Origin of the sequence: Nostoc sp. C117 (genome assembly GCF_043099735.1) — a bacterium.
Lineage (GTDB): Bacteria > Cyanobacteriota > Cyanobacteriia > Cyanobacteriales > Nostocaceae > Nostoc.
Genome location: NZ_CP170991.1, coordinates 844,557 through 902,227 on the forward strand (window position 1 = coordinate 844,557; position 57,671 = coordinate 902,227).

The 57,671-nt window shown below is 42.1% G+C and carries 49 protein-coding genes and 1 tRNA gene; 22 read left to right on the forward strand and 28 right to left on the reverse strand.

Going from position 1 to position 57,671, the window contains the following annotated elements; translation table 11 throughout:
- Window positions 1-216: 216 nt before the first annotated feature.
- The 5 genes from ACFG4S_RS05165 to prfC all read right to left on the reverse strand — a co-directional run bounded on the left by ACFG4S_RS05165 (window position 217) and on the right by prfC (window position 9,914).
- Complete coding sequence (locus tag ACFG4S_RS05165) at window positions 217-1,938, reverse strand: NFACT family protein (RefSeq protein ID WP_392533776.1); 1,722 nt, start codon at window positions 1,936-1,938, stop codon at window positions 217-219.
- Window positions 1,939-2,179: 241 nt separating this feature from the next.
- Window positions 2,180-3,448, reverse strand: coding sequence for a glycosyltransferase family 4 protein (locus ACFG4S_RS05170; protein WP_392533777.1), 1,269 nt, complete (start codon window positions 3,446-3,448; stop codon window positions 2,180-2,182).
- Window positions 3,449-4,688: 1,240 nt separating this feature from the next.
- Complete coding sequence (locus ACFG4S_RS05175) at window positions 4,689-5,186, reverse strand: RNA recognition motif domain-containing protein (RefSeq protein WP_392533778.1); 498 nt, start codon at window positions 5,184-5,186, stop codon at window positions 4,689-4,691.
- Between the two features lie 602 nt (window positions 5,187-5,788).
- On the reverse strand, window positions 5,789-8,080 hold the full coding sequence (locus tag ACFG4S_RS05180) for a M48 family metalloprotease (protein ID WP_392533779.1): 2,292 nt from the start codon (window positions 8,078-8,080) through the stop codon (window positions 5,789-5,791).
- 205 nt (window positions 8,081-8,285) lie between these two features.
- Window positions 8,286-9,914, reverse strand: a complete 1,629-nt coding sequence (gene prfC, locus ACFG4S_RS05185; protein WP_392533780.1) for a peptide chain release factor 3 — start codon at window positions 9,912-9,914, stop codon at window positions 8,286-8,288.
- Between the two features lie 122 nt (window positions 9,915-10,036).
- On the opposite strand from prfC, the gene ACFG4S_RS05190 reads away from it, so the two are divergent.
- From ACFG4S_RS05190 to ACFG4S_RS05220, 7 genes are all read left to right on the forward strand, one after another.
- Window positions 10,037-10,396 (forward strand): DUF4870 domain-containing protein, encoded by a 360-nt coding sequence (locus ACFG4S_RS05190; protein ID WP_392533781.1) that lies wholly within the window; start codon window positions 10,037-10,039, stop codon window positions 10,394-10,396.
- Window positions 10,397-10,866: 470 nt separating this feature from the next.
- On the forward strand, window positions 10,867-11,856 hold the full coding sequence (gene hemB / locus ACFG4S_RS05195) for a porphobilinogen synthase (protein ID WP_392533782.1): 990 nt from the start codon (window positions 10,867-10,869) through the stop codon (window positions 11,854-11,856).
- Window positions 11,857-12,288: 432 nt separating this feature from the next.
- Entirely contained in the window at window positions 12,289-13,272 is a 984-nt protein-coding gene (locus tag ACFG4S_RS05200; RefSeq protein ID WP_334743955.1) for an alpha-ketoacid dehydrogenase subunit beta, read from the forward strand.
- Window positions 13,273-13,500: 228 nt separating this feature from the next.
- Window positions 13,501-14,919, forward strand: coding sequence for a protein translocase subunit SecD (gene secD, locus ACFG4S_RS05205; RefSeq protein ID WP_392533783.1), 1,419 nt, complete (start codon window positions 13,501-13,503; stop codon window positions 14,917-14,919).
- Complete coding sequence (gene secF, locus ACFG4S_RS05210) at window positions 14,916-15,893, forward strand: protein translocase subunit SecF (RefSeq protein WP_392533784.1); 978 nt, start codon at window positions 14,916-14,918, stop codon at window positions 15,891-15,893. Before secD ends, secF begins: the two co-directional genes overlap by 4 nt.
- A gap of 53 nt (window positions 15,894-15,946) precedes the next feature.
- Complete coding sequence (locus tag ACFG4S_RS05215) at window positions 15,947-16,360, forward strand: hypothetical protein (RefSeq protein WP_392533785.1); 414 nt, start codon at window positions 15,947-15,949, stop codon at window positions 16,358-16,360.
- Window positions 16,361-16,480: 120 nt separating this feature from the next.
- Entirely contained in the window at window positions 16,481-16,951 is a 471-nt protein-coding gene (locus tag ACFG4S_RS05220; protein ID WP_392533786.1) for a GNAT family N-acetyltransferase, read from the forward strand.
- On the opposite strand, the gene ACFG4S_RS05225 is transcribed toward ACFG4S_RS05220, so the two are convergent.
- The 6 genes from ACFG4S_RS05225 to ACFG4S_RS05250 form a co-directional block, all read right to left on the reverse strand.
- Window positions 16,911-17,834: a sensor histidine kinase gene (locus tag ACFG4S_RS05225; RefSeq protein ID WP_392533787.1), complete on the reverse strand. Its 924-nt coding sequence runs from the start codon at window positions 17,832-17,834 to the stop codon at window positions 16,911-16,913. The genes ACFG4S_RS05220 and ACFG4S_RS05225 overlap by 41 nt on opposite strands.
- A gap of 98 nt (window positions 17,835-17,932) precedes the next feature.
- Entirely contained in the window at window positions 17,933-18,541 is a 609-nt protein-coding gene (locus ACFG4S_RS05230) for an L-threonylcarbamoyladenylate synthase (protein WP_392533788.1), read from the reverse strand.
- 312 nt (window positions 18,542-18,853) lie between these two features.
- Entirely contained in the window at window positions 18,854-19,744 is an 891-nt protein-coding gene (gene prmC / locus ACFG4S_RS05235; protein ID WP_392533789.1) for a peptide chain release factor N(5)-glutamine methyltransferase, read from the reverse strand.
- Window positions 19,745-19,769: 25 nt separating this feature from the next.
- Window positions 19,770-20,588 carry a Tic22 family protein gene (locus ACFG4S_RS05240; RefSeq protein WP_392533790.1) on the reverse strand — a complete coding sequence of 273 codons (819 nt, stop codon included), beginning with the start codon at window positions 20,586-20,588 and terminating at the stop codon, window positions 19,770-19,772.
- An 857-nt stretch (window positions 20,589-21,445) separates the two neighbouring features.
- A tRNA-Pro gene (locus ACFG4S_RS05245) sits at window positions 21,446-21,519 on the reverse strand.
- A 313-nt stretch (window positions 21,520-21,832) separates the two neighbouring features.
- Window positions 21,833-22,384: a GNAT family N-acetyltransferase gene (locus tag ACFG4S_RS05250; RefSeq protein WP_392533791.1), complete on the reverse strand. Its 552-nt coding sequence runs from the start codon at window positions 22,382-22,384 to the stop codon at window positions 21,833-21,835.
- A 557-nt stretch (window positions 22,385-22,941) separates the two neighbouring features.
- Here ACFG4S_RS05250 and ACFG4S_RS05255 point away from each other — a divergent pair.
- Both ACFG4S_RS05255 and ACFG4S_RS05260 read left to right on the forward strand, forming a co-directional pair.
- Entirely contained in the window at window positions 22,942-23,661 is a 720-nt protein-coding gene (locus tag ACFG4S_RS05255) for a hypothetical protein (RefSeq protein ID WP_392533792.1), read from the forward strand.
- A gap of 257 nt (window positions 23,662-23,918) precedes the next feature.
- Complete coding sequence (locus ACFG4S_RS05260) at window positions 23,919-24,830, forward strand: alpha/beta fold hydrolase (protein ID WP_392533793.1); 912 nt, start codon at window positions 23,919-23,921, stop codon at window positions 24,828-24,830.
- Window positions 24,831-25,033: 203 nt separating this feature from the next.
- Here the strand turns inward: ACFG4S_RS05260 and tsaD are convergent, their stop codons facing one another.
- Window positions 25,034-26,086 carry a tRNA (adenosine(37)-N6)-threonylcarbamoyltransferase complex transferase subunit TsaD gene (tsaD, locus tag ACFG4S_RS05265; protein ID WP_392533794.1) on the reverse strand — a complete coding sequence of 351 codons (1,053 nt, stop codon included), beginning with the start codon at window positions 26,084-26,086 and terminating at the stop codon, window positions 25,034-25,036.
- 349 nt (window positions 26,087-26,435) lie between these two features.
- Here tsaD and ACFG4S_RS05270 point away from each other — a divergent pair, with 349 nt between their 5' ends.
- The 3 genes from ACFG4S_RS05270 (at window position 26,436) to ACFG4S_RS05280 (ending at window position 27,900) form a co-directional block, all read left to right on the forward strand.
- A complete protein-coding gene (locus ACFG4S_RS05270; protein ID WP_392533795.1) occupies window positions 26,436-26,930 on the forward strand; it encodes a Photosystem I reaction center subunit III in 495 nt (164 codons plus the stop codon).
- A gap of 38 nt (window positions 26,931-26,968) precedes the next feature.
- Window positions 26,969-27,118 carry a photosystem I reaction center subunit IX gene (gene psaJ, locus ACFG4S_RS05275; RefSeq protein ID WP_392533796.1) on the forward strand — a complete coding sequence of 50 codons (150 nt, stop codon included), beginning with the start codon at window positions 26,969-26,971 and terminating at the stop codon, window positions 27,116-27,118.
- A 260-nt stretch (window positions 27,119-27,378) separates the two neighbouring features.
- Window positions 27,379-27,900: a photosystem I reaction center protein subunit XI gene (locus ACFG4S_RS05280; RefSeq protein ID WP_392533797.1), complete on the forward strand. Its 522-nt coding sequence runs from the start codon at window positions 27,379-27,381 to the stop codon at window positions 27,898-27,900.
- Between the two features lie 131 nt (window positions 27,901-28,031).
- Here ACFG4S_RS05280 and gmk read toward each other — a convergent pair whose 3' ends face one another.
- From gmk to ACFG4S_RS05295, 3 genes are all read right to left on the reverse strand, one after another.
- Window positions 28,032-28,631: a guanylate kinase gene (gene gmk / locus ACFG4S_RS05285; RefSeq protein ID WP_392533798.1), complete on the reverse strand. Its 600-nt coding sequence runs from the start codon at window positions 28,629-28,631 to the stop codon at window positions 28,032-28,034.
- Between the two features lie 168 nt (window positions 28,632-28,799).
- Complete coding sequence (remA, locus tag ACFG4S_RS05290) at window positions 28,800-29,066, reverse strand: extracellular matrix/biofilm regulator RemA (RefSeq protein ID WP_073639751.1); 267 nt, start codon at window positions 29,064-29,066, stop codon at window positions 28,800-28,802.
- Window positions 29,067-29,121: 55 nt separating this feature from the next.
- The gene (locus ACFG4S_RS05295) at window positions 29,122-29,283 is read right to left on the reverse strand and encodes a hypothetical protein (protein ID WP_392533799.1); all 162 of its coding nucleotides are present in this window, start codon (window positions 29,281-29,283) and stop codon (window positions 29,122-29,124) included.
- Between the two features lie 383 nt (window positions 29,284-29,666).
- On the opposite strand from ACFG4S_RS05295, the gene ACFG4S_RS05300 reads away from it, so the two are divergent.
- Together ACFG4S_RS05300 and ACFG4S_RS05305 are read left to right on the forward strand one after the other, a co-directional pair.
- Window positions 29,667-29,801: a hypothetical protein gene (locus ACFG4S_RS05300; RefSeq protein ID WP_392533800.1), complete on the forward strand. Its 135-nt coding sequence runs from the start codon at window positions 29,667-29,669 to the stop codon at window positions 29,799-29,801.
- Complete coding sequence (locus ACFG4S_RS05305) at window positions 29,779-30,000, forward strand: hypothetical protein (RefSeq protein ID WP_392533801.1); 222 nt, start codon at window positions 29,779-29,781, stop codon at window positions 29,998-30,000. The genes ACFG4S_RS05300 and ACFG4S_RS05305 overlap by 23 nt, the downstream gene beginning before the upstream one ends.
- A gap of 55 nt (window positions 30,001-30,055) precedes the next feature.
- Here the strand turns inward: ACFG4S_RS05305 and ACFG4S_RS05310 are convergent, their stop codons facing one another.
- From ACFG4S_RS05310 to hetZ, 3 genes are all read right to left on the reverse strand, one after another.
- Complete coding sequence (locus ACFG4S_RS05310) at window positions 30,056-32,362, reverse strand: DUF3488 and DUF4129 domain-containing transglutaminase family protein (RefSeq protein ID WP_392533802.1); 2,307 nt, start codon at window positions 32,360-32,362, stop codon at window positions 30,056-30,058.
- A gap of 810 nt (window positions 32,363-33,172) precedes the next feature.
- Window positions 33,173-34,153: a PatU gene (locus ACFG4S_RS05315; protein ID WP_392533803.1), complete on the reverse strand. Its 981-nt coding sequence runs from the start codon at window positions 34,151-34,153 to the stop codon at window positions 33,173-33,175.
- Window positions 34,146-35,351, reverse strand: a complete 1,206-nt coding sequence (gene hetZ, locus ACFG4S_RS05320) for a heterocyst differentiation protein HetZ (RefSeq protein ID WP_392533804.1) — start codon at window positions 35,349-35,351, stop codon at window positions 34,146-34,148. The genes ACFG4S_RS05315 and hetZ overlap by 8 nt, the downstream gene beginning before the upstream one ends.
- A 205-nt stretch (window positions 35,352-35,556) precedes the next feature.
- Between hetZ and ACFG4S_RS05325 the strand changes: the two genes are divergently transcribed.
- Entirely contained in the window at window positions 35,557-36,030 is a 474-nt protein-coding gene (locus ACFG4S_RS05325; RefSeq protein ID WP_392533805.1) for a hypothetical protein, read from the forward strand.
- A 695-nt stretch (window positions 36,031-36,725) separates the two neighbouring features.
- On the opposite strand, the gene sds is transcribed toward ACFG4S_RS05325, so the two are convergent.
- Entirely contained in the window at window positions 36,726-37,700 is a 975-nt protein-coding gene (sds, locus tag ACFG4S_RS05330) for a solanesyl diphosphate synthase (RefSeq protein WP_392533806.1), read from the reverse strand.
- A gap of 1,118 nt (window positions 37,701-38,818) precedes the next feature.
- On the opposite strand from sds, the gene ACFG4S_RS05335 reads away from it, so the two are divergent.
- On the forward strand, window positions 38,819-39,016 hold the full coding sequence (locus tag ACFG4S_RS05335) for a hypothetical protein (protein WP_392535912.1): 198 nt from the start codon (window positions 38,819-38,821) through the stop codon (window positions 39,014-39,016).
- Between the two features lie 200 nt (window positions 39,017-39,216).
- Here ACFG4S_RS05335 and murI read toward each other — a convergent pair whose 3' ends face one another.
- The 6 genes from murI to ACFG4S_RS05365 form a co-directional block, all read right to left on the reverse strand.
- Window positions 39,217-40,083 (reverse strand): glutamate racemase, encoded by an 867-nt coding sequence (gene murI / locus ACFG4S_RS05340; RefSeq protein WP_392533807.1) that lies wholly within the window; start codon window positions 40,081-40,083, stop codon window positions 39,217-39,219.
- 128 nt (window positions 40,084-40,211) lie between these two features.
- Complete coding sequence (locus tag ACFG4S_RS05345) at window positions 40,212-42,095, reverse strand: N-acetylmuramoyl-L-alanine amidase (RefSeq protein ID WP_392533808.1); 1,884 nt, start codon at window positions 42,093-42,095, stop codon at window positions 40,212-40,214.
- A gap of 398 nt (window positions 42,096-42,493) precedes the next feature.
- Entirely contained in the window at window positions 42,494-44,374 is a 1,881-nt protein-coding gene (locus ACFG4S_RS05350; RefSeq protein WP_392535913.1) for an N-acetylmuramoyl-L-alanine amidase, read from the reverse strand.
- 1,058 nt (window positions 44,375-45,432) lie between these two features.
- Window positions 45,433-46,908 (reverse strand): cation:proton antiporter, encoded by a 1,476-nt coding sequence (locus tag ACFG4S_RS05355; protein ID WP_392533809.1) that lies wholly within the window; start codon window positions 46,906-46,908, stop codon window positions 45,433-45,435.
- A gap of 87 nt (window positions 46,909-46,995) precedes the next feature.
- Window positions 46,996-47,409, reverse strand: coding sequence for an EVE domain-containing protein (locus ACFG4S_RS05360; RefSeq protein WP_392533810.1), 414 nt, complete (start codon window positions 47,407-47,409; stop codon window positions 46,996-46,998).
- Window positions 47,391-47,573 carry a hypothetical protein gene (locus tag ACFG4S_RS05365; protein ID WP_392533811.1) on the reverse strand — a complete coding sequence of 61 codons (183 nt, stop codon included), beginning with the start codon at window positions 47,571-47,573 and terminating at the stop codon, window positions 47,391-47,393. Before ACFG4S_RS05365 ends, ACFG4S_RS05360 begins: the two co-directional genes overlap by 19 nt.
- A 51-nt stretch (window positions 47,574-47,624) precedes the next feature.
- On the opposite strand from ACFG4S_RS05365, the gene ACFG4S_RS05370 reads away from it, so the two are divergent.
- Window positions 47,625-48,365 (forward strand): SIMPL domain-containing protein, encoded by a 741-nt coding sequence (locus ACFG4S_RS05370; protein WP_392533812.1) that lies wholly within the window; start codon window positions 47,625-47,627, stop codon window positions 48,363-48,365.
- 52 nt (window positions 48,366-48,417) lie between these two features.
- Here the strand turns inward: ACFG4S_RS05370 and ACFG4S_RS05375 are convergent, their stop codons facing one another.
- Entirely contained in the window at window positions 48,418-48,780 is a 363-nt protein-coding gene (locus ACFG4S_RS05375; protein WP_392533813.1) for a single-stranded DNA-binding protein, read from the reverse strand.
- A 368-nt stretch (window positions 48,781-49,148) separates the two neighbouring features.
- On the opposite strand from ACFG4S_RS05375, the gene ACFG4S_RS05380 reads away from it, so the two are divergent.
- The 3 genes from ACFG4S_RS05380 (at window position 49,149) to mreD (ending at window position 51,729) form a co-directional block, all read left to right on the forward strand.
- Window positions 49,149-50,156, forward strand: a complete 1,008-nt coding sequence (locus tag ACFG4S_RS05380; protein ID WP_392535914.1) for a rod shape-determining protein — start codon at window positions 49,149-49,151, stop codon at window positions 50,154-50,156.
- 101 nt (window positions 50,157-50,257) lie between these two features.
- On the forward strand, window positions 50,258-51,067 hold the full coding sequence (mreC, locus tag ACFG4S_RS05385; protein ID WP_392533814.1) for a rod shape-determining protein MreC: 810 nt from the start codon (window positions 50,258-50,260) through the stop codon (window positions 51,065-51,067).
- Window positions 51,068-51,093: 26 nt separating this feature from the next.
- Window positions 51,094-51,729: a rod shape-determining protein MreD gene (gene mreD, locus ACFG4S_RS05390; RefSeq protein WP_392533815.1), complete on the forward strand. Its 636-nt coding sequence runs from the start codon at window positions 51,094-51,096 to the stop codon at window positions 51,727-51,729.
- 36 nt (window positions 51,730-51,765) lie between these two features.
- Here the strand turns inward: mreD and rbsK are convergent, their stop codons facing one another.
- A complete protein-coding gene (gene rbsK, locus ACFG4S_RS05395; protein ID WP_392533816.1) occupies window positions 51,766-52,725 on the reverse strand; it encodes a ribokinase in 960 nt (319 codons plus the stop codon).
- A 202-nt stretch (window positions 52,726-52,927) separates the two neighbouring features.
- Here rbsK and ACFG4S_RS05400 point away from each other — a divergent pair, with 202 nt between their 5' ends.
- Both ACFG4S_RS05400 and ACFG4S_RS05405 read left to right on the forward strand, forming a co-directional pair.
- The gene (locus ACFG4S_RS05400) at window positions 52,928-54,619 is read left to right on the forward strand and encodes an AIPR family protein (RefSeq protein ID WP_392533817.1); all 1,692 of its coding nucleotides are present in this window, start codon (window positions 52,928-52,930) and stop codon (window positions 54,617-54,619) included.
- A 128-nt stretch (window positions 54,620-54,747) separates the two neighbouring features.
- Window positions 54,748-56,289, forward strand: a complete 1,542-nt coding sequence (locus tag ACFG4S_RS05405) for a phytoene desaturase family protein (RefSeq protein ID WP_392533818.1) — start codon at window positions 54,748-54,750, stop codon at window positions 56,287-56,289.
- Here ACFG4S_RS05405 and ACFG4S_RS05410 read toward each other — a convergent pair.
- On the reverse strand, window positions 56,276-56,959 hold the full coding sequence (locus tag ACFG4S_RS05410) for a hypothetical protein (RefSeq protein WP_392533819.1): 684 nt from the start codon (window positions 56,957-56,959) through the stop codon (window positions 56,276-56,278). The genes ACFG4S_RS05405 and ACFG4S_RS05410 overlap by 14 nt on opposite strands.
- Window positions 56,960-57,671: the final 712 nt, after the last annotated feature.

A 57,671-nucleotide genomic window follows, 5' to 3' on the forward strand; every position in this document is an offset into this window, starting at 1 on the left:
TTTCATCAAAAAAAGATATAAACAAGCCTTAAAAGCCTCTATCTAAAAGGATAATTCAGTAATACTTAGGGTAGAGGAGGGTAGAGGAGGGGATGAGGGGACAAGGGGATAAATCAAACTCCTGACTTTTAAACTCTTAACTCAGCATGGGCTAAACGCCCCGCTATCCATTTACGGCACTCAGTACTCAGCACTCAGAACTGTTTTGCTCAATGACTAAGTTACTAATTGTGGTTTTCCCCAGAGGATAGTCTCTTGCTTGTAAATGGCAATTCCCGGTTTTGCTCCTTTGGGTTTGTAAACATGTTTTAGCTGAGTGTATACTACTGGTACTTGTTCACTCTGACGGGCGCGACTGTAATAAGCGGTCAGATTGGCGACAAATTGCAAGTCAGTTTCTTCTGCAACAGCACCGGGTTCTAGACGTAGTAGTACATGGCTCCCGGGAATTTCTTGAGCGTGGAACCAAAGGTCATAATCCCCAGCTACGCGAAAGGTCAATTGGTCATTTTGGCGATTGTTGCGACCGATTAGTACTTCAAAGCCGCTAGGAGTAAGGTAATGATGAAAGTTGCTGCTAGAGGCCTCATTGGTAGTGCGGTTACGGTATTCTGGATCTTCTAGATACTTTTGCCCAATCAGTTCTTCGCGGATTTCTTCTAAAGCTTGCAAGTCTTCTGTCGTTTGGTAGTTCTCTATCTGAGCGATCGCTGCTTCTACTTGTTCTAAATAGTCAATTTCTGTCTGCACTTCTAAAAGTAGCGGCTCAACAGCAGCACGAGCGCGTTTGAGTTTTTGGTTCTGTTTATATAGACTTTGGGCATTTTGGACAGCATTTTTATCGGGTTGCAGAGCGATCGCTACTGGCTGATTTGTCTCAAAATCTGGGATGATAATCTCCTTCATCCCCGGTTCCCAGTTTTGCAGGTGAGCCATCAATAAATCAGCTTTTTGCCGATAGTCATCGGCTCGATCTGATTGCTGCAAGCGCGTCTTAAAAGTTTGAGCCTTATTGCGTAATTTCGCCAAAATATTATTTAATTTCTGACTCAACTGATGGCGCAATTGGGAAAATAACTGTTGATTAAGTTGATCGGTGTAGTAGCGATAGAGTAATGTTTGGGTGTCTTTGACGCTTCCCTCTCCACCCCAACCCATGACTGTGTAGCCGTCTTTTGTCCAAGCTGGTTGAAATTTACTCGAATCCAAAACTTGCAGCCATTCTTGCCAGCGCTGAAACAGCCTTTGCCAGTCGTCACGATTCAGGCTATCGGTGGATGTTTCTGAGGAGATATTTGCTGCTAATAACATTGATTCTAGCAGTGCTGCACTCAAACCCCGATAACTTTTCAGTAATTGCCGCTTGATTGCTCCTGGGACTAAACTTACCCGTTCTTGCCAGCGTTCTTGAGATTCACTCAAATTGGGAACGGGGCCGGTGAGTTTCGGTGGTGTTTCATAAGGTTGTCCGGTTTGGATGGGACGGACGCTAGATTGTTGCTGACTAACTTGATGGGCGGCGGTGATAATTATATTGTTGGCGTCAGTGAGAATGACGTTACTGTACTTGCCCATAATTTCTGCATACACATGATATAGGGCGCTTTCTCCGGGACGTTGAGCAAATTGTAAATCAATCACACGCTCCCAAGGAGCGATCGCTTCAATTGCCACTAAAGCCAAACCACCCAATTGGTGTATCAGTTGTTGGCTAAAAGTGAAGGTATCTGGTATTCGTGGCGGCGGATCGCCAATGCAAATATGTGTAGCTTGAGGATGCCAAGAAATCTCTAGCCAACCCCGCTGTTTCAAGGTGCGTAATGCGATGGCAATGGTGTAGCGATCGCGCTGGTAAACCTGCTCTGTCCGTGAGGGTAGCCAGTTTGCGCGAATTTCGCTACAAGTAGCCGTTAGGGTAGTAAAGTCAACTGGTTGCACAAAAATGATTCATTGGCGTTCAAACATTGATGCCCAGTATATGCTATCGTGTCTGGTTCAGACTGACATCAGACTAATTCGTAATTCCTAATTAAGACACGCTTCAAGAAGGTTGAGATAGGGTCTTTTCAGTCTTTAGGAATGTCGAAGATTTGAGAGGGTACATATATATTAAGTAGAGGCGCACATCTGTGCGCCTCTACTCATTTACTATTACCTATTACCAAATAAGGTTATGAAGTTATTTGGTAAGTAATGCTGGTTCTTTAGCTGTTTCTTGCAAAATCTCGGTATAGAGTTCGCTCAGTTGATTGGCAACGCCATCCCAACTAAACTTATTTTCAACGCGTTTTCTACCAGCTTTACCCAGTTCATCTCGCCATTCTGGATTCGACAAAATTCTGTCGATCGCAGTTGCAAAGGCAGCGACATCTTGGGGTGGTGCTAATAAACCAGTTTCTTCATTGACTACTGTAAATTGAAGTCCACCCACATCGCTTGCTACTACTGGCGTACTGCTTGCCATTGCTTCGATCGCTACAAGTCCAAAGGGTTCGTAGTGACTAGGAACAACGCAAACATCCGCAGCTGCGTAATAAGTTGGCAAAATGTCTTGACTCAAACGACCAGGAAGAATGGTAAAATCGCTCATCCCTAATTCATTGACAATTTGCTCAATGCGATCGCGTTCTATGCCATCGCTATTACCCGGAGTGCTACCACCACCAATAATAAGTCGAAGATTTTTTGATCCAGAGAATTTAGACTCTCGCACTGCACGTACTAAGGTTTCTATACCTTTGCGTTGGTCAAAACGTCCTACATATAATACAACTTTGGCTTCTCGATCGATTTCCAATTCCAATCTCGCTGCTTCCCGTGCAATTGAACCAAATCGCTGAATATCAGTACCGCAGGGAATAATGTCGATATTGCCTTGAGTCGAAACTAGCGATCGCATATGTTCATTTTCCTGCGGACTCGTGGCAACAATTCGTTCTGCTGTCTCCAACACTTCTTTTTCCACTGCTAATCGCTGACTCGCAATTAGGGGAATATTCTCTATGGTGTTATACTTTACGGCTCCTAAAGAGTGGTAGGTGTGAACCTGTTTAATTTCTTTGATTTTCTTCAACTGCATCCCTACCCAGCTAGAAAGCCAGTAGTTAGTGTGAACTAACTCGTATGTAATATCATTTTTTTCTTGGAATTTGAGGAAATTATCGATAAATTCTGGTAAATATCCAAAAATATCATCTCGTGGCACAAACTCAAGGGGACCAGCTTTTAAACGAATAGTTCGACAATTTTCCTTATGTTGAATAATCGAGTCTTGCTCCAGACTGACTTTGCGGGTAAACATATCAACTTCCCATCCTAGCTGCGCCAGCGCTTCACCCACATGCCGCACGTACACATTTTGTCCCCCAGCTTCTTCTTTCCCTATTTCAATCGCCGGATCTCCGTGGACGGAAATCAAGGCGATACGTTTTTCGGTGGTAGAGTTCATAGTTTGTGTGTTGCTGATTGTAACAAAGTTTGAGCCGATTCCAAGTTGGCGTATGTTATGGCACGCTTACCTGAATTGTTTAAGAACTTTGACTAATATTGATTTTAATTTACTATGGCTCATATTTTTTTACATCCTCTACCAGAAGTATACTTTTCGATTAAGTATTTATATTTAATTCCTTTAGATATAAATCGCCATATTTATATCTAATACTTGTGATAGATGAAAATATATTCTTTGTCTTGTGGGTGCAGAGCTAATTCTATAAATACATACATTTATAGGTAATTACCTTGTTTATACCAGTATTGATAGAATATTAATTGCTTTTTATACTTTTTCTCTTAAGTATTTTATATTGCTCTATTTGATTGTAAAACAAGCATAATGCTTTTAAATTAATGCTTACAGTGTAGTTTAATTTAATTTAAATAACTATATATGCATAATAACATGCAGCTATTTATACTATAAGTCCCAAATTCCTTGTAATCGGGTGGAATTAAGTAATTCGAGAGTTCGAAGATCTATAAATATTGAGTTCCGGTTTATAACTCGCTTGAGTGGAAGATATTTTATTTGATTTGAGAATTGTTATATTTTTATCTATGTTATTTTTATGCTCAGTAAAATGTGCGTTCTGCCAAAAATAGCAGTGTCCCCCTTATACTCGTTTCACTAAATTCCGATCAATTTAGGACTAATAGTCTGTCCCAAAAGTTTTGAAGGGTTATAAAAGTTTGTAGTAAGCACTTCAGTGCTTAAAATTGAGCGATTTATCGCTCACTACAAACCTTGCAAAGTTAATGGGACAAACTACTAATGGTTTGTTGCAAAAGTTTTGATAGGTTTCGTAGTAATCACTTTAGTACTAAAAAAAATCAAGAACTTAAGTTCTTGATTTTTTTGCTAGGAATTTAAACCCCTACTCAAAGGGGCGCTACACTACATCTAATAGTTGGGGTCATGTTTAATTCATAAACTAATACTCCACTTGGCAAATCCTCAAGTGAATTAATGGCATCCGTGCGGTAATAATTATAAATTAGTAATTATGAATTATTTTGACTATGGATAATTTAGATGCAAACTCAAAAGTATACTTTGTAACATAGGAATTACAAAATGAGTTGCAAATAGCTTTTAACTAACAAACTAGATGATAATCGACAATTAAAAATTAAAAATCAAAAAAAGTAATTCTGATTTTTAATTTTTAATTTCTCTCCCTTAAGGATTAATTCGTAGTTTGTGCAGCTAGCATCTGCTTGAGCTTTTCTAATTCTGAAGCCCAGCGGGGATCTGGACGAATAGCATCTGACTCTGTAGTTGTGGTGCTTTCACGAGAACCTCCACCACCGCCACGACGAGGCTTCTTAGAGCCTTTCTCGCGACGACTACCTTCTTTGTTAACGCTAGGAGTAGGACTACTACTAGCAACAGTAACTGGTTTAGGAGCTTGCTCTTCGCCTTCCTCACCCTTTGTACGAGGTAATGCCTTTTCTAGCTTAATGGGGGTGTCTTTGAACATCTGACCATTATACTTTTCAATTATTTGGTCAGCTTGTTCGTCATTGTTAACTGTCAGAAAACCAAAACCGCGGCATTTGCCAGTTTTTCGGTCTTTAATTAATTTAGTAGTTACAGCATCACCTTCAGCTGCAAAAACTGCTTGCAGATCTTGACGATCAATTTCTTCTTTGGGCAAATTACCTATATATAGGCGAACGGACATGAACTATACCTCCGGAGTTGAATGAACATGGCAAGGTGAGAAAACAATCACTTGGCTTTGGCTTTTAAATAGATGCTATTGATAAAGACTGCCTTCAACCAATTTTTTTGCTCCAAACTATCAACCTATACAATACAGTTTTTCGTTGGGATCAAGCTTGTTTAATCCAAAGGCTCACACTACGATGAGCTAATAACACCTTAATTCTAAGAATTGTAAATTTAATAGCCTATTGTCTGCCAAAGTACACGCTTTCTTTGATGCCCGTCTTTGCAGAATAAAATACCATTCTTTACATTACCACGGTATTTTCTACTTAGCTAGTTTAGCGCATACATTTTCGACTTTAGTATTACTGCATCGTAGCATAAAACACATTTTTTTATTCAATGGGGCAGATTTGGAAACAAAAACCAGCCAGTGGCTGGTTGATTTGCTGCTGTGTTGGGAGGATGAAAAGGTATGGAGCGGGGGAAAAGCACCGAATTGAATAACAAAGCGATGGCGCTGAGTTATTTCGGTTGCTATTGTTTGTGTAAATAAATGTAACACTTGTGAAGAAAACCTGCAACTTTTGTTTACATTTTGTCCTTTGCTAACGACTAATGACCAATGCCCAATGAACCATTGAGAAAAATGTATGCACCCCAAGCCAGCGCTGCAAGTGCCAAAACAAAAGACCAAATGGGATGAGGGCTATACATAGTTTTACCACTTTGAGTTTCCAAGGTTTGGATATCGATCCAAGGTGTTGCTCCTCGCCGGAACCAACCTGTGACGATAATTTGCCGACCGATCAGATCCTGATGATTGACTGGCTGTCCTAGCCAAGAAATGTGATGTAATTTCACCAAGCCCGCGCTTGATTGGAGGATTAAATCTTGGGCTAGGGAGTTGCTAGTGCCTTGACGACCTAATAGTTTGCCGACAATACGGACGCTGATGCTGTCAATGGGTAAGGCAGAAGGGTCAGCTAACAGGGTGGGTAGGCAGTCGTCAGCTTGCACAGTGGCAGGTTTAATATCGGGGAAGAAAGAATTAATCCGGATCACTGTGCCGATGCTAAAGCCAATCAGAAGACAGCCTGTAATGAAAGAGCAATCATCATATATCCACTTTAGGTTTAAAAACTTGAGTGTGAATGCTAATTGCCACGTTAGCCAAACTAAACCTGCAAACAGTACTCCTAGAGGAATTCCTAACCAGGGAGCGATTTGTAATAAGAAAGACTGACGCTTAACTTTTGATGGTTGCTCGTTAGGAAAATGTAGCTCGGTTTCTAGATGCCAGTGACGGGCTATTTGGCAGAGGCGTTCGATGCGATCGCCCATCAGAGGATGGCTATTATTAATCGTAAACCATCGGCGATAGGGATTGGCTATATCCCATTTCAAAAAGGATTCAAAAGAGAGATTACTAGCAATAGTACCTAAAGACAGACTTTGTTGGTGGCTGACTGGTGTCAGCAGATTTAAGCTTTCTAACTGCCAACTAGTCTGTTCTTGTTTTTGGATATCAGCGGCAATGCCAATGGAGATTTTCAGTAAGGCACGAATCAGGGCATTGGGATTACCAGTAATTTCAGTTGCAACGCGATCGCTATAATAAAGTCGCAACTGGGACAACCACAATGCAGTTCCACTCAGCAAACACCAAATTCCATAAATCAGACTAGCGACAATTGTCACCGGCCAGCGCCAAATTTTGCCTGATATGTTGTTACCCCACTCCGACATTTGCTGATACAGCTTATAAATAGGTAGTGTCACCAATAAAACCAAAGACATCACAGCAAAATCCCAGTGAGCAATATGCCCTAGCTGTGTAGCGTAAATAATGGCAATTTCATCATCTGCCAGTTGCTCTAACAACCCTTGACTAACTACAATCCTGGCGTTACGTGGTAAACTACCATACGTTAGGATAATTGGTGCAGCCATTGGCAAAATTCGCAGTTTTGGTAATGGCCAATGCCGCTGTTGACAACAGCGTTGAAGCACCCGCACAGCTTCCCGACTACGAGCATTCAATACATCTTTGGTAAGTTCTCGTTGACCATACATGTTTGCTAACAGCAGATCAAGTAACCAAGGTGATACTGCAATTAAAATCACGAATACTATTAGCAACAATCGAGTCGGATCGTTGTATAAGAAATCAAATGGTTCTACATAGGGAAGTTTGACTAAAGTCTTGTTGATCGATCCCAATATTAACTTGATGATTTCCCGCATCACCCAAAACAGGGCGATGAATGTTCCGCCAGCCAGTAGTCGCAAAGGTATCAATTTTGGCTTCCGCAGGGGTTGCCATGCTCTGGCACGTTGTGCTTGTCGCCAATAAATAACGCCGAATAGTTTGGCTTGGGTGCGGGTGACAGAACCCATGAAACCACTTAGGGGTGGTGGAGGAGGCGGTGGTGCGACAGTAGCTTGGAGTTTAGGTAGTGGCACCATCGCCGGGATTTCGTTGTTCTTAGTTTCTATTACTTGGTCTTTTGACTCCTCTGGTGTAGGAGTATCTAGGGGAGTGTCTGGAGGAGTGTCTGGAGGATTATCTGGGGATGAATTCTCAAAGACAACAAATCCAGTTTCGACATTTTTTGATTCTTGTTCCGGTTTTTTACGTTTTGTCAGGTGTTCGAGAGCGCGTGTTGCCCACTCTTGAACTTGGGGATTGTTACTTTCAATGAGATTTTGGGAAATGGCGATCGCTTTAGAGACTTCGCCACTACGAGCATAAGCCATCACTAAGCCAACCCTTGCTTGTAAGTTAGCAGTCCCATTACTTTCGCTGCTAGCCACAGATTCTAAGTGAGCGATCGCTGTTTGGTAATTTCCTTGCTTAAGGGCGACTAAACCAGCCTCCAAAGACGATTTAGCATGTGAAGGCATACAAATTCTGGCACTCCAATCTCTTCTAAACGATCCACGTCTGGGCAAAAGCGCGAACCTCGGATGCCGTGGGAATCAACTGCGCCCAAGTTTTGCTTGTCAAGTGAACGGATCGAGAAAGAATCAAGCCACCAGTCGTCAGAATTCAGTTGGTTCTTCTGTAGAACTAATTCTGAATTCTGAATTCTGTATTCTGTATTCTTCTTCATTCCTCCACTGGTTGTTGACTAAATAATACTGGGGCGTTCGCGCTTAATTTCAACTCTGGATGGTCGCCTTGTAATTGTTGGCAATTCCATTCATTGCGGAATAGCAACACTGGGCGTCCCATACTGTCTTTAACTGTAGTGGTATTGAATATCCGTCCCACCTTTTCCAATGCTTCCCAACCACCTTCAACCCAACGAGCGACACTGTATGGTAATAAATCTAAGATGGTTTCTACACCATACTCATTTTGTAAGCGAAACTGCACCACCTCGAATTGCAACTGACCCACCGCGGCCAAAATTGGATCGCGCTTGGCTTCATCAGTTGAATACATAATTTGCACAGCACCTTCTTCGCGCAATTCCGCAACGCCTTTTTGGAATTGTTTAGACTTCGAGGGGTTGGGATTCCTGAGAGTCGCAAACAGTTCCGGTGAGAAATAGGGAATCCCCTCATATTCGAGCTTTTGACCCGTGTAAATTGTATCCCCGATCGCAAAAACACCGGGATTATTCAAACCGATGACATCGCCAGGATAAGCCACATCAATCGATTCCCGCTCTTGAGCAAAGAGTTTTTGCGGGCGGGACAGACGGATGAGTTTACCCATACGAGCGTGATTCACCATCATATCTTTTTCAAACTTACCAGTGCAAACCCGGATAAATGCGACGCGATCGCGGTGCTTCGGGTCCATATTCGCTTGCAGTTTGAAGACAAACCCCGAAAACTCCGGGTATGTGGGGAGAAGTTCGCCAACACTGCTGTTGTGAGAACCGGGTTTCAGGGCATAGTCGAGGAAGTATTTGAGGAATAATTCTACCCCAAAGTTAGTCATAGCGCTACCAAAGAACACTGGCGTCATTTTGCCTTCGTGTACCAACTGTAAATCTAGCTCTGGACCAACTCCTTCTAACAGTTCTAGATCGTTTTTCAGTTGATAGTAGAGGTCTTGTTCTAGCAACTCTTCTATTCTTGGATCGCCTAGTTCTATGATTGTATCACGGGCTTCTCGGCTACCGTGGGCGCTCCGCTCAAACAGGTGGATTTGTTGCTTGTTTCGGTCAAAAACACCTTTAAAGCGATCGCCCATCCCAATTGGCCAGTTGACCGCATAGGTTTGCAACTTCAATTCTTGCTCAATTTCATCTAAAAGTTCTAGAGGTTCTCGACCTGGGCGATCGAGCTTATTCACAAATGTAAAAATCGGGATACCCCGCAATTTACAGACTTCAAATAATTTCCGGGTTTGAGGTTCCAAACCTTTTGCTGCATCAATTAGCATCACTGCATTATCCGCCGCAGCAAGGGTGCGATAAGTATCTTCACTGAAATCTTGGTGACCGGGAGTGTCTAATAAATTTATTTGACAGTTTCGGTATTCAAATTGCAAAACTGTAGATGTAATGGAAATACCCCGTTGTTGTTCCATCGCCATCCAGTCTGAGGTAGCCTTACGTTGCGCTCGTCGCGCCTTGACTGCCCCAGCTTCGTGAATTGCACCTCCGTATAGTAGTAGCTTTTCGGTAAGTGTAGTTTTACCAGCATCAGGGTGAGATATAATTGCAAAGTTGCGGCGCAGTTCAACTGCTTGAAGAAGTTCAGACTGAAGCTCAGTAGACATAACTGTATTTGTTTGAAAGCTTGCTTAATTTTTTTACTCTGGCAAGTCTTTTAATCTTAAGACAACGATGCTCGTGATAGGGTCGTAATATAACCAACAATCTGACTAAATAGGAGAAAAAAATGTACGACACAGACAAGCGAAAGCTTCTCTCTGCCTTGTCGCATGGAGCTATTTTTTTCAGCACTACGTTTGTATCTGTAGGCATACCTATTGCCATACTGCTCGTATCTGACGATCCTGTTGTTAAAGAAAACGCCAAAGAATCTATCAACTTCCACTTTAACGTCTGGTTTTATGGAGGGATTCTGGCAGCACTGTTTTTTCTATTCGGTTGGTTAGTATTACCATTATTATTACTCGGACCGCTAGCAGGTATCGGGTATTTGTTGCATTGGGGACTAACAATTTGGGCAATCACCCACGTTTTTAGCAATCCTGATACACCCTTTCGTTATCCCTATATTTTCCGATTTTTGTAGTAGAAATTATTATATTGGGCATTGGGGATTGGGCAAAACAGTTCCGTTAGTCGTAGCGGGGCTAGCCCGTTCTGAGTTCTGAGTAAAGAACTGAAATTACCCACTCAGCACTCACTACTGAGCATGTGCTAGCCCCGCTATCCATATACAGCAATCCTGAAGGGCATTGAGCATTGGTAATTGCCAATTATTTTTGATTACCTATGCTCTATTGCTTGACTTGAAAATACTACTTCATATTTATAGATACAATGCCCCATACTCTATGCCCATTTTGTAATATTGTTTTCCCTTCGTCAGATAGATGTCAACCAAGCTGTAAAATACAAAATTGCCCCACAGCTTGATTAAGAGTAGGGCAAAGGACAGTTAAGCACTGTTTATAGTCTGTCTGACGGCAGGAAATTTTTAGCCTGCTTTTATGACGCTTTGTTTTGTGTCCATTGCGTTGGTTTTCTTCATAAAATTTTATGTTTCCTATACATCGCCCCCGCCGTCTGCGTACCCATCCCCAACTGCGCCGGATGGTTCGTGAAACTGTTTTGACAACAAACGATTTTATTTATCCACTATTTGCCGTACCGGGTGAGGGAATCGCTAACGAGGTGAAATCGATGCCCGGAGTCTACCAACTTTCGGTAGATAAAATTGTCGAAGAGGCAAAAGAAGTTTATGACTTAGGAATTCCGGGAATTATTTTATTTGGTATTCCGGCTGATAAAGACGTGGATGCCACTGGGGCTTGGCATGATTGCGGAATTGTCCAAAAAGCTGCGACGGCAGTAAAAGCAGCAGTGCCAGATTTGATTGTAGTTGCTGATACTTGTTTATGTGAGTATACCAGTCACGGTCACTGTGGTTATTTACAAGTTGGTGATTTAACAGGAAGAGTTTTAAATGACCCAACTCTGGAATTGTTGAAAAAAACAGCAGTTTCCCAAGCAAATGCTGGTGCTGATATTATTGCGCCTTCAGGGATGATGGATGGCTTTGTTCAGGCAATTCGTGCCGGTTTGGATGAAGCCGGATTTCAAGACACACCGATTATGTCTTATGCTGCTAAGTACGCTTCGGGTTATTATGGTCCATTTCGGGATGCAGCAGACTCGACACCACAATTTGGGGATAGAAGAACTTACCAAATGGACCCAGGTAACGCCCGCGAAGCAATTAAAGAGATTGAATTGGATATCGCCGAAGGTGCTGATATGCTCATGGTTAAGCCAGCTTTGGCATACATGGACATTATCTGGCGGGTGAAAGAAGCGAGTAACTTACCTGTTGCAGCTTACAATGTTTCCGGTGAGTATTCAATGGTGAAAGCTGCGGCTCTCAATGGTTGGATTGATGAAGAGCGGGTGGTTTTGGAAACTCTAACTGGATTTAAACGCGCTGGAGCAGATTTGATTTTGACTTATCATGCCAAAGACGCGGCGCGATGGTTAAATTCACACTCCTAAGTTTAAAGACACAACAATCCTTTGATCCTAGTGGTCTATCGCATTAATTTTGATGGGTTTGTAGTCAGCGATTTATCGCTCAATTTTAAGCACTGAAGTGCTTACTACAAACTTTTATAACCCTTCAGAACTTTTGCGACAGACCATTAGTGTTCTATATGTACCATTAATTTTGATGGGTTTGTAGTCAGCGATTTATCGCTCAATTTTAAGCACTGAAGATACAATTCTAGGGAATGAGCTTAGTTATAGACAGCGATCGCTTATAAAAGAAAATAGCTTGGCGTTTTTTTGGCTGCACGTTCCTGATATTTTTGCTTCAATGAAGAGGTTTGTTTAAAGAACCTAAACTCTAACTAGTGCGATCGCTCACCGTATTTGCGGCAGCAGCACGATAAAATTCTAAAACCATAAATTGTACTAAAGGTCTAAATGGCAGAAACACTATTCTTCAACGCCTTACGTGAAGCCATTGATGAAGAAATGGCGCGTGACTCCAGCGTATTTGTTCTTGGTGAAGACGTAGGACATTACGGCGGTTCCTACAAAGTTACCAAAGACCTGTACCAAAAGTATGGCGAACTCCGAATTCTAGATACCCCGATCGCCGAAAATAGTTTTACTGGGATGGCCGTGGGAGCAGCCATGACTGGGTTGCGCCCCATCATCGAAGGTATGAATATGGGCTTCTTACTCCTGGCCTTCAATCAAATATCTAATAACGCAGGAATGCTGCGCTATACTTCTGGCGGGAACTTTAAAATTCCGATGGTAATTCGCGGTCCTGGAGGAGTAGGACGGCAGCTAGGGGCAGAACATTCCCAGCGATTAGAAACCTATTTTCAAGCTGTGCCAGGGTTGAAGATTGTTGCTTGCTCTACACCAAGAAACGCTAAAGGATTACTCAAATCCGCCATCCGCGATGATAACCCGGTGTTGTTCTTTGAACACGTTCTGCTTTACAACTTAAAAGAAGATTTACCAGAAGAAGAATATTTGCTGCCTTTGGATAAAGCTGAAATAGTGCGTCAGGGTAAAGATGTCACAATTATCACTTATTCTCGCATGAGACATCATGTACTACAAGCAGTAAAAACTCTTGAAAAACAAGGATACGATCCAGAAGTTATTGATTTAATATCGCTTAAGCCATTAGATTTTGATACCATTGGTGCATCGGTCAGAAAAACCCATAAAGTCATTGTTGTGGAAGAATCCATGCGAACTGCGGGTATTGGAGCAGAAGTCATCGCTTCAATAAACGATCGCTTATTCGATGAATTAGATGCCCCAGTGCTGCGGCTTTCTTCCCAAGATATCCCCACACCTTATAACGGCAATCTGGAACGACTGACAATCATCCAACCAGAGCAAATAGTTGAAGCTGTGGAAAAAATGGTAGCGTTGCGGGTTTAAAAATTAAAGCTTAGAGTTATGAGTAAAAACTCTCACTCATAACTCTTAACTTTTAACTCAGTCAAAGGTAAAAATGGGAATATTGCCATTCGCTTTGACAAAAAGGGTGGTGAAGTGTTTAAGCAGCATTACCTGTACCAGTAAAAATCCTATCGGCGAAGCGAGATTCGTAACTCATGATGCTGCAAAAGAGCGCTATCATAGCGTTTGTCAGTTGCGAGTTATGGTATGCAAAGACAGCGATCGCTATTAATTTTAATTTTAGTCCTGATAATCGCCGCTATTACGGTGATTGCTACAATTCCGATACCTCTTGGACTTGACTTACGGGGAGGTTCACAGCTAACAATTCAGGTGAAACCATCAGCGGAAATTCCCAAAATCACCGAACGAGAATTGGAAGGTGTGAAGAAAGTTGTCGAAGGTCGGATTAATGGTCTAGGTGTTTCCGAGCCAGTAATTCAAACAGTCAGTTCAGATAAAATATTGGTGCAATTACCAGGAGTCAACGATCCAGAGCAAGCTGAACGGGTGTTAGGGGGTACAGCGCAGTTAGAATTTCGCACCCAAAAGCCGAATACAGAAACTCAACTCTTAGCTTTCCAAACATCACGAGCTGAAATGAAGCTAAAGCAAGAAGAGTTGAGAAAGAGTACCGATAAAGCCGCAATTGCCAAAAATCAAGAAGATTTACAGAAAAATAATCAAGCGATCGCAGAATTGTTTGAAAGCACCAATCCACCACTCATTGGCAAATACCTCAAGGATGCCTACGGTGAACCAAGTCAAGGTAACAACTGGCATGTTGGTATTCGCTTCGACCAAAAGGGTGGTGAACTGTTTGCCAATTTAACCAAAAATCTCGCTGGTACTGGGCGTAGCATTGGTGTTTTTCTGGATAATGAACTGATCAGCGCTCCTACAGTGGGTATAGAATTTGCCTCCACAGGTATTACTGGTGGTTCTGCGGTGATTACAGGAAGGTTTACCGCACAACAAGCCAATGACTTAGGCGTACAGCTACGGGGTGGCGCATTACCCGTACCAGTAGAAATCGTTGAAAACCGTACCGTCGGGGCAACTTTAGGTAAAGATAGTATTCAACGCAGTATTTACGCTGGTATCGGTGGATTGCTGTTAGTATTAATTTTCATGTTAGTTTACTACCGACTACCAGGGTTAATTGCCGACTTTTCTTTGATTATCTATGCGCTATTGACCTATGCCACCTTCGCTTTGCTAGGCATTACATTAACTCTCCCCGGTATTGCTGGGTTTATCCTCAGTATCGGTATGGCAGTTGACGCTAACGTATTGATTTTTGAGCGCACCCGTGAAGAACTACGTGGTGGTAAAACTTTATATCGTTCTGTAGAGTCAGGATTCTACCGAGCTTGGTCTAGCATTTTAGATAGTCATGTCACATCATTAATTTCTTGTGCAGCACTGTTTTGGTTAGGAGCAGGTTTAGTTAAAGGTTTTGCTTTGACATTGGCGCTAGGGTTAGGGGTGAATTTGTTTACTGCGATTACTTGTAGTCGCACACTACTGTTCCTAACATTGGGATTTCCCAACTTGCGTAAGCCAGAGTTGTTTTGTCCCAATCTCTCAACGTCAATTAAGTCTGGTGCGGAGGTGCAGTCATGAAATTTAGTGTCATCAAACGCCGGAAAATTTGGTGGACAATTTCTGCCACCCTAATGATCGTTAGCATCGTAGCGATGGTGATTTCTTGGCAACAACTAGGCGCGCCACTACGTCCCAGTTTAGATTTTGTTGGTGGTACGCGATTACAATTTGAACGTGATTGTACACAACCAAACAGCTGCACTCAACCGATTGAAATTTCTCATGTCAGGGAAGTAGTTGACGCCGAGAAGTTAAATAATAGTAGTATTCAAGTTGTTGGTCAAAAACAACAGGGAATATCCATTCGGACAAAGACATTAAATGTCGATCAACGCACCCAGTTGCAAGCAGCTTTGAGTGACAAAATTGGAGCCTTTAACCCGAAAGCCACTCAAATTGACACCGTTGGACCAACACTTGGTCGTCAGCTATTTACCCAAGGGTTATTAGCTCTGATTGTCTCCTTTGCTGGGATCGTTATTTATTTAAGTGTGCGGTTCCAGGTAGACTATGCCGTAATCGCAATTCTTGCCTTGTTCCATGATGTTTTAATTACCCTGGGTGTTTTCTCCATCTTAGGATTAGTAGTAGGCATTGAAGTTGATAGCCTTTTTGTCGTTGCTATTTTGACTATTACTGGTTTCTCGGTGACAGATACCGTGGTCATCTACGATCGCATTCGAGAAATACTGAATCAACATCCTGGCGATGGGATTGACAAAGTTGTTGATGATGCAATCAATCAAACTTTAACGCGATCGATTAATACCACGTTAACTGTTTTGCTAACATTATTTTCTCTGTTTCTATTTGGTGGTGAAACCCTGAGAAACTTCGCCCTGGCCTTAATTATTGGATTTACAATGGGTGCATATTCCAGTATTTTCATCGCCAGTACTCTTCTTGCTTGGTGGCGGGAGGGTAGGAGTCAATCCCAGGTAATAGATAATACAGAGCCGATTGATACATCTGCCAGTTCCCAGGATAGTTAAACTTGTCTGCATTTCACAGACCTGCCAGCCAGGCTTTAGAATTTTATTGCCCTATGGATCAACCAGAAGAACCATTAATCTCTAACCCAGACTTTCAGAACTCTGATGCATCCTTTATTCAACAAGTACAAAGGCTACATCGACTGACAGTATATGGCAGGTGGTTATTTGTCAGCTGTTTATGGCTGACTATTGCCCCTGTTTCTTTGTGGGATCTACGTGAAGAAATTTCTCTGTGGCAACAATATTTTACCTGGGTAGCAGTACGATATGGACTCTTCTACCATCCACTATCCACATTTGGTTTAGCATTTTGTATTGGGATGACCGCTGCTGTTTTAGTTTGGCAAAGCCGGAATATCTTGTTTGGACTACCAGAGCCAGAAAAACAACGTTTAGAAAAACAAGTTTATCGGATACGTCAACAGGGACCAACTCATCCTCTGTGGAAGTGGGTTTGTAATTAAATATTGGGTTATGTGAGTCAATTTTGAAATCCTTGCATATAGACACCACATGTTGATTAATTTGTAGCAAAATATGACTTAGTACATAGTCAAAGATAGTGCTAAAACTCGGTGCCATACATGAATAATCCTCAAATTCAATTTAGCGATCGCAAGTCTGAAATTGATCTTTACCAACTCCAAGAACTGTTAAACATTTCAGCTTTCTGGGCAAAGGGACGTAGTATTGAGGATTTAAGCATAGCCATTGCCAACAGTGAGCCAGTGATTTCTGTGTCTGATAGCGAGCGGCTCATTGGCTTTGCTAGAGCAACATCTGATGGCATCTATCGCGCGACGATTTGGGATGTTGTGATTCATCCAGAATATCGAAGTAGTGGTGTGGGAACCAATTTAGTCGAAACCATTTTGAGTCATCCCCGTATGAGATGGGTTGAGCGCATTTACCTAATGACTACTAACCAGCAAGAATTCTACAAAAAGATTGGTTTCCAGCCCAACACTACGACTACGATGGTTATACATAACCTAGCTAAGCTGAGTTTCGTTCCTAATACAGAAGTTCAGCTTCAAGAATCACTAGGGGAATAGAAATTTGTATTCTGGTGAGCTGCCCAGGTGTTTCTTTGACAATTGGAGAAGGTAGGATTTCTAGCTTTCCTTCCATAACTTCCACCAAAGTCTGATTAATTAAGAATCTCATTCCTGGAGAAAGAGTAGCATTCTTTAAGTTATTCTCGTTGGGCAGATCTTGAGATTTGAGCAAATCAATCGGCTCGCTCCAGGGTATGGCATGGGTTGGCACATCCAGCCAAATGTTAACAAAATTATTTGCAGGTGCAGGGTTGCTAGAAATATAGATACTGCCTTCTTCCATCTGAGTAATAGCAGTATCTATTAAACTGATTAATATTTGGCGGAGCCAGAGAGAATCTGCCAAAACATAAATTTCTGGATCGGCTGGTATCAATTGCAAAGGAAAATTGCGATTTGCCGCCAGCATATAAGTTAATTTATGAACTTCCTCCAAAATATTGGCTAATAGTCTGGGCTGAATATCAAGTTTATTTGTACCATGCTCGGTTCTGGCAACGTTGAGAATTTCATCCATGAGCTTTAGCATTTTCAGAGTTCGCTCATGAGCTTGGGCAATAAACTCTCGCTCTTCAGCTGGGTCTTCGCACAAATCTGACAAAATTAACTGATGTAAGCCAATTAGACCATTAAGGGGCGATCGCAATTCATGGGTAGTCCGTGCTAAAAAACCAGCTTTAAACAGGCTCATTTCCCTTGCCATTTGGTATGCCAGCTGCGTTTGCTGCATCTGTTGCGATATTGGTGGCATATCCTGTTGGTCTAATGAGACTACTGGGGATGAGCTAGATGAAGTTTTTGGCCATCGCGCAAATAACCTATGGAAACTCAGACCTAGTGCTATTCCTACTCCTAAATATATCCAGTTACTCCAATTCATATCTTGACAATTATTAAGTTGTTAATTGGCCACAACAGCGTAAATTAAAGTTCCGGATTTATCAGCTGTTGAAACCAGGAAAACAACATTATAGCCACCTATATCTGGTTAGCACTCGATAAATCTAACTTGATGGCACCTTGTCGCAAAATATGCCAATTTCCCCCTGTCCATTTAGCAACGGTGGAAGGTATACCCATCCCTAGTATTTCACCCTGGTATTCTGTCGTTGCTAAAGTCAGAACTTGAGGAAACTGAGTCTCAATTTCTGCCATTGTTTGTAAAGGTGGCTGACCGGAAAAATTGGCGCTAGTGGTGGCAAGAGGGCCTGTTTGCGCCAAAATAGATTGAGCGATCGCACTTTTCGGTACTCGAATACCGATTGTTGTTGGGTCAATGGGGTTCATAACTTTTGGTAAGCGATCTGAAGCTGGTAAAACTAACGTCAGCCCTCCTGGCCAATATTGGTCTGCTACTTCTTGCCAAATTTTATACTCGCTATCACTACCTTTGACATAAGGCCACAAATCCTCAGCATTAGCAGCCATCAAAATCAAAGGTTTGTCTTGACTGCGTTGCTTTGCCGCAAAAATTAATGCTGCTTTTTCGGGTGCTGCTGCAAGTGCAGGAACAGTATCGGTGGGAAAACTTACCAAAAAGCCAGCGCGTGCGCCAGCTATTAGGTCTGTGAGGGAAACTTGCGTCATCTTGCTAAGTAAGTCGGTGAGAAAAATTCAATATCTATAAAGAAATATAACTTTCTGGAAAGAGCGAATACAGCAAGAATCCTCAGCAAAAGTACAATCGATCTCAATACTGCACGCTTTGTGCATTTTTAACTCGGAATTGGGTTTTGGGAAAAGGTAAAAGGGTAAAGGTTAAAGGTTTTTTCTTTCCCCTTTCCCCTTCCCCTTTTCCCCAAAACCCGACAAGTATTGCAATCGATCTTCCACTTTGATCGTTAGATAAGCTTACTCTGCTCAGACTGATGGACATAGCCAAATTGGGTAAGGGAAACCCTAACTTCTATAAGCTAGGGCGAAGCGTTCAATTCCAGCTAAATCCGCGTGAATTTGAATATTGCAATAATTACCTTGATTTTGCAAAATTTCTTGCACTGTATCGGCTTGTCCAGCCATCATCTCAATTAGCAAGATGCCACCAGGTTGCAAATAACTAGAGGAGATTTCTATCAAATGGCGTATGCAATCTAAGCCATCACCACCACCATCCAAAGCTAGATGCGGTTCATGGTTAACTACTTCTGGTTGCAAAGTAGGTAAGATGCTGGTAGGGATGTAAGGAGGGTTTGACACCACACCACTGAATTGACCTTTTAACAATGCCAGTGGCTCCCACCAGGAACCTTGATAAAATTGAATCCGGTCAGCAAAACCCAAATCATCGGCGTTGGCTTGGGCGATCGCTAGAGCTGCTAAACTGTAATCCACTGCATGAATTGTGGCTTTTGGCAAGACATCTGCTAATCCGATGGCGATCGCACCACTTCCAGTACCCAAATCTGCCCAGTGTCCTGAAGTATTGGCAGCAGAGGCCAAAGCTAAATCAATTAAACACTCTGTCTCTGGTCTTGGAATCAAAACCGCATTCGATACGGCGATTTTAAACTGACGCCAAGTTGTAGCACCCGCAATATACTGCACTGGCAAGCGGTCATTTAATCGCCTCTGCCACAGCTGGTCTAACTCTTCCAAAGGCAATTGCAACTGAATTTGCGGCCAGTTTTTGAAAGACTCCAAGCGAAGCGCCAAGCGGTCTAACCCCGCAACTTCTAGGAGTAGCCAATCTACCTCTGTTGGTGAGACATCAGTGGCTCTTGCTGCTTCGATAGCTGCATTTCGCCACTGCCAAAGTTCTGAACCAGAAACTATCAGATGTTTCTCCTCCATGTCTCAACCTTGGAGTCCATAACTATTATTTTTTCGGAGCGGCCGCAGGAGCGGGCTTACCACCTGATGACTGATTCGGAGCAAGGGAACGAATAAAATTGATCGACTCCTGCGATGGATAGAGAACAATTTTATTGATACTGGGATCGTTGCTACTATTGAGAGCCTCCATAACACCGTACAAATCCACCACCTGAATTTCAGTGTTGTCTGCTTCCTTGGGCACCGCTTTTTTGAATTCGTCTAACAGAGCTACTGCTTGCTCTTTTTCAAAAAAGAAGGGGATGTAACGTTCGTTGCCTTTTGCCAGGGGAATGGTCAGATAGCTATTATCTTTTTTAAATTTGGGCACGAATAAAGGAATACCGTTGAATTGCTGCCCTTTTTTGCCATTTTGATTCAGCATGTTTGTTGCCGACTGTACCTGTTGTTGTGTCGGTACTAAAGTATAAATTACGGAATCAGACTTCTTTTTGCTTTCTTGCACGATCTTATAGTAGTCTGCCAAAGACAAAGGTCTTACTTGTAGGGTGCTTGCTAGTTGAGGATTTTCTTTTTTAAGTCGGTTATCAAGGAATTTTTGAGCATCTTGCTTGCTAATAAAAAATCCTACTTGAGAGATGGTCTTGGTGTCGTTTTTCCTTGATAAAACTACAAATTCGCCTTTAGGATTAGTAAGGGTGAATACTGGTACTTCTTGTAGCTTTTTGACTATCTGATCTTGTGGTAAAGCAACAGCTTCTAGATTGCCTATCCCTGGTAGGTTGCCTATTCCAGAAAGCCCTCCTAACAAGATACTGCCAGCTATACCCAATGTTGTGCCCCAGCGAACTAATGATTTCATGACTACTCCTCGGATGAATAATACAATTAAATTAAACGAATGGTTGGATTTGCACAGCACCAACTAGCTTCAGTTATATAGCAATCTATTTTAGTTGTGAAAATTTATTTGTAAACAAGCCATGATGTCAGTTGATTTTTAACACTCAACGGACAAAGTGGAATAGTTCCAACTATTTAGGGTTGCTACAGTATCGCCTTCACTAATTGACTGTGCTAAAGCTCTATTTTTCTCAATTTTGCTTTGCCATTCACTGCAAAACCATGTAGATGCTTATTTGATGGCTTCTCAAGGAGTGAAAAGTCTCTCTGACCCTAGAGATAATAAATGCCATTTGATTGACTTTCTCTGATATTGGGTGACGCTGTTACTTGAGCGATCGTTCCATCTTCCGTGGGTTGAAGATATTCTCAAATCTATACAAAGTGAAGTGTTAGGAGCATATTACCGTTTAACTGCCAAATTTGCCTATTATGCTTCAAAAGTTAGTCTCAGAGCAAACCTATAACATTCCATCGTCGGAAAGCAAGGACTTGCACTCCCAATACTTGTTGGTTAAGGCGAAAAGGGAAGAGTAAAGAAAAAACCTTTAACCCTTAACCTTTTCGCCAAAGGCGATTCCGAGTTAAAACTGCAAAAGCCAAGAAGTATTTCTTGCGCCCCTAAAAATATAGAAATAATTTTGGGTCATTTCTTTTTTGGAAGTCTCTAACCCAGATTTATGACTAAGCTTGATTTTATGAATTTTTAGGTAACAGCAATTACCTAAAAATTGCTGTAGTTAAAATACAAAGAAAACCAATATTTACTGTATCAATCTCGGCTTTATTAATAATTAATTTTCTTTGTTAGTTAAATCGGGATGACAGGATTTGAACCTGCGGCATCCTGCTCCCAAAGCAGGCGCGCTACCAAGCTGCGCTACATCCCGGCTAGATTTATCTACTTTTGTTGGTTTGTTTTTAACTTACCATCAAAGCGATCGCCCTTTTGCACAAGCACTGAAATCACTATATCACATAAAACGGGTCATGGTTAATTTTCTTTATCATGTGCAAAGACCACTATAGATGAAAGATGAAATTTTTAGACTGAAATAAAGGTTTTTTTGCCGACTAAATTTTACAAGACGTATACTTGCTGATTCGTCGGCTGAACCTTGCCAAAACACACAAAAATAATAGATTTTTATTATTTTACCTGATTTTCTTGTGCGAGTAGGGTTTTATCTGGATTGAGTGCTACTAGTGGGGATACCAAAACATGCCTTTGATGCCTTCTGGATCAGCCATAAAACCCATAGTTCGGTAGAAATCTACAACATGGGGGTCAGCAAAGAGTGTCACATTACTAATCTCTTCACTCCTGAGTTTTTTGAGGACGTATTTCATCAGCGCTTTGCCCAGTCCTTGACTTTGAAAGTCTGGATGAACTACCACATCCCAAATAGTGGCATTGAACGCATGATCTGAAGTAGCGCGGGCAAAGCCAATGAGTCGTTTTTGATTTCCTCTCACCTGCCACATTGAGGCTACGAGAAAACTATGCTCAATGGCTTTTTTCACTTTTCTTAAAGGACGACGCGACCAACCAACTGCATCACAGAGTTCTTCTAGTTCATAAAGATCAATGTCTCGCTCCGTACTAAAGACGATGCGAGTCTCTTTTGAAGAAGCTTCGCTAACACTACTGGAGCTGGAGTTGCTCGCAGTTTCTGCTTTGTGTTCTTCAAAAGGGTTTGTCCTAGTTGCCGCTACAGACTCAGGAGTACTAAACCAAGTTTTCCAAAAACCCATGCCAACGTGGTTCGGGTAGTATAACTGAATTGGTTTCCACTCTTAAAAGTGTTGATTCATGCTTAACCAAGCTACTACCTTTACTACCCCTTACACTCAAAGTTTTTTGGTTGTTTTCGGGATTTGCAATGGTAAGAGCTAGTTAGAGCATGTTTCACACCAATCACTTTTAACTTTAGCATTTTGTTGTAAAGCCTAGTAAAAATTTACCAAAAGGGAAGAATATTAAGTAGTTCAAAATCATCAAAATTCAAATGCCTATGTCTTGTTGTGGGGCAAACTTGCCAATCTGGTGTTTGTTCTGACTAAGCAGAGCGTCTTTGGCTTTGCTCAAAATAAAATAGAAAAACTAAATTTTGAACAAGCTAACTAGTAATTGTTCGTATGTAGCTTAAATGCAGGTTAGCTTAAGAAGGAATTGTATATAAGGGATTGGGCATTGAGAACATTGTTCTTTTGTCTCCCATGTCCCTCAGTTCCCAGTCCTCAATTTCCAACATCCAACACCCAGCCCCTAGTCCCCAGGTGACGCAAGCAAGCGAGTCTTACCCTTAACAATGGCTTCTGGTTTAAAATCTTCAACACTGGAACTCCTAAAGCGCTTTAATCGAGCGTTTCCCCAGTTTTATGAGCAATTCGTCAGCAGTGAGATTCAACTGCAAAATTTGCGGCTAGCCTACCGTCTCTATAAAACTAGACGCGCTGTTATTGAACTGAAACCGGAAGGTAGTAAAAGTGCTTTGCATTTTGCCTATCGCAACCAGTCTTTTCTGCTCAGCGATATTTTTGGTGTACTAGCAGCTTATGGGTTGACGATTCATGGTCTGAGTCTATATGGTCAGATCCGTCCGCCAATGTTAGTTTTTATCAAACTTTTGGTATCTCGTGGTAGTAAAGCCCTGACTGAGAAAACTTCCGAAAATGTCTGTCGTGCTATTCGAGAGGCTTTAGGAGGTCGGTTTGAGGTAGAAGAAATGCTGGCAGTAGAATTCAATCTTGATACTGGCTTAGAGCAGGTACAAACTGAGTTCTATGTCGATCCGGTTTTTCATCTCCCTGCTTTAGTAATTGAAGCCGATAATCAACCAGGATTATTTTACAAAGTGATGTACGCCATTTGGCAGGAAGATCTGCTGGTAGTCAATGCCAATTTACTGGTTTGGCGCGGACGTACACGGCTAATTCTCTACTTGTTGGGGCCGAATGAAAGCCTGATTCCTGAATATCTGGGTCACAAAATTGCTGAAGGGGTGCGACAGAGGTTGCTGGGTAAATAAAAATACTACTCACCGAATTTTAGATTTTGAATTGAAAATGCAAAATCCAAAATTTACTAAAGTCTGTTCGCAAACAGTCTCACTCCAAAAGCTTGCAAATTTAAACGCGAGAACAAATCCAAAAGCCAAAACTATTTATTTAAGCCCATACCTTCAGGTATGCGGTCAATCTGAAATCTAAAATCTAAAATTGTTTGACTCCTAACTCCTAAAACTTCGTATTTAGTCGCACCCGCCCTTAGGGGTACGATATAAGTATGGCAACTATTGAAATCTTGGGCGTTCCACACGCATACGAGCTAACGGCTCCCACTTCCTGCCCCCACGCTTTAGTGTTTATCCACGGTTGGCTCAATAGCCGTGGATATTGGCAACCTGTGATTTCCCGCCTATCAGATGATTTGCAGTGCCTGTCCTATGATTTGCGGGGTTTTGGTGAGTCCCAGTCCCAGGTAAAAAGTGATTTTAGTCGGGCAGAAAGCTCTGTCAGTCTAATGCCCATCTCCAGTGGTGCAGTTGACTCAGCTTTCGATTCTCTTTATACTCCTGCTGCCTATGCTCAGGATTTAGCTATTCTCCTGAAACAGCTGAATATTAAAAGTGCTTGGCTAATTGGTCACTCTTTAGGAGGTACGATCGCTCTATGGGCAGCAGATCAAATGCCTGACTGTGTTAAGGGAGTTATCTGTATCAACGCCGGCGGTGGTATTTACCTCAAAGAGGCCTTTGAGCAGTTTCGCTCAGCGGGTCAGAAGTTTTTGCAAGTTCGCCCACGGTGGCTGTCCCAAGTACCTTTGATTGATTTACTGTTTACGAGAGCGAGTGTGGCACGTCCTTTAGAGCGCTATTGGGCGCGTCAGCGGGTAATTGATTTCGTCGTGGCTGATCCAGAAGCAGCGCTGGGAAGTCTATTAGACTCTACAACTGAAGAAGAAATCAACCGTTTACCTGAACTAGTATCCCAACTCAAGCAGCCAGTTTATTTTTTAGCTGGTGCTGAAGATAAGGTTATGGAACCTAAATATGTACGTCATTTAGCTAGCTTTCATAGACTGTTTCAATACTGTGGTGACAATGTTCTGGAAATTCCTAATTGCGGACACTTGGCTATGTTAGAGCAGCCGGATGCAGTAGCCGATTACATCCGAATGATAGTTAAGAGTCAATAGGTATTGGGGACTGGGTATTGGGGACTCAATACTTTTCGGTTAAGGGGGAAAGGGGAAAGGGAAAGGGTTTGTAATTTCACTTTCCCCATTGCCCTTTAACCTTTCCCCAGACCAAAAAAGAGATTATTGGGTTTAACCGAAAAGTATTGATTGGGGACTGGGTATTGAGAAGAAATTTTCCCTAGTCCCTAGTCCCCAATCCCTCATTTCCCCTCAGATTGATACAACTTCATTACCTGGCTCAGGGCTAACCTAGATTCAACGCCTAGTGTCAGGGGAGATGTATGACCTGAGGATAGATGGTGGGCGGCAGCACAGCCAATCATGGCGGCGTTGTCAGTACAGAATTTCAGAGGGGGAAATAGAACGCGTAGATTGTGTTGAATGGCAGCGGCTTGGAGATTTTTTCTCAACCCGCTATTAGCTGCTACACCGCCTCCAACAGCAATTGTATCTAGACCATAGTCTAAGGCACAGGCGATCGCTCTTTTAGTGAGCGATCGCGCTACAGTATCCTGAAAGCTGGCTGCCACATCTGCCACTGGCACTTGTCCACCATCTTTCTCCAATTGCTGCACTAAGCGCAATACAGCCGTCTTTAAACCGCTAAAACTTGCATCATAACGATGAAACCCACCACCAGGTAGAGAAACTCTACCTTCTGGTAGGGCAAAGGCTTGGGGGTTTCCCTCTTGTGCCAGCTTGTCAATTACTGGACCACCGGGATAACCCAACTTTAATAATCGGGCAACTTTATCAAAGGCTTCACCCGCAGCATCATCACAAGTTTGTCCTAGAGTTTCGTATTTACCACAATCCTTGACATAAATCAAGCTTGTATGTCCGCCGGAAACCAGTAAGCTAAGAAAAGGGGGATTTAAACTTGGTTCGCTCAAGTAAGTTGCGTAAATGTGACCTTCGAGGTGATGAACTCCCAAAAATAATTTGTTGTGTACCATCGCCAGGGTTTTGGCAGCAGTTAAGCCCACCAACAACGCTCCTACGAGTCCAGGGGCGCAAGTGGCAGCAATTGCGTCAATTTTGCCCCAGTCTAGTTTGGCTTGATCGAGAGCTTGAGCGATCGCAACATTTATCGTTTCCAAATGCTGCCGGGAAGCTACTTCTGGCACTACCCCGCCATATTGCTGATGAACTAGAATTTGCGAAGCGATGATGCTGCTGCAAACTTCACGATTATTGACAATTGCGACAGCAGTTTCATCACAGCTGGTTTCTATTGCTAAAACGGTTGCCATTGGGAGTTGCGAGTGCTGAGTGCTGAGTTTTGAGTTCCAAGGTCGAAGTTCCGAGTTCTAAGGCTCACGTTCCGAGTTTGGAGTCCTGAGTCGTGAGCAGTAGATACAAAATCTTGCTTGTTTACTACCCTACAACAACAATTCCTATACTGGACACTCATCACTCCTGACTCAGCACTCAGCACTCAACACTAATTTTGGTTGAGAAGCTTTAACTTTTATTTACTGAAACTTTACTCAGTTCCCACCCAAGAGTATGATGACTTCCTAGTTATGCAAATAAAGACTGTACAAGCCGCTTCGTTTTGTACAAAGAACTTTTTGTTTTGTAATAAAAGGAAACAACTCTATGCGACGATTGTTTGCTTTGATTTTAGCGATTTGTCTTTGGTGCAATTTTGCCCCCCCAGCACAAGCTCTAGGGGCTAACTTGACACCCTGCAAAGACAATCCCGCTTTTCAAGAGCTAGCAGCTAATGCCCGTAATACCACCGCCGATCCAGAATCAGGCAAAAAGCGATTTGAGCGTTATTCTCAAGCGCTGTGTGGTCCTGAGGGTTACCCCCACTTGATTGTTGATGGTCGTCTAGATCGCGCTGGTGACTTCTTGATCCCCAGCATTCTCTTTCTATATATCACTGGTTGGATTGGTTGGGTAGGTCGTAGCTATCTGCAAGCGATCAAAAAGGAATCTGACCCTGAACAAAAGGAAATCCAAATCGATCTTGCTTTGGCATTACCTATAATGGCGACAGGTTTTGCTTGGCCAGCAGCAGCTGTCCAAGAATTACTCTCTGGCAAATTAGCAGCCAAGGATTCAGAAATTCCCGTTTCCCCACGCTAAATCGGTTTCACTAATTCATTTGTTTGGAGACTAAATTCATGGCAGACAAAGGCGACCAATCATCCTATTTGATTAAATTTATTTCCACAGCGCCAGTAGCAACTACTCTATGGCTGACAATCACAGCAGGTATTTTGATTGAATTCAACCGCTTTTTCCCAGATCTACTTTTCCACCCACTGCCATAATTGGAAAATGAGATTTAGGGCAATTGTCTAAACTTGTTTAGTTAGTCATATTAGGGCTAACTAGACAAATTGATTACCAATAATAGCCAGCAAAAGTAGTTTTTTGAAACTCGCGGTGTTGTTTACAAATCGCGAGTTTCACGGGTTTAAAATAAGCTAAATTAATTTTTCTAAACTTCCTAAGCAAAAGACATCTTTAGCTACAATTATTATTAATATAAAAATGCCACCATTTTAATTTCAGAGGCGAACACAAAATTATGGCGCAAGCAGTAGATGCATCAAAAAACCTGCCCAGCGATCCGAGAAATCGTGAAGTTGTTTTTCCCGCATTCCGCGATCCTCAGCTAGGCAACCTAGAAACCCCCATTAATTCTTCTCCTTTGGTCAAGTGGTTTATTAATAACTTACCTGCTTATCGTCCTGGCATAACTCCTTCCAGACGTGGGTTAGAAGTCGGAATGGCTCATGGTTACTTACTGTTTGGTCCATTTGCTAAATTGGGACCACTGCGGGATACAGGCAATGCTAACTTAGCTGGATTACTAGGAGCCATTGGCTTAGTTGTTTTGCTCACCGCTTGTCTGTCCTTATATTCCAATAGCAATCCTCCTAAAGCACTTCCTAGTGTTACCGTACCCAATCCTCCAGCAGATGCTTTTAACTCTAAAGAAAGCTGGAATAACTTTGCCAGTTCTTTCTTAATTGGTGGTATTGGTGGTGCAGTAGTTGCTTACTTTTTGACTAGTAATCTGGGACTAATTCAAGGTTTATTTGGTTAATTTAGTCATTAGTCATTAGTTGTTAGCCAGTGGTGAAGAAATATAGGCTAACAAATAACAAAGGACACAGAGATTTTTCTTTGCGTCCTTTGTTTTATGCGAAAAGTGGCTATGTTATCAAGAATTCTATGTTATCCAAATAAAGCCGCTTCAATGTCATGTAAAGCAGTTTCAAAATCGTCATTCACGATTTGAATATCAAATTCATGTGCAGCCTTAATTTCTTCTTCGGCGCGATGTAGACGGCGAGCGATCGCTTCTTCAGAGTCTTGACCGCGAGAGCGTATTCGTTTCTCCAATTCTTCAAAAGAAGGCGGTAATATAAAAATGCTGAAGGCACTGGGGAAGGAAACGCGAATTTGTCTTGCTCCTTCTAACTCAATTTCTAGCACTACCAATTTGCCGGAATTAATTTGGTTAAGTACGGTTTCACGGGGAGTTCCGTAATAGTTACCAGCAAATTCTGCCCATTCTAAAAATTCACCTTCAGCCATTAACTGCTCAAACTTACTGCGGCCAATAAAGTAATAATTTTTACCATCAATTTCCCCTGCACGTGGAAAACGGGTTGTTACGGATACGGAATAATATAGTTCCGGATGACGCTGTAGGAGCGATCGCATTAAAGTGCCTTTACCGACCCCACTGGGGCCAGTTAAAACAATCAACTTGCCTGGATTTGCAGATTCTTTAGTAATAACGCTACTCTGGATGGGTAAAACTTCGATCATCCGTTCAACCTGTGAATTAATCAATAGATATTATTTATTAGTTTTGTGTTTGTGGAGGAGTCCACCATTAACTACGGGACATATAGCACTGGTGACAAAAAATTAGTCTAATTCACATGGTACTACTGATAGGGTGCAAATAGAGTGGGGTTGTTAACCCACTGCTAGTCAATTATCTACAGTCTGATGATCGCGCGAAATCACAAAGCGATTAGCTACAGTTTCCGGCTGAATCGCTGACAAAATTACGTGGCTGGAATCAGTAATAATTACAGCTCTAGTCCGGCGACCGTAAGTTGCATCTATCAGTTGACCTCTGTCCCGTGCGTCGGTAATGATCCGTTTGATGGGGGCAGACTCTGGACTGACAATGGCAACTACTCGGTTGGCAGATACTATGTTACCAAAACCGATGTTGATTAACTGAATATCCATAAAAAAACTGAGGCCAAACGCGGTTTAAGAAGCTTGTACTGAACTTATTTACATGTTATCGCCAATAAACAGGAGTTACAACGCTTAAATTAACGCCAGCCTCAGTTTTTAAATTAATGTCTGCTTTTTTTAGCTGTTTATCAGCTAAAATTCCTAAAAATCTACCCAAAGATATAGTGAAAATCATACTCGTATAGGCTACTTGGGTGATGTACATTTATTTTTTTGAGATAAGTAAGTTGTTCCCATACAGTTCTGTTAAAGCAAGAGACGCGCTAAATCGCGGTAAAATTTTCATCACAAAACCTTAACCGAACCGTATTGTCAGTTTTTCTACATTTAACTTCCATAATTAAGGCGGGTAAGATGCCCACTCTACAAAACAACGCTGTTGGTTTTGTGTCACGAATTGTAAAAGAACACTTGGATCTGAACTGGAACATACTCTAAGCTAATCCGCCTTTAAGTTGTATAATTCTTAGCCTCAGAAAGATGCGGCGCGGGGATGCAAAGAAGGGGAGACACAGGGATGTCATTTGAATGACTATTAGCTTATTTTCCCCAAGTTAGATCTGAAAATTTTGAAATCTGGAGGTAACTATGCAAGCTACACAACAAGAACTAACACTAGAAAAAGTTCAACAGGCCGTTAATGCAATTGTTAATGTTTTGACTCAAGAAATGCCGGAAACTAACTTAACATTCTCAAGCATTGAACGCTTTTATAGAGGGTGACTACCAAACCGTGAAGCGATTAGCAGCAACTAATTTATCTGACAATTTCTGTAAGTCGCTCGGATATCTTGGTGGGGCATTGAAGTTGACCCCAAACACTGACACAATTTTGGCTGAGTCTGCACGAGCAGCAGCTGAATTTGATAAAGAAAGGACATTGAAGAAGTTGGGCAATGCGATCGCTCAAGCACTCAACTAGAGGAAAATGGCGATCGCCTAATTTTTGAAAGGGCTACTCTTAAGAGTTTCCTTAATCAGTTTGCCCGATCGCTAGTTTTCTTTTTCAAACCTTGCCAGCTTTCTCGCAATTGCTTCAAATTAGGCATATGCCCACCATAACGCCAGCTAACATAGGCTTGACAAATGTCATCTATTACCTTAGCAGTTGTTGGAGCATGATGCTGGTATGAGACTTTAGCATACTCTAAAGGTGTTTGTGCTGGATGCTTACCCAAGCCTTTTTGGGCTGTCCATTGCAGCATTTGTTGATAAAGGCTTTCCATCGCTGGCAATTTTTTTAACCATCGACGATTGCGCCACTGACGCCACTGCCGCCACCCCAGCCAACTCAAGAAAGCTGTTGTCGTTCCTACGATTAAGCCAGTCAATATGCCAAACCAACCTTGAGAGAATAAAGCGATAAACCAAGCGATCGCTCTACCAATCCAACTAAATATTGTCCCAAATACATTATTCAACAAACCTGTCACCGGAGAAGGTAACCATCCAGCAACCCAATGCCAAAATTGTCGCAGCACACTAAAAGTTTCAGTATCCTCAATTGATGGGGGAATCAAAGGATGATTGGGAATTGGATCAAAGGCAAACCAACCATATTTGGGGAAATACACTTCTGTCATCGCGTAGGCGTCTGTATTACGAACGACATACATCCCCGTAAATGGATTAAACTCTCCAGGACTGAACCCCGCTACCAACCGCGCTGGAATACCAATAGAACGCAGCATCACCGTCAAAACTGTCGAAAAGTGGTCTGGATAGCCTCCTTTATTCTTGAATAAAAAAGCTTCTACCAAGTCTTCTTTTTCATCCAAATAAGGGAGGTCTAAGGGATTTTTCGGTAGAGAGTAGTATTGCTTCAAATATTGAGCTAAGTAAAGAGCCTTTTCATAAACTGAATCCAGCCTTTTAGAAGACTTTCCTACGCCTTGTTGATTGTAGTTAGTGAGGATTTCTTCGGCGCGTTGCCGGACTTTTTCGGCAATTTCAGGCGGAATTTCTAGATAATGCTTTTTAATATTTTGCGGATATTTGGTAGAAGTTTGACCTAATAAAGTCCGATCGCGGTATGGTACTTCTGAAACTACAGTATAAGTAAGTCCTTCTGATAATTCCACAGGCGATCGCAACCCGTTTTCGGTATCAACTGCGATCATTGGTGTGGGAAAGTAAATTTCCTTCGGATTAGCCATAGCTGGAATTAGATTAGGCAAATCCGACACCACTGTATAAGTTTGTACTACTTCTTGAGTTTTAGCAGTAATCAGAGGTTGGGGAACGAAGATTTGGTAAGACCAAGGTGGCCGCCTGATGGTGGTAACATCTTCTTTACGAGAAACTTCCCATCCTTTACCTGTATAACGGTCAAATGCCAACACTCGCCAAAAACCCTCAGCTTGCGATCGCACTCGCATAACAACCTGAGGTTTCATCTCGCCGCGCAAGTTTTGGTTAATTTCGCTATTGAAACCGTAGTAAAAGTTATTATCTACTTTTCCTGGTTGACCAGTTCGATTTTCTCCTGTCCCAGTACCTTGATTATTGCCATTACCTTGGCGAACATAACCTGGATTAATGATACTACGTCCTGTAAAACTGCCTTTGATTTCAATTGGAGAACTTACAGGAAAACTTCGTAATTGATAACCAGGTAACCTTGGTAAAACAGCAAAAATTGCCAGTCCGAGACCGACAATTATCAAAAAATTAACAATTAAAAATTTAAAATTTAAACTTGAGAGTTTTCCCTCTGTGGTATTTTCTTTTTGAGTTTTTACTGACTCCAAACCCAAGCGTGAGCGATAATCTAATACTAAAGTTGGGAGAGCGATCGCTAAAAATAACAGCAACATAGGTGCAAATGCTAAAGTCTGACTGAGTGTTGCCGCCACACCCAATAAAATCAAGCCGATGACAATCGAATAACCCAAATTTTTGCGGCGGGGTGTATCAAAGCTATGCAACACCTGTAGTTGAATTAATAACTCAGCCAAACCCAACCGTGTATCATTCAATTCTCCCGCTAACCGCCCAAAGAAAGCACCCAGTGCTACTAACATGCCGATGGCGATACAGAACTTCACTGCAATATTGCGATCGCGACGACGATAGTAACTCCACATCGCACCCAATATACTGAGGGGTAACGCCCAAACACTAAATGAAGTCTCAGCAGCGATATCCGTCGCCACAATTCCCAAAATAATCAATGCTAGCACCAGCACCCGCAAGGAAATTGAATCTTCGACTTCTGTCAAAAGCGAACCCTGTGTATTTCGCTGCCTGAAATTAGCTATAGGGAGACGCCAAAACCGATTCATCCTGGATAAGTTAAACATTTCAGTCTAAAGTGGAAATGCCACGAAAACACTGCTAAGGACAGAACTAGCCGCCCTATTTCTAAGTATTCCCGTTGGGGAAAGTTTTCTTATCCTGTTTTTGCGTCTATAAGTCAATACAGTTCAGAACAGTCCAAAACCCTCATGTAGAGATGCGATTTATCGCGTCTTCAAAGATTTATGCATTGAAAACCTGAAACCTCGATCCCCCCTAACCCTCTGAAAAAAGTAGGATGGTTTCATACAAGCAGAGAAAAACTAAAACTGGGTTTCAAAGCCTCTCCCCCCTGGGGGGAGAGGTTTGGAGAGAGGGAAAAAGGCTGGACACAAAACGAGAAATCAAGACTTATGTATTTTTCTTTTTCCGTATGAAACCACCCTGCCTAACCCTCTGAAAAAAGGGGGAATTTCAAAAGCCCACTTTTTAAGGGGGTTGGGGGATCTCTTATGCGTCAGTCGTACCGTTATCCTGACGGAGAAGCTACGCATAGGTTGCTTCCACGAACTGGTAAGGGTTCTCTAAAGGAGTACGTTTGTTTGTATAGCCCTGAATTCTATTCGCCAGGGCTTTTAATCCAAAATCTAAAATTGGCCAAAATTGGTATTAATGAGGTGAGTCTACACCCTCTGGTTAATCGTAACTATGCCTAAAATTTGGCAACCTACATTAAGTAAGCACCCTGTTGCTAGTAGTCTTGAAAGATAAACAAAGCCCCAAGGTAACAACTAGGGGAAAAGTTATCTTAATATATGGCATTGATTGACGTAGTATGCTGGCGCAAGCAATAGAGACTACATCGTGGGACTAATAACAAACAACAACGACTGTTGATCTATTTCTGGAAACTCAACTTCCAGAGTATAAGTTGGCTGAAGTTCCTCGCAACCTAACTCTACACTTAGATATCCAGGACTCGAAGATGTTGCCATTGCTAAAGTGCCACTTCCCCGCAATGTTAAAGTACCTTTAGCGGGTAAATCAGCCTGAACAAGTAATCTCGTAAGTTTACTTAGAGATTGGTATTCTACTCTAACGTTCAAAGTACCAGTACTGGTTAGCCATTGTCTTGCTACCACTGGACTGGTTGCTGAAAGTGGTAGAGTCAGGTTTTCCAGCAATTGTTTAGCCGCCATCAATGACAAAGCCATTTGTTGACGGGGTTGTAAATCTGAATAATCGCTCTGAATCTCAGGCATCTTATCCAGAGTATCCACAGAACGATAGGTGCTTCTTAGCACTAACCCAGCAATATCATTGAGTGCCTGAGATTCGTTGGGGAAAAAGTTCTCCACCACTTGAACTAATTTTGCCCCCAGCGGCACTGAAGATGTAACTAACGCCTGACACTGTTCTAGCAATTGCCGGAAAACTCTTTCTGGCAGGGGAATGGGCAGATTCAGCTTCGACTGCTGTGCCATCCATCCCCAGGTAGGAACGAGTGTCATTGACGGCTCATCAACAAAATCGGGATAGTCAGTTAATTGGCTTTCCCAAGGAAACAGCGGTGGCTGCTCTTGGATTTGAATTTGTAACCGACGCTTAATAATGGCTTGGAAACGATCTTGCACAGTAGGAATTTCTCCCAGTTGAAAGGTCTGGGGTGTTCCTCTCAATTCTGACTCACTGCTTTTTGAAGCAGTAGCTTCCTTGGAGAGGTTCTTTACCCCGTCATTTTCCTTACATTCTACCGAAGGATACTCATCGATTTTGACATCATCTGTCAATAACCAATTGAGACACTGGTGTTGTAAGGATTCTGAGTCACTATTCATGAGTAGATGCACCCGATCCGGACACTAATGAGTTACGAATTTCCCAAGCTTGTTCAAGAATCTTAAACCACCGTTTTTGCAGTTGTGCCATCGACAACCCTAAAGTTTTGGCTATTTTCTCGTCGGGTTGTCCTTGCTGCTTCAACTCTAGTAAAGACCGCTGTTTATTGTCCAACTGCTCTGTATATGTTTGCCATTGTTGGGGAGTTAACCCCAAGTTCGTGTGTAAAGAAGCTTCTAGCCATTCGTGAACTAATTCCCAACGGTGCAACAAGGCAAATCGAATTAAATGATACTTAAAGCGTTGCTGCAAGTAATCTCTCTGACGAGGAGTTAAACCTAAAACTGACTCAATTTCCTGTGCTGATAGATCTTGGAGACGAAGCGAAAAGTAATCAGCACAGTCAGATTGTTGGCGTTGTTCGAGATAATTCATTAATTCCGTAATCACAACGGAGCGCAAAGTGTCTTCTTCGGGTTCGGGTTCTGTTTGCGTTGCCATTGTCGAGCGCAATTGCTGTATGGCTGGTTCTTCCCAAGAACCATCACCTTCATTGCTGCTACCTTCTGCGGCTTGTTCGATGTCTACGGAGGTTTCGGGGGGCTGCTGTTGGGAAAAAGTTTGCGCTCGCAGGATAATCAGCTGTTGCTGACGGCCTGGTAAGGGAATTCGTCGCTTACCGTAGCGCTCGGTAAATGCCATGTACTCGGACAATTCTAGAAGCGTCTGGGGGCGATAAGTTGTACCGAGTTGATTTTCTCGCCGGAAAGCGTTTAATGCTTCCAAATAAAAACTTTGTAGGAAATCTTCAATTATAGTCAGACGCCCTTGATAGCTCAATTGCTTCTGAGGAGGATTAATGTAACGATAAATAATAGCGCTCAAAGTACTGTGTAATTCTACCCTGCCCCGATTTGAACCCAACTGATAGTACCTGAGACACTGTTGCAGTCGGTGTCGGGCCAGGGTAAGTGCCGAGCTTTGGACAGCCCCGGAAGCTTGGATACGTTTGCTTTCGTTACAAATCCGGTACACTTCGGTTGTAATCCGTCTTGCGACATCATGGCAATTCTGTTCCGAAGCTTTGGTTGACTGCTGAAACTCCCTGGACAGGAGTTGAAAGATCGCCTCCACACCAATAGAATTTTCTCCCAGAATATTTGCAGATGGAATAGTTGCGGTTGCGGCTGAATTCATAGTCTCAGTTTTCAAAAGACCTTAAGGTATTTAAATACAACCTGTACGACTGTGGGTGTTGGCTTTTTGGGTTTTGCGTATAAGCTAAACGCAGGCCAATCCTACGTTGCAAATGTGCCTGATTTGATTATTCCCACATCTAATGGGATTGTTCACATTTTGATCGATGTTATTGCCATTACCCAGGAGCCGTATACAAGTCATTATGGATTTAGAAGCACAAATTCAATTGCTGATTGACAATGCACCCCGCGATGGTATTACACCAAATCTGATTGCAGCAATTGCGCCTGTCCTTAGAGCGATCGCTCAAAAATTATGTCACTCCCAGTACTATATTCTCCAAAATTCGGAGGGCAACTGGGTTTTAACTACCTTGAGCAATCGTGCTAATCCAGGATTGGAAAAGCGCGTTCTTTACGCTTTCCCTACCATACAGGATGTCTCCCTAATTTCCACTGCTGGGCTTGACCCTCAAATGCTAGCTAAAATTACTCCTGTCACCCATATTTTGTTCCAAATGGTGGCATTAAAGCCCGTAGATAGTATCGTTTTTTTGGAAACGCCGGGTAAGACCACTCATACCGTCGAAGTTAGACGAACTGAACTGGAAAAACTCATACAGCAACAGTTACGACAACAGCGATCGCCTAAACACATACCCCCTGATATTGCATAGAAAAAATTTGGATGCAGGATTTTTTATATACAATCCCACATCCAAATTTTTAAATCTCAAATTCCTTGAAAAAAGTTTTCTAAATCAGCAAAAAATTTATTTTTTTTCTTTTTCTTACACTAGGTGACTGGTTTAACTCGTGATGAAACCTAAAATTGATTAAAAAAGAGTTATCAGTGAACATTTTTTCGTTTTCAAGTTTTAATTTCCTGCTAAACCAGAGTCCTATACTTAAGAATTTCCCAATAAAACGCGATATGAACTTAATATTCTGACCTTTCTCCTAAAAACAGAGAAACTTTGAATTTTCGCCCTTCTCTAACTAGGGAAGGGCGTTAGGTTTAAGTTGATTGTAATTACTACCATCTAGTTCTTTCGTCTGGACAAGGAGTGCTGGCTGCTTTAGGACTACGATTATTTGCTGGTAGATGCTTAACAAAAGTGCATTGCCATAAAGAAAGATAATTTATTTTTTGGAGTTCCCTTAAGAACAGGTGGAAAATTTCACTTGAGGTCTAAATTCTTAGTTTCTATCTAGTAAGTAGGTGAGTTGGGTTAAATATAAAACTGCTTTAGTTTGTGATGAAGCTTTAGCGCAACACTACATTTCAGGTTTGGGGTGTGTTACAGTTTCCATAACACACCCCAAACCTAAATCCCTACTTTACTATCTACCTCAAAACTGAAAACTGAATTTAATAAAGGCGACTTAGGGTGTACTCAGCTATATTAATCAATGCCTGCTGGGATTCTGAGGGTGGGAGAACTGCTAGATGCTCAATTGCCAATTTAGTATGATGAGCAGCTAACTCTCTGGCTTGCTGTATACCTTGACTATCTTGAATCAGTGCTAATGCTTGCTCTAAATCCCCTTCTTGAGCAAATTCTCTTTCAATCAGCACTTCCAAGTATGGTTTTTCCCCTAAAGCAAATAAAAACGGTGCAGTCAGATTACCACTTTTGAGATCTGACCCCACTGGTTTACCCAAAGTATCTGTTGTACTCGTGAAATCTAGAATGTCATCGACAATTTGAAATGCTATACCAAGATGACGACCGTAGTTATACATATGCTCAACAGTTTCTCTGGAGACTTCGCTCAGTAACCCAGCTGCTTTAGAACTGTTGGCGATTAACGAAGCTGTTTTGTAATAACTTTTCTGGAGGTAAGCTTCAATAGAGATCGTAGCATCAAAACGATTCAATCCCTGCTGGATCTCTCCAGTTGCTAGATCCATAATGACTTCTGAGAGAAGTTTCACCACCTCCAAATTGTCCAAGTTTGCTAAATACCAGGAAGATTGGGCAAAGAGAAAATCTCCTGCTAATATGGCAATGCGGTTACTGTTAAAGAAACTATGAACAGTGGGAACGCCTCGCCGCACGTCTGATTCATCTACCACATCATCGTGTACCAAGCTTGCTGTATGAATCATTTCGGTAATCTCAGCTAAGCGGCGGTGACGGGGGGTAATCTCTTGCTCTAACATTGTTGCCCGCGAGATTAGCAGGACAATTGCTGGCCTGATACGCTTTCCCCCAGCTCCGAATAAATATTCGGCTGCTGCAAACAAAATGGGGTGGCGATTTCCAACTAGCTGTTTGAGGTTATCTGCTAGTTGTCGCAGGTCTGCTTCCACAGGGGTAAACAGGGAGGTGGCTGGGGTCATGGATGGGCGGACTCTGACTTAGGTTACGAAAGTTTACATATCCTACACTCATTTTAAGATAACCCTGTGCCAGCGCAAAGTTTTCATTAAGGTAATCCCATGCTTCCGAATTTATTCGGGAATAGTACCAACAACGCTGTTTTTGTCAATAAGTAATTATGCTTAAAATAGATGTTATTTCTGAGAATTATGGGAACGATCGCTCAAAATCGTGTTACTGAGAGCTGCTAACATGTCCATTCTAGACAAATAGCAATCAAATAACTGCTGCAATATTTTCAGAGTATCTACTTCCAAATATTTGTACGTTTTCCGTTACAAAAAAACTACAGGATTATTTAAGCAATATTACTTATTGACAAAAAAATAATATATGCTTTGAGGATTAAGCATATCAGACTAAATTACTTTAACCTTGAAGTACAACTATTCAAAAAATTTGAAATTTAGCAGGTGAGTAGGCTTCAAATTTAGGGTCGTTGTGTTACGCTAAAATATAGGAATTTTAAATTTTTCAGATACTCACACGCCAAAAGTAGGTCATCTAGTAGTTGATTTTACCCAAAGCAATTTGTGTGTATAAAATAACTAGTTGTCAGTTAAATTAGGGGAATAATTCCTTTGATTTTTCAGACGATATGCAAAACTCCTATTTTGGAGCTATGCAATATCCCTATAGGAAGCCCTTTGGGTGACGCTCCTTCTCTGCGAGACGCTACGCGTAGCTTGTTTCCCATTAGGGATACGTCGCTAACGGTAGGCTAACGCCAAGTCGGTCATAAAAACTTTTATGATCGTGTAGGCTCAACTCTACACGTCTTCAGCGCACGTTGAGCGCAAGGGTTACTCCTTTCACAGTTATGTGAGTAAAAATAACGCAGATCAAGTAGACCGCTGAGAATTGCAGTTTCAGATTGTCTTTTGGCAATCTTACTGCTGTGGGATGTATGGTCTGCAAAAAATCGCATCAGACAATAAATTATTCGTCCATAGAGAATTATATCTCTATAGGTAGATTTACTATAGGAAACTACAGCCATCAAGAATGTAATTGCTTGGCTGAGGTTCTACTAATTTCATGGAATTTTCTATTCGTTTTCAAAGGTGCTGGTAGAACAATGATTTACGGAAGTATGCCTATGATGATTTTTATTTTAGCGTCTGGATATTTATTCACTGTCTACCTGTTATTAGCACTGGCAAAGCGGACAGGTACAAAGACTATTCCTACAAGTTCTTCTTCATCTGTTAAAGAAAAACATCAGCCGGAGATATCAGTAAGGACAAAGGTGACTGAAGCGGTTAATAGTCAATAGACATTGGGTATTGAGCAAAAGAGTGCTGTTAGCGATAGCGGGGCGTTTAGCCCGTGCTGTACATGGATAGCGGGGCGTTTAGCCCGTGCTGAGTTAAAAGTGAGAAGTTTTGTTTATCTCCTTGTCCCCTTGTCCTCTTGTCTGCCTCATGTGCCTCATCTTACCTTGCCCCTCCGCTCCTTATCCCCTTATTTCTCTCTTCAATGGGGTTGCGAAATAGCGATATCAGTGAAGTAAACCTGTTCAACCAAGGGAGTATAGCCTAGCCATTGGACTCCTGACTGGGAAAACTGTTGTGGGCAACCACTGACTGCGAAATGAGTTGGGAGTGGAAGGTGAGTATTTCTTAACCCTAGTAAGTCTAGCTCTTGGGCGCAAGCTGCTACAACATGAACAGCTGGGTCTATCATCTGGACTTGAGAGGGTAGAAGCGATCGCAATACTGGTGTGAGGTGGGGATAATGAGTACAGCCGTGAACTAAGGTGTCAATTTCCTGCTCTATTAAAGGCTCTAGATAGCCTCTTGCTACTTCGGCAGTGTAAGGGTCGTGAATGCGGTTTTGCTCAATTAGTGGGACAAACTCCGGACATCCAACTTGCCAGACTTGAACATTAGGATTAATTTCGAGTATGGCGTGCTTATAAGCATTACTCTTAGCCGTGGCTGGAGTGGCAATTACACCAATCCGCTTTCCTTGCTGTACTGCCGCCTTTGCCCCTGGTAAGATTACTCCTAGTATAGGTATGCTAAATTCTTGACGCACCGTTTCCAATGCTAGTGCAGAACTGGTGTTACAAGCCATAATCACCATTTTTACTTGCTGCTGTTGTAGCCAAGTAAGAATTTCACGCGTAAATTTTAAAATTTCTGTTTGTGAACGAATTCCGTAAGGAAGTCGGGCTGTGTCCCCAAAATAAACAATTGATTCATTGGGGAGTTGCCGATATATTTGTCGCAATACCGTCAGTCCACCCACACCACTATCAAAGATGCCAATTGGGGCACGTTGGGGTTCTCGATCGGAAAACTTGTCAAGATTCCCTTCAAAAATAGAAGATGAATACACAGGCAGATATTAATTTAGGTTTTTGGATTTAAGATACAGAATTTAGCAGATAATCGACAAATTGACCACTAAATTCTGTATGTCAAAGAAGTTTAAATAGTACCTCTTTAACAGTAATTTGTACTATATTACCTCTGGTGTAAGTATTTGAGGATGCCACGAGCGATCGCTTCTGCCATACGATTTTGGTACTCTGACGATCCTAATCTAGGATTGTCTTCCCGACCAGTCATGTAGCCTGTTTCCACCAAAATCGAAGGCATAGAGCTTTTCCTGAGGACATAGAATCTAGCTTTGCGGGTTCCCCGGTCTTTGATAGTACCAATATTCTGGAGAATGGTATTGCGAACTACTTCAGCCAGAGCATAACCGCTGTCGTAATAATATACTTCTAACCCATTCACATCAGGGCGATTATCAACAGAATTAGCGTGAATGCTGACAAACAAAGTCGCATTAACTCGTTGGGCAATGTCTACCCGTCCTTGGAGTTCTACAAAAAAGTCAGCGTCCCGTGTTAGTACTGCTTGTACACCATTTTGCTCTAAAATTGCTGCTACTCTTCTACCAATAGGTAACACTACATCCTTTTCTAACAGTCCGCCCAAACCAGGGGCACCTGAATCTTTACCACCATGGCCGGGGTCAAGAACTACTAATAATTTTCCTCTCGGAACTGGGGGGCGTGTTTGTGGACGAGATATAGGGCGAGGATTATCTGTGGGGTTTGGGAGCTGACCTTCGTTTGATGGTAGGGGAGGTAAAACAATAGGAGGTATTATGCCACCAGAGCGTTGTAATTCTAGGGCTAAAAACTGGTCGCCCACCTGGTTGAGTTCCCCAATTTGCACACCTGCTGCTGGTTGAACCAAAACAGTAACAATGTTACCCGCTTGTGGTTGCAAGCGAACCCGGAGGATAGGGCTATTAGGATTAAAAGTAGGGCCTGTAACTCTCGGAGCTAATTGAGCATTATTAATGGTAATGCGGAATAGACCAGAGGTTCTATCCCAGCCTCCTGTAGCAGATAAGCTTTGGTCGGCTCTAATTATGAGTTGTGTGCCATTACCAGCTAGTTCCACAGACTGAATAGTTGCAGGTGAACTGTTGGCAGATGGTATGGGACGATTATTTCCTGGTAACTGAGCAATACCACGACTGGGCAGAACGATGAAACCACCAATACTGCTAGTGGTTGCTCGCCAGTCAGTACCATTTTTATCCACCTGTAAGGTCATACGAACAACAGACGGATTGTTTTGCAGTTGGGTGAACTGGACGCTGCTAACACCATAGCGATTAACCAACAAATCTCGCTGCTCTAGATTTGGTGATAGAGTTGCGCCTGTAATGTCGATATTAATTGACTCGCGATCGCTGCTACGATTTACTTGAATCTGAGGATTACCGCCAGTGGTGGCGATGAAAAAACCATCGCCTGTAATGCGGAAGTTTTCAATTTGAGTCGCTCTGGCGAGAGGTCTTCCGTTGTTAGGTGGATTACCAGAACCGGTTCTCACGACATTATAAATACTTCTGGGTGAGAACACTGGTGGAGATGTTCTCGGTGAAGTTTCTGTGGCTATTTCTTGCTGTTGAGTATTTCTGGAAGGAAGATTTTCCGCTTCTGGGGTAGGTAATTGCACCGTCCAGCGATCGCCAGTTGTGCTAACAAATTGTACTCCCTTGGGGTCTAAAGTATAACCAGGAGTCAGTTCAACAACTATGCGCGTTGTTTGTTCGTCAAACTGCCCAACTCGGATAGCACGAATCGCACCACCTACTTGCTGATTTAGCTGTGGCCGTCCAAATGTCGTTCCTGGCAAATCAATTACCAACCGAGTCGGGTTAAAAATTAATTGTGCTTGGGGTTGAACATTCCCCAAAGTATTAATTTCTAGCTTGTTTTGATTGATATCAAAACGCCAAGATTCCAGTTTCGCAGCCATTGCTGGCGACGACAGCATGAAGATAGTTCCAATAGTACTGGATAGTAACCAGTGTAATTTCACAGTCCTTTCTCCTGATTCATATTCATGGGAGCCGTCAAGATTTCAACATATTGGCAAATCCTCACACCGTCACCGCGCACACTTGAGTTTTGCGCCGTCATCAAGACACAGCTAATGGCGTAAAATATAGCACGATCGTTTGATTTTGCCATGCCATTAGCCCAGATAAATTAGACTTACAAAGCATCAGATGACAATAACAAAGAAGCTACTCTTGTCCCGCCGCAAGAATACGTAATTTTTTTCACTAAGACTTTGGCAAATGTCATACTTTTGTTTATAGGTTGTCTAAAGGAGGCAGGAGGCAGGGGGCAGGAGGTAAAACATTACTGTACCTGACATTCATACTCTCAAAATCTCCTAATCTATGTGACTACAGCTATAGAAGAAGAAATGACTTATCTTCTCTTTAGATACTGAAGGACACCACGAGCGATCGCTTCTGCCATTTGATTTTGATAAGCTGAGGTTCTGAGCCTAGCCATATCCTCTCGACCAGTCATATAACCTGTTTCCACCAAAATGGAAGGCATAGAACTTTTTCTCAGGACATAAAATCTGGCTCGCCGTACTCCTCTGTCTTTGATAGTACTAATACTTTGGAGAATACTACTGCGGACAACGCGAGCTAAACTCAGACCGTTGTCATAATAATAGACTTCCAACCCATTAACATCGGGACGACTCGCACCTGCTGAATTAGCGTGAATGCTCACAAACACATCAGCATTAGCTCGTTCTGCTAACTGCACCCGTCCTGGAAGGGTAACAAAATAGTCAGAATCCCGCGTCATAATTACTTGTATGCCATTTTGCTGCAAAATCTCAGCAAGTTTCTTACCAATAGGCAAGATAACATCCTTTTCCCGCGCGCCCCCAATACCAAGGGCTCCTGAGTCTTTACCACCGTGTCCTGGGTCAATAATAACTACCACTCGCCCATTAGTCACTCGGCGTTGTGGTTGGGTTAGAGGTTGGGGATTGGGATTGTTTGGGTCTGGGAATGCACTCCGGTTTAGCGGTGGTAGCGGAGGTATGGCATAGGGGGGTCTTCCAGGGAGTGTGACAACTCGACGAGAGCCTTGTATTGGCACAGCTAAAAGCTGGTCACTGACTTGCTTGATTTGCCCAAGTTGCACGCCGCTTGCTGGTTGAACTAATACAACGACTGTGTTGGGTTCTTGCGGTTGCAGCCGTACCCGAAGAATGGGACTATTGGCACCAAAGGTCGGACCTGTGACTCTGGGAGCTAACTTAGCATTAGTAATTGTGACCCGAAACAGACCAGACATTCTGTCCCAGGCTCCCGTAGCCGATACAGTTTGGTTGGCTCTAATTAAGAGTTGTGTACTATTATCAGCCAGTTCTACCGACTGAATTGTGGCTGGCGAGTTGTTAGTAGATGGTCTGCTGGAGAAGGAAACAGCTTCTGACTGGTTGTCAGAATTATTATTTCCAGGTAATGTCACAACCCGACTAGGTAGAACTACCAAACCACCAGAGCTACTATTACTTGCTCGCCAGTCTGGACTATTTTTATCTACCCGCAAAGTCAAACGGACACCGGAGGGTCGAGTTTGTAGCTGGGTAAATTCAACACGGCTAACCCCAAACTTGTTAACAGACTGACTATTATGCTGTATGAGCCGTGGTGATAAAGATGCACCAGAGATATCTATGAAGATGGTAGCGCGATCGCGGCTACGAATTACTTGAATTGGAGGATTCCCGCCACTGGTGCGGACGAAAAACCCATCACCTGTGACTTGTAAGTTCTCAATTTGAGTCCCTGCTTGGGCGGTGGTGAGATTCCTAGAGAGGTCGGTTTTAGGACTAGAGTCTGGGGTTACTACACTGTAAACATTTCTCGGAGGTGATGCTACTTTATCAATTTGTGGTTGAGGTAATTGTACCGTCCAGCGATCGCCAGTTGTACCCACAAATTGTACTCGTTTGGGGTCTAAAGTATAACCAGGAGTGAGTTCGATGACTATGCGCGTTGTTTCTGTGTCAAACTGCCCAACACGGATAGAACGAATACCACCACCCACCTGTTGAGTGACCTGGGGACGCCCAAATGTCGTTCCTGGCAAATCAATTACCAACCGAGTCGGGTTGAAAATTAATTGTGCTTGGGGTTGAACATTCCCCAAAGTATTAATTTCCAACTTATTTTGATTGGCATCAAAGTGCCACGATTCCAGTTTCCCAGCCATTGCTGGCGACGATAGCATGAAGATAGTTCCAAGAGTGCTGGGTAGTAACCAGTGTAATTTCACAGTCATTTCTCCTAATTCACATTCATGGGAGCCGTCAGTAGTGCTAAATAGATAGTCCAGAGTCTAGGAAGTTCAGATTTAAGGAAGGATCAGTTTTTTACTTTTCGCCTTCGTGTAACCCTTGGTTCAAATTGCCACAATAACTATTTTTAAGGTGTTTTTTTGACTTAAATCTTGGTATTCATTGGTCAGCACTGCTGCGGTCAATATCTCAACTTATTGGTAAATCATCACACCGTCACCACCTAAACTTCAGCTTTGATGTCTTTTTATGATTGTTAAGCTGGTATAAAAGCACATTTACATTGATATTAATTATCAGTGAATACTTGCTAAGTTTCATACAGGGATTTAGACCCAATGTAAAATCTTCCACCGATAGCGGTGGGATACTTGGACTCCCAACAAAGCTAGATAAGTGATAACTGATAACTCTTTATAGATAACTGTTTTTTGTTTGTTGCCATTGATGCACTGAGTAAATAATTCCCATTACTGTCAACCAAACTAGTCAGATTTATAGGTCTTATTCCCTAATTACTTGAAAAATCTTCAAATTAAAACTGAGGAGTAGAGGGAAACTGAAAATAATTAACATTCTGAATAGAAATTTAGAAACAAACGACAATTTTATAATCACACGGGACGGAAATTTGGGGGTAGAAGTTTCCGCCTAGGGGCACAGAAGTAGCACTTCGGCTCATTTCGGCTACGCGGAAATCGAGCGACTTGCACTGAGCGGCGTCGAAGTGAGTCGAGATTCAGTGACCGAGGGGCAGAGGGGCAGAGGATGGGAGGGAACAAGGAGATAAACAAAGCTCGTAACTCTTAACTCAGCACGGGCTAAACACCCCGCTACCGCTAACAGCACTCAACACTCAGCACTCCTAACGCCCATACCCACTTGCCCTGAGCGACTCGTGCCGAGCGGAGGCGAGGTAAGTCGTTCGCGTAGCGTCTCGCAGAGAAGGGATGCCCAATGCCCACTTCCCCTGAGCATTCCATCTCCAAGAATTGCCGTTCGCGTAGCGTCCCACAGGGAAGGGATACTCAACTGATTAACTTTCCCCAGATTTTGGGTTTACTTCCAAATTGCTACTATCATTTGACACTGACACCTTCGACTGGGGTGGTTCAATTACCAAGGATGTTGCTGAACCGTCTAAAATCAGTTGCTCTGAACCTGCATCCACTGCTTTTGGTTCTGGAAATACAAATCGTAACAAGGGAGGAGCTAAAAAGGTGGTCAAGATAACCATCATGATGATTGCTGCTCCTAGTGGTTTTGAGAGAGCGCCGCTAGCAGCGCCGACACCAGCAAATACTAACCCGACTTCCCCTCTGGGAATCATCCCCACACCGATCGCTAAACGGTTGATTTCCGGTTGACCAAACACGCTTAAGCCTGTGATTACTTTACCGAGAATAGCTACTGTAATCAGGAAAGTTGCCATAATTAGACCTTCTCGATTGTCGGGAATTGCCGGGTTTAACACTCCCAAATCAGTTTTTGCGCCAACAGCAACAAAGAAAATTGGCACTAACATATCGGCAATGGGACAGACTTGCTTTTGCAATTCTTTGCGCTTATCTGTCTCTTCTAGAACTAAACCTGCTGCAAAGGCTCCCAGAATAGCTTCTAAGTGGATGACGGCGGCCAGATATGCCATAGCAAAAGCGAAGATGAATGCTGGTATTACTAGTCCACCGCGTGTTTTGAGTTGATCGGCGATGGCCACAAAGGATTTATTGAAAACATTGCCAAGTAAGATTGCTCCCAAAATAAAACCAGTGGCACTGATAATCAAATAAATGACTTTGCTGACATCCACCACGCCATCTTTAGCTAAACTCGCAACTACCGCTAAAACGATGATTCCTAGAACATCGTCAATGACAGCAGCACCCAAAATAATCTGCCCTTCTTTGGAATTGAGTCGCCCCAGTTCTGACAAGACTTTGGAAGTAATCCCAATACTGGTAGCAGTCAAAGCCGCCCCCGCAAAAATTGCCGGGACAGGGCTAATACCAAACAAAGTCATCAATCCCACAGTCCCAGCGGCGAAGGGTACTGCTACCCCTACCACCGCGACAACAACGGCTTGGATACCCACTGCCATTAAGTCTTTTAAATTCGACTCCAAACCGATTTCAAACAGGAGGATGATCACGCCCAATTCTGCCAAAACCGAAATGACCTCAGATTGTGCGGCAAATACGGCTGGAGTGGCTTCAGGAGTTAAGCCAGCAGTCGTTTGCAGGAAGGTCATAATCAAAGAGTTAGAACTGTCTGTGCCACCTTCTGGAAACACCAAAAGATGCAAAACAGAGACACCCACTACCACACCACCTACAAGTTCTCCTAAGACAGGCGGTAAACCTACTTGGTTTGATAACTCGCCACCAACTTTGCTGGCGAGGTAGATTATTACTAAACTCAGTAGCACCGCTGATACTACCATTGAACTGTCTGCGGCTTCTGTTGCGCTAGCCAGCAGAGGAAAAGCAAAGCTGATTGGATCTAACAAATGCATTGGGTTCTGTGAAAATCCTTCTCTTTGATTTTGACGCGTTTCTGAAAAACAGCTATCGATCGATACGATCTTTGCAGCTTTTAGAACTTAATTTGTGCCATTTGTCAACTCAATTAAGCGCTGCCAGAAGACTTGAGCAACTGGGACTACAGACAGTCTGGGAAGTCGCAGCAAGTCAAAATCTGTAAATTTTTCATCTTGCTTGATTTGGGCTAATGTAACCGGTTGCCGTACTTTTTGTACTGCCCGTAAATCCACAACTACCCGTTTGCTGTCATTGAGTGCTGGATCGGGATAAGGTTGACTAATTATTTCTGCTAGACCTGTGACTTGTCGTTCTTTGCCTGTGTGATAAATCAGCGCCAAGTCACCAAGGAGCATAGTTCGTATATGTTTTAGCGCTAAAGCATTATTGACTCCATCCCAAATTGTACTGCCGTCCCGTTCCAAATCGAAGTAAGAATAATTTTCTGGTTCAGTTTTCAGCAGCCAATATGCCATGAGGAAATCTCCAAAAAGATAAGTGTAATTTTTTTAGTTTCCAAAAATGTAACCATTGCAGTTTTTGATTCTGGCAGTGTCAAAGTATAAACATACAAATCGTATCTAGCGATCGCCTTGGAATTATGAAAAACTTGTGATGGCTGTTGAAATTTAACAGCCACCACAGGATTGCTAGATACGCTGAAACATCTGTTGTGAGGAGTGCAAATCTGATGACTAGAGCCGCTTTATCCGGTTCTCAGTTTCCATCTGGAAACTTGTGGAAAATACTGCCTTTAATTTTGCTATTATGTACAACTTTTATACTGCCAGCCTCGGCAGAAGAAAAGGATAAATTGTGGCGAACCCTAACTGTCAGTGGTCGCGGTATGGAAGCAATTCCCACAACCATAGCCCAAGTCAGTTTAGGAGTAGAAATTCAGGGTAAAACTGCTGAAGAAGTTCAGCAAGAAGCCGCCCGTAACTCATCGGCTGTAGTTGCCTTTCTGAAAAATCAAAATGTCGATAAATTACAAACTACTGGGATCAGGCTTAATCCAGTTTATAGCTACAACAATAATGTGCAAAAGATTACAGGCTATAGTGCTACTAACACTGTGAGTTTTCGCATTCCTGTTGAGCAAGCTGGTACATTATTAGATGGTGCAGTGAAAGCGGGCGCAACACAAATTAATGGTATTAGTTTTGTTGCGAATGATGAAGCGATCGCTAAAGCACAAAAACAAGCATTAGCAGAAGCTACCCAAGATGCACGACAGCAAGCTGATGCTGTTTTCGGTGCCTTGGGTTTTAAACCCAAAGAAGTGGTAAGCATTCAAGTTAATAATGCGAGTGCGCCTCCACCACCTATGTTTTTACGCGCTGAAGCTGCCAAGTCATCTGATAGTTCTACACCTGTAATTGGTGGTGAACAGCAAGTAGAAGCATCGGTGACGTTGCAAATTAGTTATTAGTTATTTGTCATTAGTCCTTTGTAAGTACAAAGGACTAATTCTCAATCCCCAATTAAAAATGTTCTGAAGACATATCTGCTGCCCCACCCTCTCCATCGCGCTTAGAGCCTAATAACTCTAGTTGGTCTACTCTAATAATAGGTGTAGAACGGTTTGCTCCTGTTTGGCGATCGCTCCATGTGTCAAACTTTAAGGAACCTTTGATGCCAATTAGGCTTCCCTTACGCACATAATTACCTGCTACCTCAGCTGTTTTATCCCATAATTCCAATGTGAACCAATCAGGTTCATCACTATTACGCGATCGCCTTTTTACTGCTAGTGTCAATCTACACTTAACACTACCAGACTCGAAATATTTTATATCTGGGTCGCCGCCTACACGACCGACGAGGGTGACAACATTGATACTCATCTGCGTTACCTTTTAGTACAAGAGTACTTATTAATCTAGACTCTCATCATAGCGAATTGTCAAACTATTGAAAATAATGTGTTAAACAGTTAACAATATAGTTGAATTGAAAAATTATACATACTATTTGGAGAAACACATAAAAATATACGGATATACTAATTTAACCAGAGAATATCAAAAAATACAGGACTGAGACATGTAAATATTGCTAGGAATTATATAAAAATATAGTCTAGTTTACTGAACTCAGGATACAAACGAATAGCATATAACACGATTAACTCTTACCGTTGTAGTCAAAAAGTAGCGTATAGGGGGCTTACAGACGCGTGGGTCTTTTTAGGAACTTTCGCACATCATGGGATATGGGTATCGACCTCGGTACCGCTAATACCCTAGTTTATGTATCTGGTAAAGGTATAGTACTCCAAGAACCTTCAGTGGTTGCCATCGATCAAAATGAAAAGGTAGCCTTGGCAGTAGGAGAAGAAGCCAAAAAAATGCTCGGTCGGACACCGGGAAATGTGATTGCCCTACGCCCCTTGCGTGATGGTGTAATCGCTGACTTTGAAATCGCCGAGTTAATGTTGAAAAGCTTTATTCAACGTGTAAATGAAGGTAGATCCCTCATTTTACCTCGGATTGTTATTGGGATTCCCAGTGGGGTCACAGGAGTAGAAAGGCGAGCTGTGATGGATGCAGCTCAACAAGCTGGAGCAAGAGAAGTTTACTTAATTGATGAGCCTGTAGCAGCTGCAATTGGCGCAGGACTACCTGTTACTGAACCGACTGGTAACATGATTATTGATATTGGCGGCGGCACAACAGAAGTTGCAGTGCTGAGTCTTCAAGGTACAGTAATCAGTGAATCAGTACGCATTGCCGGGGATGAACTAACTGAAGCGATCGTTCAGTATTTAAAGAAAGTTCATAACTTAGTGATTGGTGAACGTACTGCCGAAGAAATCAAGATTCGCCTTGGCTCTGCCTATCCCACTCATGATAATGATGAACTCATGATGGAAGTCCGAGGCTTACACCTACTTTCTGGCTTACCACGAACTGTAACCATCAAAGGGCCAGAAATCCGTGAAAGTATGTTGGAACCCTTATCGGTAATTATAGAAGCTGTGAAGCGGACACTGGAACGCACGCCTCCAGAACTAGCAGCAGATATTATTGACAGAGGTATTATGTTGGCTGGTGGTGGTGCTTTGCTTAAAGGTATAGATACCCTGATTAGCCATGAAACCGGAATTGTGACTCACATTGCCGCCGATCCATTATGCTGTGTTGTGCTGGGGACAGGTCGTGTGTTAGAAAACTTTAAGCAGATGGAACGAGTTTTCAGCGGTCGCTCTCGCAATATGTAGCGAAAAAAATAGCAAAATTGAGTTCTATTTGAGTTCTATTTGGGTTCTATATAAATAGCATCCAGGTAGAACTTCATTTATGTGAGTATATAAAGGTATATATGGTTACAACACGTCGTTGGTGGGATCGTAAAGCGTTACAAATTGGACTGTTAGCTCTAGCAGTTGGTAGTGCTTGCATACTTCGACAGACTCAAGGTGAGCTTGTGCTTGAGACATACAATGCAATTACTCGTCCGTTGCAAATGTTGCAACCGGGACCAACTCCAGAAGAACGGCTCCGAGATGCCCGGACATTGGAGTTACAAACTCGTATAGTAGATTTGGAAAGTCAAAACAAAAAGCTACAAGATTTATTGGGCTATGTGGAAAAAGAACCGCTAGCATCAAGGCCAATTCCAGCAAGGGTAGTAGGACGTAGTGCTGACCAGTGGTGGCAACAAGTTACTTTGAATCGTGGTGCCAATTCTGGGATTCAAGAAGGCTATATAGTCAAGGCCGATGGTGGATTGGTGGGTCTGGTGCAAAGCGTAACTCCTAATACTAGCCGTGTGTTATTAATCAGTGATCTCAAAAGTCAAGTAGGTGTAACAATTAGCCGCACCGCTGCTAAAGGTGTTTTGCGAGGAGATTCTTCTGCAGAAGCTGTATTGGAATTTTATGAAAAAGTTCCAAATGTCAAGGTAGGAGATTTAGTTTCCACGTCTACTTATAGTCAGAAATTTCCATCCGGCTTGGCAGTAGGACGAATCAAGTCGCTGGATTTAAAGAAACTCCCAGCCTCAGTAGCGAAAATTGAGCTTTTTCCGCCAATTCGCTTTCTAGATTGGGTAGCTGTTTATCCAAAGTTAGAAAACCAAGATTTAGAAACCCAAAAGTCGGCAGATCAAGTGCCACAAAAATCTAAGTAAATTCTTCCTTGAAAATCCACAGAAAAATGAAGATTCCTGCATTTGTTGGCAGCAGACAGAAAAAGCCAAAATCAGCAAAGCGAAAATTGAAAATTCAAATTCCGCCGCTTTCGCGTTGGCATCCTGCTGTACGTCAGTTGTTCAGTTGGATAGTGACAGTTGGATCTGTGCTGTTATGTTTACTGTTGTTGCCAACCCGCCTACCAGGTATGGAATTATTGGGAATTGGACCAAACTGGTTGTTAATTTGGGTGGTGGCTTGGAGTGTAAAGCGCACAGTATTTGCTGGAGCAGTGGCAGGTATAGTTTTGGGACTACTTCAAGATGGTATGACATCACCTAATCCTACTCATGCCCTCAGTTTAGGTATAGTGGGACTTCTGACTGGCCTACTTCAGAAACAGCGCTTCATAGAAGAGGATTTTATTTCTATTGCTGTAATTGTCTTTGTTATGGCAGTTTTGGGAGAAACTATTTTTGGGTTGCAATTAAGTTTCATGAGCGATGGCTACGGCGGACAGAACCCACGCCAATTCACAGATATCTGGACATATTACCAACGTGTCGCGCTTGCCTCGGCTATTCTTAGTAGCCTCTGGGCACCTGTGGTTTATTATCCTCTAAATCTTTGGTGGCAGCGGATAAAACTATTGGAGCAATAGTTTGGCCATTAACTGTTGACTGTTAACCGTTAACAGTCAACGTGAAATCCCATCCCTTTTTAAAGATGGAATGAGCTTATCTTTTTCCTTGAGAAAAGCATCAAATGTTAACCTATTTGGTAGCGAAGTTTGTGCGCCTGGTTTTGTGGCGGCTAAAGCACCTGCTGCTGCACCCCAAATCACTGCCTGATGTAAAGATTTTCCTTCAAAAAGTGCTGCTGCTAAAGCGCCATTAAAAGCGTCGCCAGCGGCTACTGTGTCAACTACATGAACTGGAAATGCAGGTAGAAAAAACTTTTCTTGGGCAGTTGCACAAAAAACACCTTTAGCACCCAGTTTAACGATCGCACATTTCACACCCCGTTCTAATAAAATCTCGGCTGCCTTAGCTGCTGTTTCCTCTCCATCCACAGCAAAACCCACCAATTGCCCAGCCTCAACTTCATTCGGTGTAATAATGTCTACCAATTCATAAAGTTCTACGGCTAAATTAGATTGTGCAGGTGCGGGGTCAAGAATTACTTTGATATTTGCATTTCTTGCGGCTTTCGCTGCTGCAACCACAGCATGAGTCGGAATTTCTAATTGTAAAAGCAGTGCTGTCGCTTCTGGTAATAAGTTGGACAATCGTTGGACATCTTCCTGATTGACGCGTCCATTTGCACCAGGAATCACAATAATTTGATTTTCTCCAGCCTGACTAACGGTGATGATGGCAACTCCAGAACTAACAGTTTCATCAACGAAGATATTATTTGTCTGTACACCAGAAGCTTGTAAATTATTGACAAGTTCCACGCCAAAATTGTCTGCGCCCACACGCCCCACCATTTGCGTAAGAATTCCCAATCTGGCTAATGCTACTGCTTGATTGGCTCCTTTACCTCCCGAAACTTGAAAAAAATCTTCTCCGAGTAACGTTTCTCCACCGACTGGTAACCGGGGTGCTGTGGCTACCAAGTCTATATTGATACTGCCAAAAACGATAATACCCATGCTGATTTTTGTTTAGCTTGAAGTTCTCAGCCTTATACTACAAAATGCGATCGCACTGGTTTTAAACTCAATTAATACGTTATTTGGGTATACGGCAACAATATGTAGAGACATTGAGCATAACCAAAAAAAATATACTTAGTTATACTTTAAGTAAATATTATACCCCTTTGACAATATCGAACCAAGAGGAGGCTAAAAAGTGGTGAAACTTCAATTAACACACATTAAAAATAAATTAAACGAAACACTGACAGGGTTAATTGACATATCAGATTATCAGAACAAGCCTGAGTTAGAAAGACAGAAAGCTTTCTTCTCAAGAAGTTACGCTGCCTATAGCTTAATGAGCCTTACATCAGCAGAACCTGAAATTGCTGCTCAAGCAATTGTTGATGGATATAAAGATAACGGTATTGATGCTATTTACTATGATGAAGGTGAAAAAACATTTTGGATAGTTCAATCAAAATGGATTGAATCAGGCAATGGAGAACCTGATACAGGTGACATACATAAATTTATACAAGGCATAAAAGATATAATTGATTTTCAGTTTGAAAAATTTAATCAAAAGGTGAAAAATAAACAAAGTTTAATCGAAAAATCCTTGGCTGACTATAGCGTAAAAGTAAAGATTATTCTTGCCTATTCAGGTACAAAATTAGGTGATAATAATCGCCATATAATATCAAAATTTCTAGAAGAGAATAATGAAGCTAGTGAGTTATTTTTTTGGGAACAATTTTCTCTATACGAAGCTCACAAAGCATTATCAGCAAGCTTGGAAGGTAAACCTGTTAATGCAGATTTAAATTTAACAAGCTGGGGTCAAATAGAGGAACCTTACCAAGCAATATATGGACAAATTGATGCTCAAACTTTAGCTGAAATCTGGTTAGCAAACGGAGAGAGCTTATTTTCAAAAAATATCCGAAGCTTTGTTGGTTTAAGTGATGTAAATGACGGGATACAAGATACTTTATTAAGCGCTCCACATAACTTTTTATATTTAAATAATGGAGTTACAGTATTATGTCATAAAATACATAAAAAACCTATGGGTGGGGCTGATAAGTCCATTGGTTACTTTCACTGCGAAGGAATATCAATTGTAAATGGGGCACAGACAGTGGGAACTATAGGTCATACTTATAAAAAAGATGCCGAAAAAGTTAACCATGCTAAAGTTTTTATAAAATTAATATCTTTAGAGAATTGCCCTCCAGATTTCTCTCTTAGAGTCACTAAGGCTACTAATACTCAAAATAAAGTCGAAAATCGTGATTTTATTTCACTAGATTCTCTTCAAGAAAAATTAAGGATAGAATTTGCATTAGCTGGGATTAATTACTCTTACAAAAGAAATGATAAAAAATCACCATTAGATAATAAAAACTGTAGCTTTGAAGAAGCAATTGTAGCAATAGCTTGTAGTTTAGATGAAATACGTTATACACTTATGGCGAAAGATAAAATAGGCAAACTTTGGGAAGATGTTAACAAGCCTCCTTATACAGAGCTTTTTAACGAAAAAATTGCAGCAATTACAATTTGGCGCAAGATCCAAATAATGCGTGCTTTAGATAATAAACTAATACGAAAACAAAGCAGTAATGTTGACCGAGAGAAAGGAACTTGTATATATGGTAATAGATTTATTCTTCATATGATATTTACTTATGTAGGAAGAAGCAATTTATTTATTGGTGAGCAAGATTTTGAAAAATATATTGAAAATGAGCTTCCCCAACTAATAGATAATATAATTACCAAAACCTTGGAGCAATTAAATAGTAACTATTCTCAAAAATCAGTATATCAATTTTTTAGAAATTTAGAAAATTATAAATCTCTAAAAAACTTAGTATTAGAAAATTTTTCTCTTCAGTAAATACGACAATTTTATGACTATAATCGCTCCCTCAAATTCCTACAATAACTAAAACCCACTTCCAACAAGCTATACTGCGAAATATCGCTTAACAAATCTTAAAAAACATCCTTGCAAACATCGGGAATATGCAAAACACAGATGTAGTCGTCATCGGTAGCGGTATTGGTGGTTTAAGTTGTGCTGCTCTTTTGGCACGGTATGGCTTTAATGTCATCGTCTGCGAAAGTCATTCTATACCGGGTGGTGCCGCCCACGCTTTTGAACGCAATGGTTTCAAATTTGACTCAGGCCCGTCTCTCTACTCTGGACTGTCTTATAGCCCCTCGGCAAACCCCCTGCGGCAAGTTCTAGACGCCATTGGCTCTGAACTACCATGTGTAACCTACGATACTTGGGGCTGTTATCTGCCAGAAGGTTATTTTGACACGTCGGTTGGGGCTGAGCAATTTTGTGAAGTGTTGATGAAGTTGCGTGGTAGTGAGGCTGTAAAGGAATGGCAGCAACTCCAGCGCCTTATGGAACCACTGGCGAGTGCAGCAACTGCGATGTCACCGGCAGCATTACGCTTTGATTTGGGTGCAGTTCAAACTGTGGGACGATTTGCGCCTTCTCTGGCAAAACATCTTCTAAATACGATCAAGCTGACGCGTCCATTTAGCCGGATTATGGATGGCGTTATTAAAGACGAATTTACCCAAAATTGGCTGAATTTGCTGTGTTTTCTGCTTTCGGGACTGCCAGCAGATGGCACTATTGCCGCAGAGGTGGCATTTATGTTTGCTGACTGGTATAAGCCAGGAGCGGTGCTTGATTATCCCATTGGTGGTAGTGGTGCTTTGGTTGACGCTCTGGTACAAGGATTGGAGCGTCACGGTGGTAAGTTAATGTTAGGCGCTCATGTGGAGCAAGTGATCGTAGAGGGCGATCGCGCCGTGGGTGTGCGTCTGCGCGATCGCCAAGAAATCCGCGCCAGTCGGGCAGTAATTTCTAATGCATCGGTTTGGGATACATTGAAGCTGTTACCAGAAAAGGCAGTTCCAAAACAGTTTCGCGCCAAAAGACAGGCGACACCTGAGTGTGATAGTTTTATGCATCTACATCTAGGTATTGATGCCCAAGGATTACAGAAAAATCTGGCGTGTCATTACGTCGTGGTTAATAACTGGGAACTGGGGGTAATGGCACCTCAAAATGTTGTGGTGATATCAATTCCTTCAACTCTCGATTCATCTCTAGCACCACCAGGTAAGCATGTGATTCACGTTTATACTCCTGGAAATGAGCCGTATGCTATTTGGCAGGGAATGGATAGAAGAAGCGAAGAATATGCCGAACAAAAGCGATCGCGTGCAGAGGTAATGTGGCAAGCACTAGAGCGGATCATTCCAGATATTCGCTCTCGTTGCGAAGTTACTCTTGTTGGTACACCTCTCACCCACGAGCGTTTTCTGCGTCGTCACCAAGGTTCCTACGGTCCAGCAATTGCGGCTGGTGTGGGGATGTTTCCTGGCGCCAGCACCCCACTAGCAGGGCTGTTGTGCTGTGGAGACTCAACATTTCCTGGTATTGGTTTACCAGCAGTTGCTGCTAGTGGGATGATTGCTGCAAATACCCTTGCACCTGTTAACAAGCATTTAGAAATGCTTCAGGATATCAAATGCATTTAATTTTTCGAGTATAAAATCTAGCTGCCAACAGAGCCGCACCCGCAGCCAAAGTTGCTAATGCACTTCCCGGTTCGGGTACAGCAGCAACTTTGGCGTCAATTCGTGCAGTTCCAGCAAATAAACCTGCCAAATTAGAGTCGCCAAGTCCCTGAGCAAATTCTGGAGAAATAAACAATTGAACATCAGCAAGGCTGAGAGTTAAATTTTGTTCATCAAATGTCACAGATTTCGGAGCGCCTAAATCAAACAAAATTGGATTTAGAGAAGAAACTGTGTCTCTTAAAACAAGTCCACTGGCATTATTGACAGTACGTCCCGGAGCAAAACCAATTGAAAAGTTACCAACAGTAATTGCATTGTTGAAGGTAACAGTACCAGTATGCTCAATTGTACCGAAGAGTGGAGTAAAACCGTTTTCGTCGCTGAAGGTGAAGTTGGTGGCTGAATTTATATTAAAGCCAACTAAATAATCGCTAGGAATTGGTGGGACTGTATCCTGAGTGTTTGTGATGATTAGCCCAATATTTCTGAGAATATCCTCGTGATCGCGATCGATACTTGTGACTCCAGACTCGATTTTAAAAGTTGCAGCTTCTACTTGTATAGGTGCAATTGATATAAAAGCCGCTGTCGTACAACCAATAATTCCTGCAATGTGAGAAAAACGCATAGATGCTCCTTTTTGTAAGAAAATTTGGTGAGAATTCAGCACCCAACAGGTAAGCTATAAACACTTCACCTGCCGTAATCAGTCAGAATTTAGAATGATTTCTATATTCATTGATCCAATGTTCTCCTGATTATTGAACTATTTCAAAATGGAAAAGTGGCATGAATGGGACTTACGCAACTGCCAGATTATTTTTAGTTTCTAGGGAGAAATTTAGTCATCAAAATCAGGGCTTCAGCCCTTACTACAAACTAAAATTTTAATTTTTTGTAACATTTGTGTAAGTCCTAATCAATTTAGAGTGACTTAAATCTTTTGCTGCCGATAAGAGGACTTTGAAAATATCCTCTGACAAAAATTGGTTGTTTTGTTTTGTCTATATCTATATTTCTCTAATGCAAACAATTTCTTTTTCAATGAAATTCTATTCTGCTTTTGTAGACTAAAAATTAGTACTAGCTTAATAACAGATTAAAAAAGCTTTTAAATTTGGCGATGTGTGAATAGTAAACAAACTAGGCAAGCTTTAAAGTAGCTACTAAGAAGATGGATAAATGTTATGATGATTATGCATCAGGATTTACAGATACTTTTTTATTCTTTTTATACAGTATCATGTTTTTTTTCATCTTCTATGATGAAATTACGAAGATTAAAAAAAGTTAGCCGTTGCCGCGAATAAATTAGTCTGCAACAATAAAAACAATATTTT

Bases quoted from the DNA above. Each gene is read 5' to 3' on its own strand.
- ACFG4S_RS05170 (WP_392533777.1), bottom strand. From the start codon at position 3,448: ATGAACTCTACCACCGAAAAACGTATCGCCTTGATTTCCGTCCACGGA.
- ACFG4S_RS05175 (WP_392533778.1), bottom strand. From the start codon at position 5,186: ATGTCCGTTCGCCTATATATAGGTAATTTGCCCAAAGAAGAAATTGAT.
- ACFG4S_RS05180 (WP_392533779.1), bottom strand. From the start codon at position 8,080: ATGCCTTCACATGCTAAATCGTCTTTGGAGGCTGGTTTAGTCGCCCTT.
- prfC (WP_392533780.1), bottom strand. From the start codon at position 9,914: ATGTCTACTGAGCTTCAGTCTGAACTTCTTCAAGCAGTTGAACTGCGC.
- ACFG4S_RS05190 (WP_392533781.1), top strand. From the start codon at position 10,037: ATGTACGACACAGACAAGCGAAAGCTTCTCTCTGCCTTGTCGCATGGA.
- hemB (WP_392533782.1), top strand. From the start codon at position 10,867: ATGTTTCCTATACATCGCCCCCGCCGTCTGCGTACCCATCCCCAACTG.
- ACFG4S_RS05200 (WP_334743955.1), top strand. From the start codon at position 12,289: ATGGCAGAAACACTATTCTTCAACGCCTTACGTGAAGCCATTGATGAA.
- secD (WP_392533783.1), top strand. From the start codon at position 13,501: ATGCAAAGACAGCGATCGCTATTAATTTTAATTTTAGTCCTGATAATC.
- secF (WP_392533784.1), top strand. From the start codon at position 14,916: ATGAAATTTAGTGTCATCAAACGCCGGAAAATTTGGTGGACAATTTCT.
- ACFG4S_RS05215 (WP_392533785.1), top strand. From the start codon at position 15,947: ATGGATCAACCAGAAGAACCATTAATCTCTAACCCAGACTTTCAGAAC.
- ACFG4S_RS05220 (WP_392533786.1), top strand. From the start codon at position 16,481: ATGAATAATCCTCAAATTCAATTTAGCGATCGCAAGTCTGAAATTGAT.
- ACFG4S_RS05225 (WP_392533787.1), bottom strand. From the start codon at position 17,834: ATGAATTGGAGTAACTGGATATATTTAGGAGTAGGAATAGCACTAGGT.
- ACFG4S_RS05230 (WP_392533788.1), bottom strand. From the start codon at position 18,541: ATGACGCAAGTTTCCCTCACAGACCTAATAGCTGGCGCACGCGCTGGC.
- prmC (WP_392533789.1), bottom strand. From the start codon at position 19,744: ATGGAGGAGAAACATCTGATAGTTTCTGGTTCAGAACTTTGGCAGTGG.
- ACFG4S_RS05240 (WP_392533790.1), bottom strand. From the start codon at position 20,588: ATGAAATCATTAGTTCGCTGGGGCACAACATTGGGTATAGCTGGCAGT.
- ACFG4S_RS05250 (WP_392533791.1), bottom strand. From the start codon at position 22,384: ATGGGTTTTTGGAAAACTTGGTTTAGTACTCCTGAGTCTGTAGCGGCA.
- ACFG4S_RS05255 (WP_392533792.1), top strand. From the start codon at position 22,942: ATGGCTTCTGGTTTAAAATCTTCAACACTGGAACTCCTAAAGCGCTTT.
- ACFG4S_RS05260 (WP_392533793.1), top strand. From the start codon at position 23,919: ATGGCAACTATTGAAATCTTGGGCGTTCCACACGCATACGAGCTAACG.
- tsaD (WP_392533794.1), bottom strand. From the start codon at position 26,086: ATGGCAACCGTTTTAGCAATAGAAACCAGCTGTGATGAAACTGCTGTC.
- ACFG4S_RS05270 (WP_392533795.1), top strand. From the start codon at position 26,436: ATGCGACGATTGTTTGCTTTGATTTTAGCGATTTGTCTTTGGTGCAAT.
- psaJ (WP_392533796.1), top strand. From the start codon at position 26,969: ATGGCAGACAAAGGCGACCAATCATCCTATTTGATTAAATTTATTTCC.
- ACFG4S_RS05280 (WP_392533797.1), top strand. From the start codon at position 27,379: ATGGCGCAAGCAGTAGATGCATCAAAAAACCTGCCCAGCGATCCGAGA.
- gmk (WP_392533798.1), bottom strand. From the start codon at position 28,631: ATGATCGAAGTTTTACCCATCCAGAGTAGCGTTATTACTAAAGAATCT.
- remA (WP_073639751.1), bottom strand. From the start codon at position 29,066: ATGGATATTCAGTTAATCAACATCGGTTTTGGTAACATAGTATCTGCC.
- ACFG4S_RS05295 (WP_392533799.1), bottom strand. From the start codon at position 29,283: ATGTACATCACCCAAGTAGCCTATACGAGTATGATTTTCACTATATCT.
- ACFG4S_RS05300 (WP_392533800.1), top strand. From the start codon at position 29,667: ATGCAAGCTACACAACAAGAACTAACACTAGAAAAAGTTCAACAGGCC.
- ACFG4S_RS05310 (WP_392533802.1), bottom strand. From the start codon at position 32,362: ATGAATCGGTTTTGGCGTCTCCCTATAGCTAATTTCAGGCAGCGAAAT.
- ACFG4S_RS05315 (WP_392533803.1), bottom strand. From the start codon at position 34,153: ATGAATAGTGACTCAGAATCCTTACAACACCAGTGTCTCAATTGGTTA.
- hetZ (WP_392533804.1), bottom strand. From the start codon at position 35,351: ATGAATTCAGCCGCAACCGCAACTATTCCATCTGCAAATATTCTGGGA.
- ACFG4S_RS05325 (WP_392533805.1), top strand. From the start codon at position 35,557: ATGGATTTAGAAGCACAAATTCAATTGCTGATTGACAATGCACCCCGC.
- sds (WP_392533806.1), bottom strand. From the start codon at position 37,700: ATGACCCCAGCCACCTCCCTGTTTACCCCTGTGGAAGCAGACCTGCGA.
- ACFG4S_RS05335 (WP_392535912.1), top strand. From the start codon at position 38,819: ATGATTTACGGAAGTATGCCTATGATGATTTTTATTTTAGCGTCTGGA.
- ACFG4S_RS05355 (WP_392533809.1), bottom strand. From the start codon at position 46,908: ATGCATTTGTTAGATCCAATCAGCTTTGCTTTTCCTCTGCTGGCTAGC.
- ACFG4S_RS05360 (WP_392533810.1), bottom strand. From the start codon at position 47,409: ATGGCATATTGGCTGCTGAAAACTGAACCAGAAAATTATTCTTACTTC.
- ACFG4S_RS05370 (WP_392533812.1), top strand. From the start codon at position 47,625: ATGACTAGAGCCGCTTTATCCGGTTCTCAGTTTCCATCTGGAAACTTG.
- ACFG4S_RS05375 (WP_392533813.1), bottom strand. From the start codon at position 48,780: ATGAGTATCAATGTTGTCACCCTCGTCGGTCGTGTAGGCGGCGACCCA.
- ACFG4S_RS05380 (WP_392535914.1), top strand. From the start codon at position 49,149: ATGGGTATCGACCTCGGTACCGCTAATACCCTAGTTTATGTATCTGGT.
- mreC (WP_392533814.1), top strand. From the start codon at position 50,258: ATGGTTACAACACGTCGTTGGTGGGATCGTAAAGCGTTACAAATTGGA.
- mreD (WP_392533815.1), top strand. From the start codon at position 51,094: ATGAAGATTCCTGCATTTGTTGGCAGCAGACAGAAAAAGCCAAAATCA.
- rbsK (WP_392533816.1), bottom strand. From the start codon at position 52,725: ATGGGTATTATCGTTTTTGGCAGTATCAATATAGACTTGGTAGCCACA.
- ACFG4S_RS05405 (WP_392533818.1), top strand. From the start codon at position 54,748: ATGCAAAACACAGATGTAGTCGTCATCGGTAGCGGTATTGGTGGTTTA.
- ACFG4S_RS05410 (WP_392533819.1), bottom strand. From the start codon at position 56,959: ATGCGTTTTTCTCACATTGCAGGAATTATTGGTTGTACGACAGCGGCT.